This is a genomic window from Bradyrhizobium sp. SBR1B, assembly GCF_014198205.1.
In the GTDB taxonomy this organism is placed as follows: Bacteria; Pseudomonadota; Alphaproteobacteria; order Rhizobiales; family Xanthobacteraceae; genus Bradyrhizobium.
In genome coordinates this window covers 537703-594869 of sequence record NZ_JACIHC010000002.1, presented here as the reverse complement: position 1 = coordinate 594869, position 57167 = coordinate 537703, and the positions used below count along the sequence as shown (strand labels likewise).

The following is a 57167-nucleotide window of genomic DNA, read 5'->3' as shown; positions in this document are numbered from 1 at the left end:
CGCGCCCATTACCTCCATCGGAGGCGTCCTCAACGGCATCGGCGGGACCGCGAGCCTGACGACCACGGCCGGCTTCACCATGTTGCTCGGCAACAACGGCTACACCGGAGCCACGGCCGTGAATGGCGGTGTGCTCGACGTCGAAGGAACGATCACCGGCACCTCTTCAGTCACCGTGAATGCCGGTGGCGTGCTGATGGGATCGGGCACGATCGATCCGCTGTTGGTGGCGATTGCCGGCGGCGGCACGTTCGCGCCCGGCAACGGCACGCCCGGCAGCGTCACGAGCATCGTCGGCGATCTCGCCCTGCAATCGGGCGCGATCTATCAGGTCCAGGTCAATCCGTCGACGGCGTCCCATGCGAACGTCACGGGCAGCGCGACGCTGGGCGGGGCTACCGTGAGCGCGGTGTTTGCAGCCGGCAGCTATATCGAGAAGAAATACACCATCCTCAGCGCGGGCGGCGGTCTCTCCGGTAGCTTTGCCTCGGCCGTTGCCAGCAGCAATCTCCCGGCGAACTTCAAGACCGATCTCAGCTACGACGCAAACAATGCCTATCTCAACCTGTCGCTCGCCTTCGTGCCGCCGCCGAATTCCGGCCTGAACGGCAATCAGCAGGCGGTGGCGAACGCATTGGTCAATTCCTTCGACGTCAACGGCGGCATTCCGCTGATCTATGGCAGCATGACGGCGGCCGGCTTGACGCAAGCCTCGGGCGAACAAGGCACGGCAGCGCAGCAGACGACGATCAGCGCGATGAGCCAGTTCATGGGCCTGCTCACCGACCCCTTCGCGCAGCGCGAGGGCGGGCCGGATCCTGCGAACGGTGCGGCTGGACTTGCCGAAGATGTTCAGGCAAGCGCCTATGCCGCACGCAAGCGCACCGACGCGTTCGCCATGTTCGGCAAGGCTCCGGCGCAGGGATTTGCGCGGCGTTGGAGCGTGTGGGCTGCCGGCTTCGGCGGATCGCAATCGACCGACGGCCGTGCGACGGATGGTTCGAACGACATGACGAGCCGCATCGCCGGCACGGCGGTCGGCGCGGACTATTGGCTCGCGCCGAACACGAAGCTCGGCTTCGCGCTTGCCGGCGGTGGCACCAGCTTCGGCGTGAACGGTCTCGGCTCCGGTCGCTCCGACCTGTTCCAGGCCGGCGCCTATCTTTACCATGCGAACGGCGCGGCCTACGTCTCCGCCGCGCTGGCCTATGGCTGGCAGAACATCACCACCGATCGCACCGTGACGGTCGCTGGCACAGACCGCCTGCGCGCCGCATTCGACGCCAACGCGTATTCCGGTCGTCTCGAAGGCGGCTACCGCCTGGTCGGGGCATGGATCGGCGGGATCGGCCTCACGCCTTATGGGGCGATGCAGTTCACGACGCTCGACCTGCCAGCCTATGCCGAACACGTCGTCTCCGGCTCATCGGCATTCGCCTTGAACTACGCCGCGAAGAGCGTGACCGACAGCCGCAGCGAGCTCGGCCTGCGTACCGACAAGTCGTTCGCCACGCTGGCCGGCGTGTTGGCACTGCGCGGCCGTGTCGCCTGGGCGCATGATTTCAATCCCGATCGTGCGGCCGCCGCAACCTTTCAGGCTTTGCCGGTCGCAAGCTTCGTCGTCAACGGCGCAGCGCAGGCCCGCGACGCCGCGCTCACGACGGCATCGGTCGAGATGAAATGGCTGAACGGCTGGTCGGGGGCGGCCACGTTCGAAGGCGAGTTCTCCAGCGTCACCCGCAGCTACGCCGGCAAGGGCAGCGTTCGCTACAATTGGTGAGCGGTGGGTCCCGTCACGCGGTCTTCGCGGGCCAGGGCACGACCTGTCCGGACATCACCAGCCGATCGCGGCCGCTGTCTTTCGCGGCATAGAGCGCACGGTCAGCCGCAGCGACCAGCGTGCTGAAGTCCGTGGAGGTCAGGGACGGAACCCCGGTTGCGGCGCCGACGCTGACCGTGACCAGCCGGGAGGGCGGATTTTGCGCATGCAGCATGGCAAGATCGTGCAGCGCCTGGCGGACCGCTTCTGCGACCTCCACGCAGCCATCCGAGCCGGTGTTCGGCAACAACACGGCGAATTCCTCGCCGCCGTAGCGCGCCGCGAGGTCGGCGGGGCGCCTGGCCTGGGCGGACAGGATCCGGCCCAGCGCGCGCAGGCACCCGTCGCCCGCCAGATGCCCGTAATGGTCGTTGAATTTCTTGAAATGATCGACGTCGATCAGCAGGAGCGAAAGCTGCGTGCCGTCGCGCCGGGCGCGCGCCCATTCCTCAGTGAGGCGTTCGTCGAATGCGCGCCGGTTGGCAAGGCCGGTGAGGCCGTCCGTCCTCGCAAGCGAAGCGAGCTTGTCCTGAAGATCCTTCTGCTCGGTTATGTCGCGCACGACCGCGACGACGCCGTCGATCGCGCCGCTGTCCGATGCCACCGTCACGTGCAGCGCCGCCTCCGCCCAGATCTCCCCTTTTTCGCGATGATGCTGGCGATAGACGAACCGCGCTTCCTCGGCCTCGCCGTTCTTCAGTGCCGTGATGGCCTGCTCGACCCGTTCCATGTCGTCGGCGTGAATGCCGGCCAGGGCCGACGAGTTCAGCAGTTCCTCGGCGGTCCAGCCGGTGATGCGCACGCATGACGGAGAGACGTAGAGCAGCCGGTTATCCAGCCCGATCCGGGTCACCATGTCGCTGGATTGCTCGGCCAGCAGGCGGAAATTGGCCTCCTTGGCGACCAGGGCCTGCGCCATGCGCTGCCGCTGCCAAAGCTGACGGACCAGGTAGGAGCCGATCACCGCGATCAGCAGGACGAGGCCGACGACGAAGGTGAAGCGCGTGGCGGCGGCGCGTCGCCAGGGAGCCAGCACGTCGTCCCGGGACTTGCTCGCCAGCACCATCAGGGGATAGCGGCTGCTGCGCTGGTAGTAGCTCAGGCGCTGCACGCCATCGAGCGGCGACTTGAAATAATAGACCGCTTCGGCGGGGCGGCTTTGCCAGCTTTTGAACAAGGGCGCATTGGACAGGTCGCGTCCAACGAAGGCGCCGCTCTCGTCTCGGCTGCGTGCCAGCATGATGCCGCCATTGTTGAGCAGCGATACCGAGCCGTTCGGCCCGACGTCGAACCGCTCGTAGAATTTGACGAAATAGCTGACGTCGATGGTGAGCAGGGCAACGCCGGCGAAGCCGCCGTCGTGATCGTTGATCCGACGGGACGCCGTGATGATCCACTGGCCCCCGGAGCGGCTCTTGACGGGCGGTCCGATCAGCGTGCCCGTTTCCGGGGAGGCGCGATGGCGCTGGAAATACTCCCGGTCGCTGTTGTTGAGCTTGGAGAAGTCGAGGCGCTCGGTCGTGGCAAGCCACCGGCCCGTCGCGTCATAGACGAAGATGCCGCGAATGCGATCCGATGATTTGCGTGTCGGCAGATAGGCCTGGAGCTTTGTGATGGTGTCGGGGCCGGTTCCGTCGAGTTCGAGCCGGTGGACCAGCCCGACCAGGAGCGTATCGGCAAGCTCGAACGTATCGTCCGCGTGCTGGATCAGTGAATGTGCGAGGTTGGCGACGTCGATCTCGGCGTTCCTGAGGTCGACATTGCGAGCTTCCCATTCGCGCCAGGCGCTCAAGCCGAGGATCGTCACGCAAATCAGCGCAACAAAGCCCGCCGCCCAGAGCGGAAGACGCGCCTTGCCGAGTTCGCGGCTGGTGACCATCGGGCTTGCTCCAAATTGGGGCAAACCTCTCACTTTCGCCTTAACGGCCTATTGCAAAATCCGCGATGATTGTGCGGGGTCCGTAATCAACCGGAAGGATTGCCGATGTCGCCAGGGCTCGTCGGCGGAGCCACGCTACCGCAGTGCGACAGTTCCGTCTGCTGCCCGCCGCGTCATCCCTCAAGCGTGAAACCGACGCGCAGCGTCACCTGATAATGGCGCACGGCGCCGTTCTCGATGTGGCCGCGCGTCTGCACCACCTCGAACCATTTCATCTCGCGGATGGTCTTGGAGGCGCGGCTGATCGCGTTCTTGATCGCGTCCTCGATCGAGGTTTCGGACGATCCGACGAGGTCCAGGATCTTGTAGACATGATCACTCTCGGTTGCGGCCATGGGTCTTCCCTTGTGTCATCTTGCAGCGGACAAACGCGCTCGATGGAACGTGCATGCGAGCGCATGGCGTTGACTCTGAACGGGCGTGGACGCTTCGGGTTCCCAGCGCCCGATGGCCCCGGAGCGGAGGCGAGAAATGGTTTTCAAATCGCCCGCCGGCGCTGGATGCCGCGGTTGCCCCCGCGAAGACGGATAAGCTAACCTCTGCGCATGTCGTGGCAGCTTCGAGTGCGGTGATGATCGACCGTTGGACGAGGGGCACTCTGGTTACGATCGGCCTCGGCGTGCTGACCGCGCCTTGTATGGCGCAGGATGAGCTCGATGGCGCGCCGGCGAGCATGTCGCTGCAAGTCACGACCGATCCTTCCACCATCGCGTGTCGCCGGCTCGATACGGTCAATCCGGCTTCGCTGGTGTTCCTGCCGCTGCGCCGGACTTTCAGCGAGGATTTCGACGAGCATCCGCTGTCGACGGGACGTTGGGTCCCGCATTATGCCGGCGGCGCGGCGTGGCCGGAGGCGCGATATTGGGGCGGCGACGGCTCCGACTTCAAGCGCAAGACCAGCGCCAATGGCGAGCAGCAGATCTACGTCGACCCGCGCTATGCGGGCCGCGCGGCCGCGCCGCTCGGGCTCGATCCGTTCAGGGTGAAGGATGGCGTGCTATCGATCATCGCCAGCCGCACCCCGCCGGAATTGAAGCCGGTGCTGTTCAACAACGAGTACATCTCGGGCATCCTGACGACCCAGGGCACATTCGCCCAGAAGCACGGCTATTTCGAAATTCGCGCCAAGGTGCCGGTCGGCCACGCAGTGTGGCCGGCGTTCTGGATGCTGGCGGACGACGGCGGCTGGCCGCCGGAGGTCGACGTGCTGGAAGGCCGCGGCGAACGGCCGGGAGATCTGGTGATGACGACGCATTGGCGGATCCCCTCGACCCAGAAGATCCAATCCTGCGGCTTCGATTTCGCGGTCGGCGACGCCTCGAGCGTATTCCACAATTACGGTGTGCTGTGGCAGGAGGATCGGTTGGTCTATTTCATCGACCGCAGGCCGGTCTCCGACATCAAGGTGCCGATCGGCTTCGATGATCCCATGTACATGATCGTCAATCTGGCGATCGGGTCGAAGTTTTTTCCGGGCGTCAGTCAGGTCGATGCGGAATCGCCAGCGAGCGTCGCGTTCGAGATCGACCGGATTTCCGTCTATCAGATCGATCTGGAGCTGGCACGGAGATAGCGATGCCAGCCGATGTCTCGCGGCGCCGTTTTGCCAAGCTCACGGGCCTCGCCGCGCTGGGCGTAGCCGCAGGTGTCCGGGCCGCGGAGAATGAAAAGTCCGCATCGACCGACCGCCACCTGCCGGCGCCGTTTCCGAAGGATTTTTTGTGGGGCACGGCGACCTCGTCCTACCAGATCGAAGGCGCGGTCGATGAGGACGGTCGCGGAAAGTCGATCTGGGATATTTTCAGCCACATCCCCGGCAACATCGAGGACGGCTCGACCGGCGACCGCGCCAACGAGCACTATCACCGCTACAAGGAGGACGTCGCGCTGATCAAGGCGCTCGGCGTCAGGGCCTACCGTTTCTCGATCGCATGGCCGCGCGTGTTTCCGGAAGGCTTTGGCCAGCCCAACCCCAAGGGGCTCGATTTCTACGACCGTCTCGTCGACGAGCTGCTCGCGAACGGCATCGAACCATATGCCACGCTCTATCATTGGGACCTGCCGCAGGCGCTCCAGGACCGCGTCGGCGGCTGGTCGTCGAGCGACACCTCGAAGGCTTTTGCCGATTACGCTGCGCATGTCGCCGCGCGTCTGACCGATCGGGTGAAGAATATCTTCACCGTGAACGAGGTCGGGCGTTTCGTGAATTTCGGCTATGGCTGGGGCATCGATGCGCCCGGTCTCAAGCTGCCGACCGCGCAGCTCAATCAGGCGCGCCATCACGTCGCCTTGGCGCACGGGCTTGCCGTGCAGGCGATCCGCGCCTCCGGCCGCGCCGGCACCCGCGTCGGCCCGGCCGAGAACATCGCCGCCTGCGTGCCGGCGATCGCGACGCTGGAAAACATCCACGCCGCCGAGATCGCGACGCGCGAGCTCAACGCCGGCTTCCTCGGCGTGGTGCTGGAGGGCAAATACACCGAGGGCTTTTTGGCCTATGCCGGCGCGGATGCGCCGAAATTCACCGCCGAGCAACTGAAGATCATCGGCACGCCGAACGATTTCGTCGGCCTCAACATTTACGCGCCGCAGTATTACGTCACGGCTTCCGACCGCGCGCCCGGCTTCCACGTGCTGCCGTTCCCCACCTCGTTCCCGCACATGAATTCGGAATGGCTGCGGATCGGCCCCGAAGTGATCTACTGGGCGCCGCGCCTTGCGGCAAAGATCTGGAACATCGAGAATATCTATATCAGCGAGAACGGCACCTCGTGCGAGGACAAGATCGCTGCCGACGGCCAGGTCTACGACCTCGACCGCATCATGTTCCTGCGCAACTATCTGTCCCAGATGCAGCGCGCGACCGCCGAGGGCGTGCCGATCCGCGGCTACTTCCTCTGGAGCCTGATGGACAATTTCGAGTGGATCTTCGGCTACGGCAAGCGCTTCGGCCTCTACCGGGTCGATTTCGAGACCCAGGCAAGGCTGCCGAAGCTGAGCGCGGCGTTCTATCGCGACGTGGTGGCACGGAATGCAATCGGGGCGTGAGACCACACCCTACGGATCCAGCTCCGTATCCCAGTACAGATAGTCGAGCCAACTATCGTGCAGATAGTTCGGCGGGAACAGGCGGCCGTTGCGGTGAAGCTGGTGCACGGTCGGGGCGAAGGCGTGCTGGCGCGGAAACATTTTTGCCTGCACCGGCGTGAGATTGCCTTTGCGCAGGTTACACGGCGAGCATGCCGCGACCACGTTCTCCCAGGTGGTCTGGCCGCCTTTGCTGCGCGGGATGATGTGATCGAAGGTCAAGTCTTCGGGCGAGCCGCAATACTGGCAGGCGAAACGGTCGCGCAGGAAAACGTTGAACCGGGTGAAGGCCGGATGGGTGGTCGGCTTGACGAAGGATTTGAGCGAGACGACGCTCGGCAGCTGCATTTGCAGCGTGGGGCTATGAACCGCCTGATCGTAATGTGCGACGATGTTGACGCGATCGAGGAACACCGCCTTGATCGCGTCCTGCCACGACCAAAGAGACAGCGGGTAGTAACTCAGCGGCCGGAAGTCCGCATTCAGCACCAACACCGGCCAACTGCCTTGCGAGACATGTGCGTTCAAGTAACGCTCCCGGCCTCCAATATACGCTGCGAAGCAGCATGTACTGACATACTACATGCAGCGTGACGGGATTGTGAAGCCCGTTGAGCGACTTATTCAGGTGCAAGCAATGCGGCGCCGGGGTGGCGAAAGTGCTCAAAAAGCCGCGTTTTGGAGGAGGTACGCGGCTGGCTAGGAACCGCCGTGACCAGCGGCTGGTGGTCTGCTGCGGAAGCTACTCCCGTACCCGCTCCAGCTTCTGCAAGCACCGCGTCGCGCGCACCGCCGCCGGCATCTCCTCGTCGGGAAAGCTGGTGTCCCAGTTGGTCACGCCGACCTCGCCGACATAGATGTCGCCCCTGGAATCCAGCGCGATGCCGTGGGGCGCCAGGAACTTTCCGCTCGCAACACCCGGCCCTTCCTCGCCGCCGAGGCGCGCGATGCGCTTGCCCTTGGCGTCCACGATCGACAGCCGCGGGCCGAGATTGGGCACATTGCGGTTGATGGCGAGGCCCGGGCCGAGCTCGCCGATCACGAAGGTCGGGCTCTTGGCCCCTCCGCAGCAGCACAGCGCGCAGGGGCGGTGAAGGTTGTTCCACTGCGTCTCGTATTTGCCCTCGCCATCGAACACCTGCACCCGGTGGTTCTCGCGGTCGGCGACATAGACCCAGCCGTCGGCGTCGGTGGCAATATTGTGCACGATGTTGAACTGGCCGGGATCTGTGCCCGGCTCGCCCCAGCTCTTGAGCAGCTTGCCGTCCGGCGTGAACTTGTGCATCCCTATTGGACCGGCCGCGGTCCGGGCGGCGCTTAAACCTTCACCGGCCGGCGTCCCGCGCGCGAGTGGAGGGCCAGGCCATATTCCGCCCGAGCAGGGCTGCATGCCTGCCTCGCTCGGGTCGGCAGCTTTTTGCGGGCAAGGAAACCGTATAGCGTTCGATTCAGAGGAAACGCCGCGAAAGACGGCCAAGAGGTCGCGCATGCTCGACAAGATCAAGGATCTATCCGCCTGCGCCCAGGCCTGGCTCGATGAATTCGAGCGCGCGCTGGGCAGGCCCGATCCCGCCACGCTGGACCGCCTCTTCCTCGCCGACAGCTTTTGGCGCGACGTGCTGGCGCTGAGCTGGAACCTGCAAACGATCGCCGGCCGCGAGACGATTGCGCTAGCGCTGACCGCGCTCGCGCCCCAGGCGGCACCGACCAGCTTCAAGATCGCGCCGAACCGCGCGCCGCCGCGCTGGGTGACACGCGCCGGTACCAATACCATCGAAGCGATCTTCAATTTCGAAACGGCGTTCGGGCGTGGCAGCGGCATCATCAGGCTCATTCCCGATGGCGCTGACGGCGACCGCCTGAAGGCCTGGACATTGCTCACCGCGCTCGACGAGCTCAAGGGATTCGAGGAGCAACTCGGCACGTCGAGGCCGCGCGGCCAGGCCTATTCGCGCGATTTCCGCGGGCCTAACTGGCTCGATTTGCGCAACGCCTCGCGCGACTACGCCGATCGCGATCCGGCCGTGCTGGTGGTCGGCGGCGGCCAGGCCGGGCTCGCGATCGCAGCACGGCTGAAGCAGCTCAAGGTCGACGCGCTGATCGTCGATCGCGAGACGAGGATCGGCGACAATTGGCGCAAGCGTTATCATGCGCTCACCCTGCACAACCAGGTGCAGGTCAATCACCTGCCCTACATGCCGTTCCCGCCGAACTGGCCGACCTATATCCCCAAGGACAAGCTCGCCAACTGGTTCGAGGCCTACGTCGATGCCATGGAGCTGAACTTCTGGACCGGCACCGAATTCGCAGGCGGCGCCTATGACGAGGCGAAGGGACGCTGGACGGTCACACTGTGCCGTACCGACGGCAGCAAGCGGACCATGCATCCGCGTCATGTCATCATGGCAACCGGCGTCAGCGGCATCGCCAATATTCCGGCCATTCCGACGCTCGACAATTTCAAGGGAACGCTGCTGCATTCCAGCCGCTACGAGGATGGCGAGAGCTGGACCGGCAAGCGCGCGATCGTCATCGGCACCGGCAACAGCGGCCACGACATCGCGCAGGACCTTCATTCCAGCGGCGCCGAGGTGACGCTGGTGCAGCGTTCGCCGACGCTGGTCACCAATATCGAGCCGTCGGCGCAGCTCGCTTATGCGACCTACAACGAAGGCACGCTCGAGGACAATGATTTGATCGCGGCCTCGATGCCGACGCCGCTGGCGAAGAAGACGCACGTGATGCTGACCGAGCAATCGAAGCAGCTCGACAAGGAGCTGCTGGACGGCCTCTCCCACGTCGGCTTCAAGCTCGACTTCGGCGAGGCCGGCACCGGCTGGCAGTTCAAATACCTCACCCGCGGCGGCGGCTATTATTTCAACGTCGGCTGCTCCAACCTGGTCGTCGAGGGCGCGATCAAGCTCAGGCAGTTCTCCGACATCGAGGGTTTCGTCGAGGAGGGCGCACGGATGAAGGACGGCACGCTCCTTCCCGCCGATCTCATCGTGCTCTCGACCGGCTACAAGCCGCAGGAATATCTGGTGCGAAAACTGTTCGGCGAGGCCATCGCCGACCGCGTCGGGCCGATCTGGGGCTTTGGCGATGGTCTTGAGCTGCGCAACATGTACGCGCGCACCAGGCAGCCCGGGCTCTGGTTCATCGCCGGCAGCCTCGCCCAATGCCGGATCAACTCGAAATATCTCGCGCTGCAGATCAAGGCGATCGAGAAAGGGATTTTGGGGCGAATATAGCCGTCATTCCGGGGCGCGCGTAGCGCGAGCCCGGAATGACAAGAGGAGAGATCAATGCCAGCCATTCTCGGCAGCGGCGAGCACCGCTACCGCGTCGTCGACAATTTCGCGAAACTGCCCGACGGCTGGCAGCTCACCGACGTCGCCTCCGTCGCGGTCGACAGCAAGGATCGTGTCTACGTCTTCAACCGCGGCGCTCACCCGATGGTGGTGCTCGACCGCGAGGGCAATTTCCTGCGCAGTTGGGGCGAAGGGCTGTTCTCGCGAGCACACGGGCTGCATATCGACGCCGACGACAATCTCTACTGCACCGATGACGGCGACCATACCGTGCGCAAATGCACCACGGACGGCAAGGTGCTGCTGACGATCGGCATCCCCGAGAAACCGGCGCCGTTCATGAGCGGCGAGCCCTTCCACCGCTGCACCCACACCGCGCTGTCGCCGAAGGGCGAGATCTACGTCTCCGACGGCTATGGCAATGCGCGCGTCGCGCAGCTTGCGTTTGAAGATCTTTCCGGTCGCCTCCCGGGGCAGCGCATCCAGGAACCGGATCTCCTTCGGCACCTTGAAGTTCGCCAGCCGCTCGCGCAGAAAGGCCTGCACTGCGGCAGCGGAGAGCTGCTCGCCGGTGTCGGGCTCGATGCAGGCACAGAGCCGCTCGCCATATTCCGGGTCGGGAATGCCGAACACGGCGCAATCGCGTACGCCGGGCATGCCGATCAGCGCGTTCTCGATCTCGGCGGGATAGATGTTGACGCCACCCGATATCACCATGTCGCGCTTGCGGTCGCACAGGAACAGATAGCCGTCCTCGTCGAGATAGCCGACGTCGCCGACGCTGACGAGGCCGTCGCGCCCGGCCTCGGCGCGCGCCTGCGCCTTGCCGTGATAATCGAAATCGGGCACCGCTGTCTGACGCATGTAGATTTCGCCGACCTCGTTGGCCTTGCACGGGCTGCCGTCGTCGCGGAATATCCTGACGATGCCGCCTTCGATGGCGCGGCCGACGGTGCCGGGCTTCTTCAGCGCCTCCTCGGCAGAGTGCCACACCGGGATCCCGGTCTCGGTCGAGCCGAAATACTCGTTGATGACCGGCCCCCACCAATCGATCATCGCCTTCTTCACCTCGGGCGGGCAGGGCGCAGCGCCGTGCACGACGAAGCGCAGCGACGACAGGTCGTAGCGGCGCCTGACGGTCTCGGGCAGCCGCAGCAGCCGCACGAACATGGTGGGGACCATGTGGATGTGCGTCACGCGGTGACGCTCGATCAGCGCCAGCAGCTCCTCCGCATCGAACCGCGGCTGGAGGATGATGGTACAGCTATTGCGAAACGCCATCATGCCGTAGGAATGCGGCGCCGAGTGGTACATCGGCCCGTTGATCAGCACGATTTGGTTGTCCCGTGGCTTGATGCCATAGGCGATGGCGCCGACGCGTTCGGAGGCGGCGGCCTGTTCCGGCTGCATCGGCATGCGCCGCACGCCCTTCGGCATCCCGGTCGTGCCCGACGTGTAGATCATCGCCGCGGCCCGGCGCGGCGGTTCCTGAGCTTCCACTTGGCCGTCGCGCCAGCGGTCCCAATCGGTCAGTCCGGCGGGGATTTGCGTCAGCGCGGCGGGCACGGCGAACGTTGTCGCCAGTTCGGGCGGCGTCTGGACCACAAGAAGACGGACGTCCTCCGGCACGCCGTCACGAATCTGCGGCAGCAGGTCGGCGTGGCAGACCAGGATCTTCGCGCCGCTGTCGGTCAGGATGTAGCGGACCTCCTCGGCCTTGAGATGCCAGTTGATCGGCACCACCGGGCTGCCGAGGGCGGCAGAGGCCGCAACCACCTCGAACAGGGCGAAGTCGTTGCGCAGCATCATCGCAACCGGCGCGGCCTCGGCAAGGCCCAGGGCGCGGAATCCGCTCGCCGCCCGCCTGATGCGTGACTGGATCTCGTCATAGCTGATCCGGCGCTCGCCGCTGATGATCATGGCGTGTCCTTCCCGCGCGAGCCTAGCGATCGTCCAGCACGTCGCCGAAGCCGACCCAGCTCTTGCCGTTGAAGCGGCGGAGCTGAAGCTGCTGGAACGGCAGATAATCGTCGGGACCGGTCGTAACCGATATTCCCGGCAGCAGCAGCGGCAGCTTCACCTCCTTCAGCGAGGCCGCCTGGCGCATGATGTTGTCGCGGCTGACATCATCCTTGCACGCCTTCAGCACCGTCATCAGCAGCGTCGCGTAGTGATAGCCGGCCGCGTAGTTGGAGTTGGAAAGGTCGGCGTTCGGCATGTATTGCTTCATGAAGGCAAAATACTCCCTCACGCCGGGATCGTTGGCCCATTGCGGGTCCATCGTGTCCTTCTGGTTGCTCGACGAGATCAGGCCGACCGCGTTGTCGAGCCCGGCGGGCTCCAGGAACGAAATCGACGAAGCCGAGGTCGGCACGAAGAACAGCTCGGGCTTCCAGCCGATCTCGGCCACGCCCTTGACCATCTGCGAGGTGAACTTTCCGAGCACGACGCCGAACAGCACGTTGGCGCCCGAGGCCTTCAGGGTCGAGAGCTGCGAGCTGATCGTCGGCGCGCTGGTCTCGTAGGTCTGCTCCGCGATGATCATGCTGGCCGCCTTGGCTCCGAGTGCGCGCTTGAAGCCTGCGACATAGTCGCGACCGAAATCGTCGTTCTGCGCCAGGATCGCGATCCTGGCGTCGGGCTTGGTCTGCAGAATGTATTTGGCATAGACCACGCCCTCGGATTCGTAGGCCGCCATCCCCGGCATCGTCCACGGATTCTTCTGCGGCTCGGCCCATTTTGTGGCGCCCGAGAGCACGAACAGCTGCGGCACCTTCTTGGCGTTGAGATAGCGCTGCACGGCGCTGTTGGTGGCGGTGCCGAGCGAGCCGAACATCATCAGCACCTCGTCCTGCTCGACCAGCTTGCGGGTCTGCTCGACCGTCTTCGGCGGCGAATAGGCGTCGTCCAGCGTGATGAACTTGACCTTGCGGCCGCTGATGCCGCCTTCGGCATTGATCTTCTCGAAGAACGCTTCCTGTGTCCGCCCGATCGCGCCGAAGCCGGAGGCCGGGCCGCTATAGGGCAGGGTCTGCCCGATGCGGATCTCGGCGCTGCCCTCGGCGTGGGCGCTGGCGGCGCCGAGCGTCAGCAACGACATGCCGATCAATGCGGCTGCGAGCTTCATGGTGTCCTCCCGTTTTTTCTTGTCAGTCCGAGACGTCAGGCGCTGGCGCGGAGCAGGAAATCCTGGCGGGCCTGATCGAACTCCGCCTTCATCCGGTCGACCAGGTCGGCCACGGGCGGCGCGTCGGTGATCTGGCCGATGCCCTGGCCCGAACCCCAGATGTCGCGCCAGGCCTTTGATTTCGTGTTGCCGCCGGAGCCGAAATTCATCTTCGTCTTGTCGGCCACCGGCAGATTGCCCGGATCGAGTCCCGCGGCGGCGATGGAGGGGCCGAGATAGTTGCCGTGCACGCCGGTGAACAGGTTGGTGTAGACGATGTCGTGCGCGGCATGCTGCGTCAGCGCGGCCTTGTAGGCTTCGTCGGCGTTGGCTTCCCTGGTCGCGATGAAGCGCGTGCCGATATAGGCGAGGTCGGCGCCCAGCGTCAGCGCGGAGGCAATGCCGAAGCCGTCGCTGATCGCGCCTGACAGCAGGATCGTGCCCTTGAACCATTGCTTGACCTCGCGCACCAGCGCGAAGGGCGACAGCGTTCCGGCATGCCCGCCGGCGCCCGCGCAGACCAGGATCAGGCCGTCGACGCCGTGCTCGGCCGCTTTCCGCGCATGCTTGACGTTGATGACGTCGTGGAACACCAGCCCGCCGTAGGAATGCGCGGCCTCGACGATCTCGGCCGGCGGCCGCAGCGAGGTGATGATGATGGGGACGCGATGTTTCACGCAGGTCTCCATGTCTTTCATCAGGCGGTCGTTGGAGGCGTGGCAGATCTGGTTGACCGCGTAGGGCGCGACCTTCCTGCCCGGATTGAGCGATTTGTATTGGCCGAGCTCGTCCTCGATGCGGCTCAGCCATTCGTCGAACTTCGCGACCGGACGGGCATTGAGCGCGGGGAAGGATCCGACGACGCCCGCCTTGCACTGGGCGATCACCAGCTCTGGTCCGGAGACGATGAAGAGCGGCGAGCCCACCACGGGCAGCGCGAGCGAATCCTTCAAGAGAGCGGGCAGCGCCATCATGTCCTCCCTGGAAACGCGGCCCCGCCGGCGGGCGGATGACGAGGCGTTTCCCTGTTGATTGTCGCGCGGGCGATTGCCGCCCGTGTCGCGGGTTTGAACCCACTATAAGGTTGGACGGCGCGCTCCGGTCGTTCAATAATGAACGGATAGCCATTCAGATATGAACGGGGGTGCCGATTGGACTGGGATCTTTGCAAGACCTTCGTCGCGGTCGCCGATACCGGAAGCTTCACCGCCGCCGCCCGCCGGCTGCACACCAGCCATCCGACCGTCAGCCGCAAGATCGCGGCGCTGGAAGCTCAGCTCGGCACCAGGTTGGTGGCGCGCGCCGCCGACGGCCTGGCGCTGACGGCGGATGGACGGACATTGCGCGAGCACGCCGAGGCCATGGCGGCGGCGGCGCTGCGGGCCGAGACCGCGGTTGCGGCCGGAGGACATAAGGCGCGCGGCATCGTCAAGCTTTCGATCGGCGCGACGCTGGCCTCGCATTGGCTGATGCCGCGCCTGCCCGCCTTCCTGCGTGCGCACGATCATGTCCAGCTCGAGATCATCACCCACCCGTTTCCGGCGAGCGTGCGCCGGCGTGAGGCGGACGTGGTGCTGCGGCCTTTCGACAGCGGCGAGGAAAACCTGGTCGGCCGCAAGATCGGCCGCCTTGGCACCGGGTTCTATGCCTCGCGCGATTATGCCGCGGGGTTCCTTGCCTGAACGGCGCGGCGAGTGGAAGGAGCATAGCGTCGTGGGCTTCGCCGACCAGGCGTCCAATGCGCAGCTTGCGCGCTGGAGCGACGCCGTCACCCGGCAGGCCAGGGTGGTGATGCGCTGCTCTTCCCAGGGGGACATGCTGGCGGCGGTTCGCGCCGGGATTGGGATCTCGGCGCTCTCCTGCTTCGTCGCGGAAAGCTATCCCGACCTCGTGCGCGTCGCCCCGCAAAAGCTCGCCAGCGTGGCGGACCTGTGGCTGCTGGCCCATCCCGACCTCGTCGAGCTTCCGGCGGTGCGCGCCGTCGTGGATTTCGTCGCCGAATGCGCCCGGGCCGACCGCGCGAGGCTGCGGGGCTAGGCATGATCCGGAAAAGTGCGCAGCGGTTTCTTTAGCCCGAGCCGGCGAGCACGCCCTCGCGCTTCTTCACCGCGCGATAATAGCTCCACCACAAATGCGCCGCCGCGCCGCGCAGGGGACGCCAGGGCTCGGCGAGCGGCGCCATCTGCTTTTCCGTCGGCCTTGCCTGAAGGCCGAGCCCGACGCGGATAGCCTCCTGCACGGCGAGGTCGCCGGCGGGCCAGGCATCGCCATGGCCGAGGCAGAACAACAGATAGACGTCCGCGGTCCAGGGGCCGATGCCGGGCAGCGCGATCAGCGTGTGATGCGCGGCGTCGGCGTCTTCCTCGGCGAGCACGTCGAGGTTCAGCCGCTGCGCGCCGATCTCGCGCGCGAGATGCTTCAGCGTCTTGATCTTGGCGGCCGACAGGCCGAGCCGCCCCAACCGGTCAGTGCGGGCGCGGCGCACCGCGTCATGGTCGAACGGATCGAAGGCCGCCGACAACCGTCCCCAGATCGCCGCGGCGCTCGCGGTCGAGAGCTGCTGGCCGCAGACGATGTGGGCAAGGCCCGCAAAACCCGGCTCCCGCCGCCGCAGCGCCGGCATGCCTGCGATCTCGAACACGGGTTTGAGACGGGGATCGCGCTTGATCAGCGCTTGGACGGCCTCTTCGAGATCGGATTGGGTTTCGAGATGGATGGTCATGCGATTGGCAAGCTCTCTTCGACGTCATGCGCGGGCTTGACCCGCGCATCCATCTCCTGTCGTAACAGAGTACTTGGAAGATGGATGGCCGGGCTGAGCCCGGCCATGACGAGTTTGATATGATGGCACCACCCGTTTTCCGATTCGCCCCGAGCCCGAACGGCCACCTCCATCTCGGCCACGCCTATTCCGCACTGCTGAATTTCGACCGCGCGCGCGAGACTGGCGGCCGCTTGTTGCTGCGGATCGAGGACATCGATGCAACGCGCTGCCGGCCGGAATTCGAGGCGGCGATCTACGAGGATCTGGCCTGGCTCGGGATCAACTGGGAGACGCCGGTGCGGCGGCAGTCGGAGCATCTCGCTTATTATCGCGCCGCGCTGGACAAGCTGTCGGCGCTTGGGCTCATCTATCCCGCCTTCGAAAGCCGCGCCGAGATCGCAAAGCTCGTCTCCGCGCGCGAGGCGGATGGCCCGTGGCCGCGTGATCCCGACGGCGCGCCGCTTTATCCCGGCGAGTCCAAATCACTGCCTGCCGACGCGCGGGCGCGCCTGATCGCTTCAAGCGCGCCCTACGCGCTGCGGCTCGACATGGCGGCCGCCTGTCGGCGCGTCGCCGGCCTGACCTGGAATGAGCTGGGCGAGGGGCCCGATGGCGAGCACGCCACCGTCCCGGCGCGGCCCGAGGCTTGGGGTGACGTCATCCTGGCGCGCAAGGAGACGCCGACCAGCTACCACCTGTCCGTCGTCGTCGATGACGCGCTCCAGGGCGTCAGCGAGATCGTGCGTGGCCAGGACCTGTTTCACGCCACCGCCGTCCACCGCCTGCTCCAGGTCCTGCTCGGCCTGCCCGACCCCGCCTACCGCCATCACCGGCTGATTGGCGACGGCGAGGGGCGGAAGCTGTCGAAATCGAGCCGCTCGACCGGTCTGCGCGCCTTGCGCGCGGCCGGCATCACGCCTGCCGGCATCCGTCAGCTGGTGGGATTAGATTAAGTTTCTCTGGGGGTTAGCCAAACGCCGCCGTGACTCCGGGGGTTCCGCCGTGCCATGCTTGGCCGACAGCCCGGGGTTCGAAGGGGACACTTCGAAGGGGATTTATGGCGGCGAAAACGCGCCCAGCGCGCACCACGCGGACGTCCAGGCGACCGCCTCGGAAGCGGTCCGGGACGGCCGGCGGGTTGCGCAAGCGCAGCACCAAGGCGGTCGCCCCGGACGTGGTCCAGGCGGCGCTCGCCGCCTTTGCCCATGAGGTCCGCACCCCCCTGACCGGCATTCTGGCGATCAGTGACCTGCTCGCGACCTCCGATCTCGGCGAGCGGGAACGGCGCTGGGCCGACACCATCAAGGCCGGCGCCGAGCATCTGGCGAGCCTTGCCACGCTGTTCGTGGATGCCGCCCGAACCGGCAAGGGGGCCGGAAAGGGCGGAAGTACGCTGCGGCAGGACCTGTTCGATCTGCGCACGCTCGCCCGCAGCGCCGGGGATTCGCTGGCCGGCCGCGCCGCCGCCAAGGGTCTCCAGGCCCAGGTCGAGATCTCCGACAAGCTCCCCGGCCTCGTGGTCGGCGATCCCGTCCGCCTGCGCGCCGCGCTCGAGAACCTGATCGACAATGCCGTGAAGTTCACCGACCAGGGCGGCGTGGCACTCGAGGTCGCGCCCTGGCGTCCAGCCAAAGGCAAAGCGAAGGGCAAGCCAAAAGAGAAGGGCAGGGTCGGCGTCGCCTTCGCGGTGTCCGACAGCGGCATCGGGCTGACCATGGCCGAAATCAAGCGGCTGTTCCGCCCGTTCACCCAGGCCAATGTCACCATCGCCTCGCGCTTCGGCGGCGCCGGCTTGGGCCTGTCCTCGGTCAAGCAGTTGGCGCGCGCGATGGGCGGCGACATCACCGTGGCCCCACGCCGCGGCGGTGGCGCCACCTTCACGCTGACGGTGTCGCTCGATGCGGCGGGACCGCGCAAATCCCGCAAGGCGAAGGGCGAAGCCGAGGCGGATGTGGCCGCGGCGCTGCGCGTCCTTAGTGTCGAGGACAATCCGTTCGGCCGTGTTGTGCTCAACACGATTCTGACTGAGCTCGGCCATCATGCCGAGTTTATCGGGCGCGGCGAGGACGCCGTCGGCCGGCTGGCGCAAGGCGCGTTCGATGCGGTGCTGATGGATATGGTGCTGCCGGGCATCGACGGCGTCGAGGCCATCAGGCGGATCCGCACCATGGAGGCCCCGCTGGCTCAGATCCCGATCATCGGGGTGTCCGGCCGCGGCGAGGACGAGGCGGCCTCGCGCGAGGCAGGTGCCGACGCCTTCCTGGTCAAGCCTGTGTCTCCGCGGGCGCTAGCGACTGCGCTGCTTGAAGCGACACGCCGTGAGGAAGCCGCGACTTGATGATCGCGGCGTTGAGCTCGCCGCCGTAAACGAAGATCGCGGCGATGAAGTACAGGAACACCAGCGCGATGATGACCGAGGCGAGCCCCGCATACATGGTCACGTAATTGTTGGCGAAGCGCGCCAGATATTGCCCGAACACGATGCCTGATATCAGCGACGCCACGATGGTGAAGACGATGCCGGGAAGGATCTGGAAGAAGCCGCGCCGTCCAGCCGGCAGCCAGGCATGCAGGATGATCAGCGCCACCACCAGCGCACCGATGGTGATGCCGTAGCGTAGCCAGGTCAGGATGCTCTCGTTGGATTCGACGAACAGCGGGATGTGGCGCCGCGCCGCCTCGATCAGGAGCGGACCGAGCACGATCAGGAACGCCATGGCGAGCGCGGTGAAGGCAGCAATCAGCGTGTAGACAATCGATTCCAGCCGCAGCCAGTACCAGCGCCGCATCTCCACCACCGCATAGGCGCGGTTGAGTGCGACCCGGAGGGCCTCGACGCCGTTGGAGGCGAAATAGACCGACAGCGCCGCGCCGATCGTCAGAATGCCGGTGCGGGTCGTGGTCAGCACGTCATGCACCTCGCCCGAGATCGAATCGGCGACCTGCTTGGGCCAGATCTGCAGCATCAGGCTGGCGGCCTGGTCGGCGAGTTCCTTGGAGCCGAAGAAGCCCGCGAGTGAGGTCAGCACGATCAGGAACGGGAACAGCGCCATCAACGTCGACAGCGCGATATGGCTCGCGATCGCCCAGCCGTCGTCGGCCAGGAACGTGTAGAATGCATCCTCCAAGACGCAGTAAATGTAGCGGAAGGCTTTCAAATGGCACCTACACCGCTGCCCGCTCTCCCCGCACGTAGGGAGAGGTCAGGAGAATAGGCAATGGGCGCAAATCGGAAATCATCGCAATACCATCTGATATTCTTGCCCCAAAAGCCAGTTCGCGAAGCGTCTCGCTGTCATTCCGGGCGAGACGCTTCGCATCGCCCCGGAATGACGCCGGAGGCTGCCGCGGCACCATGGCGGACCGGCGCGCACGGTGTTATCACCCCCCAATGGCATCTCTCCTGACCACTTTCATCCTGCCGGCGGCAGCCGGCGCCGTGGCGTTGGTGCTGCTGCTCGGGCTCATCAACATGATGCGCGGCGGCTCGCCCAACATTTCGCAGAAGCTGATGCGCTGGCGCGTGCTGCTGCAATTCGTGGCGATCATCATCGCGATGCTCGCGGTCTGGGCGATGGGGCGGTAGGGCATGATCCGGAAAAGTGTGAAGCGGTTTTCCGACAGGATCATGCCCCAAAATTAAGAGTCTCCTATGGTCGTACTGAATCGCATCTACACGAAAACCGGTGACGACGGCACGACAGCGCTCGGAACCGGCGAGCGGCGTCCGAAATACGATCTGCGCATCGAGGCCTATGGCACCGTCGACGAGACCAACGCCGCGATCGGCGTGGTCAGGCTCCACACCGCGGACATGCCCGAGCTCGACGCGATGCTGGGCCGCATCCAGAACGACCTGTTCGATCTCGGCGCCGACCTCGCGGTGCCCGAGCGTGAGGGCAAGGCGGAGCGGCTGCGGGTGGTGGTAAGCCAGGTCGAGCGGCTCGAGCGCGACATCGACGCGCTCAACGACAAGCTCGCGCCGCTGACCTCCTTCGTGCTTCCCGGCGGCACGCCGACTGCGGCCTATCTCCACGTGGCGCGCACGATATGCCGCAGGGCGGAACGGGTGATCGTGGAACTGGCGGCGCAACCCGGGGAGCAGGTCAGCGCGGCTGGCATCCAATATATGAATCGCCTGTCGGACTTCCTCTTCGTGGCCAGCCGGGCCGCCAACGGGAATGGCGCCGGCGACGTGCTTTGGGTTCCGGGCCAAAACCGCTGACCTACCGTGCCCTCTGCATTTCAGAAGGCCGAAATTAGACTCGTTCGCGCGTTGACCGGGGCAGATCAGGCCTTTAGGTTCCGCGCCAGTTGATAACCCCCTCCCAAATTGAGTGAAAGAGGATCGATGAAGGTCTTAGTGCCGGTAAAGCGGGTGGTCGATTACAACGTCAAGGTCCGCGTCAAGGGCGATGGATCGGGCGTTGAACTCGCCAACGTCAAGATGTCGATGAACCCGTTCGACGAAATCGCGGTTGAGGAAGCACTGCGCCTGAAGGAAGCCGGCAAGGCGACCGAAGTCGTGGTGGTTTCCATTGGACCTGCGCAGGCGTCGGAGACGATCCGCACGGGTCTTGCCATGGGCGCCGATCGCGGCATCCTGGTGAAGGCCGAGGGCACGGTCGAACCGCTCGCGGTCGCCAAGATCCTGAAGAAGGTTGCGGAAGAAGAGCAGCCCGGCCTGATCATTCTCGGCAAGCAGGCGATCGACGACGACAGCAACCAGACCGGCCAGATGCTGGCTGCGTTGCTCGGCTGGTCGCAGGCGACGTTCGCTTCGAAGCTCGAGGTCGAAGGTTCTGACTTCAAGGTCACCCGCGAAGTCGATGGCGGTCTCCAGACCGTGAAGCTGAAGGGACCGACGATCGTCACCACCGATCTGCGTCTCAACGAGCCGCGCTATGCCTCGCTGCCGAACATCATGAAGGCCAAGAAGAAGCCGATCGCCGACAAGACCGTCGCCGATTACGGCGTCGACGTCGCTCCGCGTCTCGAGGTCGTCAAGACGACGGAGCCGGCCGGCCGCAAGGCGGGCGTCAAGGTCAAAGACGTCGCCGAGCTGGTGTCGAAACTCAAGAACGAAGCCGGGGTGCTCTGATGACGACGCTGCTGATTGCCGAACACGACAATGCGTCGCTCAAGGATGCGACCAACAAGGCCCTGACCGCGGCCGCCGCGCTCGGCGCGGACGTCGAGGTCCTCGTTGCCGGCCAGAACGCCAAGGCCGCGGCGGATGCCGCTGCCAAGCTTGCCGGCGTCAAGAAGGTGCTGCTCGCCGACGGCGAGCTCTACGCCCACGATCTCGCCGAGCCGCTGGCCGCGCTGATCGTTTCGCTGGCCTCCGGCTACGATGCGATCGTCGCGCCCGCGACCTCGCGCTTCAAGAACGTGATGCCGCGCGTCGCCGCCCTGCTCGACGTCATGCAGGTCTCGGAGATCATCAAGGTGGTCGCCCCCGACACCTATGAGCGTCCGATCTATGCCGGTAACGCCATCCAGACGGTGAAGTCCAAGGACGCCAAGAAGGTCATCACGGTGCGGACCTCGACCTTCGCCGCAGCCGGCGAGGGCGGCAGCGCGGCGGTCGAGACCGTCGCGGCGGCGGCCGATCCGGCCCTGTCGTCCTTCATCGGCGAGGAGGTCGCCAAGAGCGACCGTCCCGAGCTGACCTCGGCCAAGATCATCGTCTCCGGTGGCCGCGCCATGCAGAGCCGCGAGAATTTTGCCAAGTACATCGAGCCGCTCGCTGACAAGCTTGGGGCCGGTGTCGGTGCCTCGCGCGCGGCGGTGGACGCCGGCTACGCCCCGAACGACTGGCAGGTCGGCCAGACCGGCAAGGTGGTGGCGCCCGAGCTCTATGTCGCCGTCGGCATTTCCGGCGCCATCCAGCATCTGGCCGGCATGAAGGACTCCAAGGTGATCGTCGCGATCAACAAGGACGAGGACGCGCCGATCTTCCAGGTTGCCGATTACGGCCTGGTCGCCGATCTCTACCAGGCGGTTCCGGAGCTGACGGCCGAACTCGGCAAGCTCGGCAAGTAAAAGACGCCAAAAACACCGGCCGGAGGCATAAACTCCGGCCGGTGTTTCATTTCTGAAGCGTTTTCTTTGGCGTGGGGCACGCCTTCGAAGCGATCCAATCTAGGTTTCGAGCCCGGGTTCTGATTAAATCAAGCTTCTGATCAAATCAGACCTCCCGGCTCGGGGGATAGGCAGGCGCGCTCGTCGCGCGCCGTTCCGGTGGATGACAAGATGGCGGCAGTGATCAAGAAGGTCGGCGTGATCGGCGCGGGTCAGATGGGCAATGGCATCGCGCATGTTGCGGCGCTGGCCGGTTTCGACGTGGTGCTCAACGACGTTTCGGTTGATCGCCTCAAGTCGGGCATGGCCACCATCAACGGTAATCTGGCGCGCCAGGTCTCCAAGAAGGCCGTCTCCGAGGACGACAAGGCCAAGGCGATGGCGCGCATCACGTCCGCCGAGAAGCTGGACGACCTCGCCGATTGCGATCTCGTGATCGAGACCGCGGTCGAGAAGGAAGAGGTCAAGCGCAAGATCTTCCACGAGCTCTGCGCCGTGTTGAAGCCCGAGGCGATCGTCGCCTCCGACACGTCCTCGATCTCGATCACCCGGCTTGCCGCCGCCACCGACCGGCCCGAGCGCTTCATCGGCATTCACTTCATGAATCCGGTGCCGCTGATGGAGCTGGTGGAGTTGATCCGCGGCATCGCCACCGACGACCAGACCTTCGAGGCGTCCAAGGAATTCGTCGCCAAGCTCGGCAAGCAGGTCGCGGTGTCCGAGGATTTCCCGGCCTTCATCGTCAACCGCATCCTGCTGCCGATGATCAACGAGGCGATCTACACGCTGTATGAAGGCGTCGGAAATGTCGAGGCGATCGACGCGGCCATGAAGCTTGGCGCGCACCATCCGATGGGCCCGCTGGAGCTCGCCGATTTCATCGGCCTCGATACCTGCCTCTCGATCATGCAGGTGCTGCATGAGGGGCTGGCCGATTCCAAGTACCGCCCGTGCCCGCTGCTGGTGAAATACGTCGAGGCCGGCTGGCTCGGCCGCAAGACCCAGCGCGGCTTCTACGACTACCGCGGCGCCAAGCCGGTTCCGACGCGCTAAGGCGGCGGTGCCGTAGGGTGGGCAAAGCGAAGCGTGCCCACGCATTTTTCGCGACCATGGTGAGGTGGTGGGCACGGCGGCAAGTCCGCCTTTGCCCACCCTACGGCACCTATCCTGTGTCGATTCATGTCGCGTTAACCCCTCGCGCCTAGGCTGCAGCCGGTAAGAGGGTTCGCGTAATGGACATGATGGCAATGGTCAGCACCATGCTGGCCGCTCAGCAAGGCGCGCTGCAGTCGAATATTGCGGCGACGCTGACCAAGCAGAACGCGGATATGGAGAAATCCACCGTCCTGACGCTGCTCGGTGCGGGTCAGCCCTCGCTGGCCAATGTCGGTGCCGGCGTCGGCGGCAATCTCAACATCACCGCCTGAAAATCCTAGAGCGCTGCGGCGGCCTTGCCGGTCGCCGCCCGGATCAGCTTGAGCGCGTCCTCGCTCGCCCATTCCGCCGGCCCCGCGATCGTCGCAATCTCGCAGCCTTGCGGATCGACCAGCACCGAGGTGGGCATGCCGAGCGCCCGGCCTACGGCCTTAAGATCCTGAAAAACCTTGGCTTTCTGATCGCTGAAATAGCTGAGCCGGGCCAGATTGGCCTCTTTCAGGAAAGTCTTCGGCTTCTCGGGGTCGCGAGTGTCGATATTGATCGCCACCACCTCGAAATTCGGGCCCGACAGCTTGCCCTGGAGTTCGTCCAGCGCCGGCATTTCCTTCCGGCAGGGCACGCACCAGGTGGCCCAGAGGTTCACCAGCAGCGTCTTGCCGCGGAAATCGGACAGCTTTTTCGGCTTGCCGTCGGCATCCTCGAAGGCGAGGTCGGGCAGCTTCAGCGGCGCGCTCGCCATGGTCAGCGCCGCCACCTCGCCATGGGCCAGCGGGGCGATCTTTTGCGCCGTAGCCACCGCCGCCCGGCAGGCCGGATCGCCTGATGGGGCCCGGCTCAGGCCCAGTCCGTACAGCGCGGCGAAGCCGGCCAGCCCTACGACCGCCACGGTGGCGATGACGAGGGGGACCCGGCGCGTGGCGGAGGGCGTCTTGTCGAGCATATCGTTTGTCATCCGGTCGCAGATATGGCTATCAGGGGCCTCTTAATACGGCTGGCGGCGGCCAGCAAACGTGGGGCAAATCAAGGCGTGAGCAGGGGATCATGAGCAACAAGATGTGGGGCGGCCGGTTCTCGGAACGTCCCGACGAGATCATGGAAGAGATCAACGTCTCCATCGACGTCGATCGTCACCTCTTCGCCCAGGACATAGCCGCGTCCAAGGCCCACGCTGCGATGCTTGCCGCGAAGGGCATCATCACGGGTTCTGATGCGAAAAATATCGGCAAGGGTCTAGACACGATTTTGTCAGAGATCGGCAAGGGCGGCTTCGAGTTCAAGCGCGCGCTCGAGGACATTCACATGAATGTCGAGAGCCGCTTGTCCGAGTTGATCGGCCCCGCCGCCGGCCGCCTGCACACCGCGCGCTCGCGCAACGACCAGGTCGCGACCGATTTCCGTCTCTACGTCCGTGACATCATCGACGAAACCGACGCGGCGCTCGCCGCGTTCCAGGCCGCGCTGGTCAATCGCGCGCTGGAGCATGCCGCAACCGTGATGCCCGGCTTCACCCATCTGCAGACCGCGCAGCCCGTGACCTTCGGCCATCATCTGCTCGCCTATGTCGAGATGGCCGCGCGCGATCGCGGCCGCTTCCAGGATGCGCGCAAGCGGCTGAATGAATCCCCGCTCGGCGCCGCCGCGCTGGCCGGCACCTCGTTCCCGATCGACCGCCACGCCACCGCGAAGGCGCTTCTCTTCGACCGTCCGATGGCGAACTCGCTCGATGCCGTCTCCGACCGCGACTTCGTGCTGGAGGCATTGTCGGCGGCCTCGATCTGCGCCGTGCACATGTCGCGCTTTGCCGAGGAGATCGTGATCTGGACCTCGCCGCTGGTCGGCATGATCCGGCTCAGCGACAAGTTCACGACCGGCTCCTCGATCATGCCGCAGAAGCGCAATCCGGATGCCGCCGAACTGGTGCGCGCCAAGACCGGCCGCGTCATCGGCGCGCTCAACGGCCTGTTGATCGTGATGAAGGGCCTGCCGCTCGCCTATCAAAAGGACATGCAGGAGGACAAGCAGGGCGCCATGGAGGGCTTTGCCGCGCTGTCGCTGGCGATCCGCGCCATGACCGGCATGGTTCGCGATCTCGTGCCTGACGAAGCCAAGATGAAGCTTGCTGCAGGCGAGGGCTATTCCACCGCGACCGATCTCGCCGACTGGCTGGTGCGGACGCTGAAAATGCCGTTCCGCGACGCCCATCACGTCACCGGCCGTATCGTCGCCAAGGCCGCCGAGGGTGGCGTCGCCCTGCACGAGCTGCCGCTCAAGGAGATGCAGGCGATCGAGCCCAAGATCACCAAGGACGTGCTCGGCGTGCTCTCGGTCGAATCGTCGGTGAAGAGCCGCACCAGCTTCGGCGGCACCGCGCCGAAGAACGTGACGTCGCAGGCCAAGGCCTGGGCGAAGCGGCTGGAAAAAGAGCGAAAATTGGGCTGAGGGGCAAAATTTCGCTTATGTTTCATGGTCATCCGGCTCTCGCCAGAGCGCGCCAATCTCTGTATGGTGCGCCCCGCGTAGTGGGGAATTTCGTCGTGACGTCAAAGTTTCGCCCGGCCGGCTCGGGGTGGGCCATCATTGTCTTGAGCCTGACGGCGCTCGCGCTTGCCGGCTGCGGCCGCAAGGGTCCGCTGGATTTGCCGCCGACCGCCTCCAACGCGCCAACGGGCAACGTCGCAGCTCCGACCGACACCGAGACCGCAGCCCAGAAGACGCCGAGCCTCTTCGACCCAACCTCCGGTGCGGATGCCGCACCCGCGGCGGCCAAGGGTAGGAAAAAACCGTTTATTCTCGACCCGCTGTTGGACGAACCTCCCGGCAAGAAATAAGCCGGGACAACCGAGCCTGCGTCATGAACCATTTCGACTATCGCAACGGCGTGCTGCACGCCGAGGCGGTGAACCTGTCCGAGCTGGCCGCAACCGTCGGCACGCCGTTCTATTGCTATTCGACCGCGACGCTGGAGCGGCACTATCGCGTCTTCACCGATGCCTTCGCCGGCGAGAAGGTGCTGGTCTGCTACGCCATGAAGGCGAACTCGAACCAGTCGGTGCTGCGCACGCTCGCCAAGCTCGGCGCCGGCGCCGACGTGGTCTCCGGCGGTGAGTTGAAGCGCGCGCTCGCCGCCGGCATTCCGCCAAGCAAGATCCTGTTCTCCGGTGTCGGCAAGACCGAACAGGAGCTGCGCGCCGCGCTCGCCGCCGACATCCTCTGTCTCAACGTCGAATCCGAGCCCGAGCTCGAGCTGCTGTCGCGCCTGGCGACCGAGACGGGCAAGACCGCGCGCGTCTCGCTGCGCGTCAATCCCGATGTCGACGCCGGCACCCACGCCAAGATCTCGACCGGCAAGTCCGAGAACAAGTTCGGCATCCCGATCGTGCATGCGCGAGAGGTCTATGCCCGTGCCGCGAAACTCCCGGGCATCGAGGTGACGGGCACCGACGTGCACATCGGCAGCCAGATCACTGACCTCTCCGGCATGGAGACCGCCTTCCGCATCCTCTCCGAATTCGTGCAGACGCTGCGCGCCGACGGCCACAACATCTCCCATGTCGATTTCGGCGGCGGCCTCGGCATTCCCTATTACATGGACCGCGAGGCGCCGCCGGCGCCGGCGGCCTATGCCGCCATGGTCAAGCGCGTCAGCCACAATCTCGGCTGCACGCTGATGTTCGAGCCGGGCCGCATGATCGTCGGCAATGCCGGCATCCTGGTCGCCAAGGTGATCTATGTGAAGCACGGCGACGGCAAGAATTTCGTCATCATCGACGCCGCCATGAACGACCTGATCCGCCCGACGCTGTACGAGGCGCATCACGACATCCTGCCGGTGAAGCAGCCCACCAAGGGCGCCGCCACCATCATGGCCGACGTCGTCGGCCCGGTCTGCGAGACCGGCGACTATCTCGCGCTCGACCGCACGCTGCCGACGCCGGCGCCCGGCGATCTCATCGCCATCATGACCGCCGGCGCCTATGGCGCGGTGCAGGCCGGTACCTACAACACCCGCCCGCTGGTGCCGGAGGTGCTGGTGAAGGACGATCAGTACGCCGTGGTCCGCCCGCGCATCGAGGTCGAGCAGCTGATCGCGATGGATACGCCCGCGCCGTGGCTGTGAGACAGTGATCGTAGCTCGGATGGAGCGCAGCGAAATCCGGGTTCTCGCCGAGCCGTAACAACCCCGGATTACGCTGCGCTCCATCCGGGCTACGGGTTTGGCGTTATTTTTTTTCGCCCACCACCACCCCCGCCTTCTTCTCGATCGGCTTTATCGCCGCGGTGAAATCGGACTCGGCGCCTTCTGCGCTGATCACGGTCTCCCACAACCGCCCGACCGCGTCCGCGACCTCCATCGACAGGCCGAGCTGCTTCATCTCCTCCAGCGCCAGCCGGACGTCCTTCACCATCAATCCCGTGGCGAAACCGAAATCGAAACTGCGCGGCAGCACGGCGCGCGGAAACTTGTCGCGGCTCGCCGTGTTCATGCCGGAGCCGGCGTTGATGACGTCGATCATCACGGCGGGATCGAGCCCGGCCTTCACGCCCATCACCACGGCTTCCGACGTCGCCACGATCGCGGTGGCCGACAGGAAATTGTTGGCGAGCTTCATGGTCTGCGCGGCGCCGGGCTTCTCGCCGATGAAGAACACCTTTCCGATCACGTCGAGCGCGGGCTTGAGCAGCTCGAATTCCGCTCTCGGCCCAGAGACCATCACCGCCAGCGTGCCCTTCTCGGCGCCGCCGACGCCGCCGGAGACGGGGCAGTCGATCTGCACGATGTTGCGCTTGGTGAGCAGGTCGTGAATCTTCACGGCCATCGCCGAGCCGACGGTGGAGAGATCGACGAAGCGTTTTGCCCGGCGGCCCTCGATCACGCCGTTCGCTCCCGTTGCGACTTCGAGCGAGGCTTGCAGCGAGGGCAGGCTTGCCATCACGGTCTCGACCTGATCGGCGACGTCCTTCGGCGATGTCGCTGGCTTAGCGCCGAGTGCTACGAGCTTGCCCGTCACCTCCTTGCGCGTGTCGAACACGACGAGCCGGTGTCCCGCCTCGATCAGCCGCCGTGCCATCGGGAAACCCATGTTTCCGAGCCCGATGAATCCGATGTCCATGGTGTTTCCTTTTGGTTGTTGTTGTTGTTGCTCCATCCTCGCTGTCGTGCCGGACAAGCGCGCCCAAAGCGCGCACCGATCCGGGACCCATAATCCCAGGGAGGAGTTGTTATGCCGAAGCGGTTACTCCGAGTCCCCTTAACCACATCTCCCTGTGGTGATGGGTCCCGGATCTACGCTCCGCTTCACTGCGCTTGTCCGGGACGACAGCGGAGATTGGCGCTGCATCTCACGCCTTGCCGTCGATCTCCGCAAACACCTCGCGCGCGATGCGGAAGCTGTCGACTGCGGCGGGCATGCCGCCATAGATCGCCACCTGCATCAGGATCTCGCGGATCTCCTCGCGGCTGACGCCATTGGTCAGCGCGCCCTTCAGATGCGCGCGAAACTCGTGCTGGCGGTTGAGGATCGCGATCATGGCGATGTTGAGCATGCTGCGGGTCTTGCGCGGCAGCTCCTCGCGGCCCCACACCGTGCCCCAGCAATACTCGTTCAGCATCTCCTGGAACGGGCGGTTGAAGTCGTCGACATTCTTCAGGGCGTTGTTGACATAGGCCTCGCCCAGCACCGCTTTGCGGACTTCCAGGCCCTTGTCGTGCATCTTCTTGTCCATGGCGTTTCCTCTCGTCTCCCTCGGGGCGGCGCGGAAATTACGGGGTTGCAGCGGGCCAGTCACGTCCTCGTGTTATGCGGGAAAAGGGGTGTCTCCCGTACCGGAACGGATGCCTCAGTGCTGCCGTTGTGATAGGCTTCTCTACCGGGCAACCTGGAGAGTTGATTGAACGGCGTCACCCCCGACCCGTCAGACCCGATCCGCAACGGCGATGCTCTGTCGCGGCTGAAGCTGGCGCAGGCCCTCGATCGGGCCATTTATGCCATCGCGTGGGAGCGTGCCTGGCCGAATTTGGCGCGGCTGCTGACCGTCGTCGGCCTGTTCCTGGTGGTGTCCTGGGCCGGCCTCTGGCTGGCGCTGCCGTTCGTTGCCCGTGCCATCGGTCTCGTTGTTTTCGCCGGCATCGCAATTGCCGTCCTGTTTCCCTTGATTCGCTTCCGCTGGCCGAGCCGCGAGGAGGCGCTCAGCCGGCTCGATCGTGGCTCCGGCATCCGTCATCGCCCGGCCACGACGCTGACGGACACGCTGTCCTCGCAGGACCCGGTCGCACAGGCGCTGTGGCAGGCGCAGCGCGAGCGTACGCTGGCCTCGCTCAAGCGCATCCGCGCCGGGCTGCCGCATCCGCGGCTCGCGCTGCATGATCCCTGGGCGCTGCGCGCGCTGGTCATGGTGATGCTGGTCGCGACCTTCTTCGCCGCCGGCGACGAGCGCGCGATGCGGCTCGGGGCCGCCTTCGACTGGAACGGCGTGCTGGCGCCGGCTAATGTTCGCGTCGATGCCTGGGTCACTCCGCCGCTCTATACCGGCAAGCCGCCGGTCATCCTGTCGGCCGCCAACAAGGAGGCCGCGGCGCTGCCCGCCGCCGGCCCGCTTGCCGTTCCCGCCGGCTCGACCCTGATCGTACGCTCCTCCGGCGGCAGCCTGGATGTCGTTGTCTCCGGCGGCCTCAAGGAGGTTGCTCCCGCGGAGGCCGCGCCCAAGGGCACCAACGAGAAGCATTTCACCATCACGGCAGATGGCACCGCGCATGTCCGCGCGCCCTCCGGCCAGCCGCAATGGGCGTTTGCGGCAACGCCGGACCGTGCACCGACGATCGCGCTCGCCAAGGATCCCGAGCGCCAGGCGCGCGGCGGGCTCCAGCTCTCCTACAAGATCGAGGACGATTACGGCGTGACCGGCGGGGATGCCCACATTGCCCTGCGCCCCGCCGACGCCAGGGATGGTAGCAAGGATGGCAGCAAGGATTCCGACGGCAAGGCCGCGGCGCGGCCGCTGTTCCAGCCGCCGCAATTCCCGCTCGTGCTGCCGAACGCGCGCACCCGCAACGGCGTCGGCCAGACAGTGAAGGATCTCAGCGAGGACCCCTATGCCGGCGCCGACGTCACGCTGACGCTCACCGCCAAGGACGAGGCCGGCAACGAGGCCAGGAGCGAACCCTTCAACATGCGCCTGCCCGAGCGCCTGTTCACCAACTCGCTCGCACGCGCGCTGATCGAGCAGCGCCGCATCCTCGCGCTCGACGCCAACAGGAATTCGGACGTCTACACCGCGCTCGACGCGCTGATGATCGCACCCGAATTGTTCACGCCGGATGCCGGCTGCTATCTCGGCCTCCGCAGCCTCGCGAGCCAGCTCGAGGCTGCCCGCACCGACGATGCGCTGCGCAACGTGGTGGCGAGCATGTGGGCCTTCGCGACGACCATCGAGGACGACGGCGTCGCCGGCAGCGTCAACGCCGCGCTGCGCTCGGCGCAGGACGCGCTCAAGGCGGCGCTGGACCGCGGCGCCAGCGAGGACGAGCTCAGGGTGCTGACGCAGAAGCTGCGCGAGGCCATGGCCGGCAAGGTGCGCGATCTCGCCCGCCGCGCCGAGCAGAATCCGCTCGGCGCCCGGCAGCCGTTCCCGGCGGAGGTCCAGCTCATCCTCGACAAGGCCGTCGAGCTGCGACAAAAGACCCAGCACGCGACGCCCGAGCAGCTCGCCGAGCTGGCGCAGCAGCAGGACGTCTTGCGCGAGCAGCTTCAGGCCTATCGCAAGTCGGCGAACAACCGTGCCAACAAGGCGGGGGACGACAGGACCAACCAGTTTACGCGGGACCGGAAATGCGGAAGCTAGCACCCGTGCCAGTCTTGAAGGTGATGTCGATCGCCTGCCTCGCCTTGCTGTTGGGCGGCGTCTCGCCGGCCGCCGCACAGCTGGATCAGGATCCCGATGCGCTGCTCGACAGCGCGGAAAAGGCGATGCAGGAATCCGGCGACAGCCTCAGGCAGAAGGAATCTGGGAAGAGCCTGAGCAACCAGTCCGACGCCATTCAGAAGCTCGAGGAATACAAGCGCGCCACGGAAAGAAGCCAGTCTTCCAATCGCGATCGTTCCGTCATCACGCAGCGCGATCTGGACGACCTGCTGCGGCAGATCGAGAAGGCGGCGCGCGAGGGCAATAAAGAGGCGGCCCAGCGCATGCTCGAGCAGCTCGCGCAGATCATGGAAAATCTCCAGATGGCGCAGCCCGGGCAATCCGGCGAGAGCGACATGGAGCAGGCGCTGAACGAGCTCAGCGACATGATCCGCAAGCAGCAGCAGTTGCGCGACAAGACTTTCAAGCAGGGCCAGGATTCCCGGCGTGACCGCTCGCGTGGCAAGCAGCAGGGCGACCAGTCGATGTCGGACCTGCAGCAGGATCAGCAGTCGCTGCGCGATCGCCTGAAGAAGCTGCAGGACGAGCTCGCCAAGCGCGGCCTCGCACAGAAGGGACAAAAGGGTCAAAAAGGGCAGCAGGGTCAGAAAGGCCAGCAGGGCGACCCGGGCCAGAGCGGCGATCAGGACGGCGATCAGGGTGATGACGACGGCAGCCTCGACGCCGCCGACGGTGCCATGGGTGATGCCGGCTCGAAGCTCGGTGAAGGCAATGCCGACGGTGCCGTGGATTCGCAGGGCAAGGCTCTCGACGCGATGCGCAAGGGCGCGCAGAAGATGGCCGAGGCGATGCAGCAGGGCGATGGCGACGGGCAGGGCGATGGTCCCGGCAATCGGGCCGGCCGTCAGCAGAGCGGCGGCAACCAGACCGATCCGCTCGGGCGCCCGCTTCATGGCCGCGATCTCAGCGACGACTACACCGTCAAGATCCCGGGCGAGATCGACGCCCAGCGCGTCCGCCGCATCCTCGAAGAGCTCCGCCGCCGCCTCGGCGACAGCTCGCGTCCGCAGATCGAGCTCGACTACATCGAGCGGCTGCTGAAGGATTTTTGAGGCGGCCCAGTACGTGCCCTATCTATCACCGTCACCCTGAGGTGCTCGCCTCTTCGGCGAGCCTCGAAGGGCGACGGCCCGGCTGGATCGGCTACATCGGGGCCGTACATCCTTCGAGGCACCCCATGCAGCGCGTTGCGCCGCACGGCTCGCGCCTCAGGATGACGGATCAGCTGTGACTGTGTTGAGGTGTCAGGTTTTCTTCGCTGCCAGCGCATCCGCCACGGCGGTGCGGATGTCGGCGACCGAGAACGGTTTTGTCACGACGTCGTGCACCAGCGCATTGAGGTTCGAGGCGCGCTCGCGCTGGTCGGCAAAGCCGGTCATCAGCAAGATGGTCAGGTCGGGAAAATCGCGCGCGGCGGAGAGCGCCAGCGCGATGCCATCCATCACGGGCATCTGGATGTCGGTGAGCAGCAGGTCGAAGGCGCCGTCCTCGCGGGTCAGGATCTCCAGCGCCTCGGCGCCGTCCTGCGCGGTGACCGTTTCGTGCCCGTCCATGGCGATGGCGCGCGCCACCAGCGTGCGCATCGAATCTTCGTCATCGGCGATCAAGATCTTCGGCATGGGACCAACTTTCGGACCAACCTCGGTACCGTGCAGCGCGATTATACGCTGCCGCCGGCAATGTCGCGCCGGTTGAAGAAGCGAACGTCGATATTGCGGCCTTCCGGCGGCGGCGAGGCCAGGCGGGAGCGGAAGAAGGCGCGCTCGCCGGGCCGCAGCACGGTCTGCTCCAGCACCGTATTCCAGGCGTAGATCTCCGCGCCTTGCCCGTCGCGCACGGCAAAGCGCAGCCGCGGAATGTCGAGCGGCTTCTTGCCCTCGCCGACGATCACGCCCTCGATCACCAGCACCTGCTTACCGTCCACGGTCTCGCTGGACAGCTTCACGTCCTTGAAGGCGAGGCCCCGCAGGTTCACCTCGAGCCCGACCATCTTGTAGAAGACGGCGGTTTGCGGCAGCAGCCGCACCATGTCGCCGCGCCAGATCACCAGCGCCAGCACCAGCGCGCCCATGGCGGCGCAGGCGGTCGGCAGGCCGAAATGGGATTTTTTGGGCGACGCGGTGGCGACCGGACGGCTCACCCGCGCGCCGCGGCGGCCGAACAGACCGCGGAACCAGGACTGGTGCTGCGCGCCGACGACCTCCTCCTCGGCTTCCCGGGCCGCCGCGGACCACTCGTCCTCGGTTTCCTTGGGGGCCTCTTCATCGGGCCAGTCGCTGGCGATCGAGGGACTGTCGACGACAGGTGCGTCAGTGGCGCTGTCGTCCTTGGCATAGGAGTTCCACTGCTCGGCAAGGTCGGTCTGGTCGTCGGCCTGGCTGGCCGCGGCCATGGCCGGGACGGATGCCTCCTCGATGGCATCCTCGGCGTGGGCGATCCAGGTCTCCTTGCAGCGGGAACAGCGGACCGCCCGTCCGTTCGCCCCAAGGCTCGCGAGCTTGATGGCGTAGGATGTCATACAATGGGGGCAGACGATATGCATGGACGGGCCTCGACGATGACCCAGCCGCGCCGAACCGGGCACTCTGGATGCTACAAGGCGACCGTTAACGAACCGGAAACCATAACGGCGGCAAAACCCGTTGGTCGCGTATGGCGGAGCGCAGCAGTGCGACCCGCGTCCCCTCTCGAACGGAGCTGAGCTTGGTTCGGTTCGAAAATGTCGGATTGCGTTACGGTCTGGGGCCGGAGATCCTGCGCGACCTCAGCTTCCAGATCCCGGCGCATTCGTTCCAGTTCCTCACCGGCCCCTCCGGTGCCGGCAAGACCTCGCTGCTGCGCCTGTTGTTCCTGTCGCACCGGCCGACGCGGGGACTTGTCAATCTGTTCGGCCACGACATCTCGCGTCTCGGCAAGGACGAGATCGCCGATTTGCGCAAGCGCATCGGCATCGTGCTGCAGGATTTCCGCCTGCTCGATCACATGACGACCTACGAGAACGTGGCGCTGCCGTTCCGCGTCATGGGCCGCAGCGAGTCGAGCTATCGCAAGGAGGTGATCGACCTGCTGCGCTGGGTCGGGCTCGGCGACCGCATGGACGCGCTGCCGCCGATCCTGTCGGGCGGCGAGAAGCAGCGCGCGGCGATCGCGCGCGCCGTCATCTCGCGGCCGCAACTGCTGCTCGCGGACGAGCCGACCGGCAGCGTCGACCCGACGCTCGGACGCCGTCTGCTGCGCCTCTTCATCGAGCTCAACAAATCAGGCACCGCCGTCATCATCGCGACCCACGACATCGGCCTGATGGACCAGTACGAGGCCCGGCGGCTGGTGCTGCACCAGGGACGGTTGCACGTCTATGAGTAGGACCGACGAGCGCGGCGTGTTGGTCGACCTCGGACACGAGCGTCCGCAGCTTCCAGCCAACGCGCGCAACATGTCGCCGATCGTGCCGCGCGCCTCGATCCAGGGCCGCGCGCTGGTCGCCGTCGTCGCCATCATGACCTTCCTGGCGTCGATGACCACGGGCACGGTGCTATTGGTGAGCGCCTCCGCCGCGGAATGGCAGTCGGACGTCGCCAGCGAGATCACCATCCAGGTTCGCCCGCAGGCCGGCCGCGATCTCGAACGCGACACCGCGGCGGTGACGGAGGCGATGCGCGCGCAAGCCGGCGTCGTCGAGGTCAAGCCGTTCACCCGGGAGGAGAGCGGCAAGCTGCTCGAGCCCTGGCTCGGCACCGGGCTGTCGATGGACGACCTGCCGGTGCCGCGCATGATCATCGCGCGTGTGCAACCCGGCACGCTGCTCGATCTCGGCGCCTTGCGCGCGCGCGTGACCCAGGTCGCGCCAAGTGCCAGCGTCGACGATCACCGCGCCTGGATCGAGCGGATGCGCTCGATGACCAACGCCACCGTGCTCGCCGGCCTCGGCATCCTCGCGCTGGTCATCATCGCCACCATCATCTCGGTCTCGTTCGCGACCCGTGGCGCCATGGCGGCGAACCGTCCGATCGTCGAGGTGCTGCATTTCGTCGGCGCCGGCGACCGCTACATCGCCAATCACTTCCTGCGTCATTTCCTGAGGCTCGGCCTCGAGGGCGGCGTGATCGGCGGCGGCGCCGCCATGCTGGTGTTCGGCTTCTCCGAGTCGATCGCCGGCTGGTTTTCCGGTACCCCCGTCGGCGACCAGTTCGCGGCGCTGCTCGGCACCTTCTCGCTGCGGCCGTCCGGCTACATCGTGCTCGCGGCCCAGGCCGTGCTGATCGGCGCCATCACCGCGGTGGCCTCACGCCAGACCCTGTTTGCGACGTTGAACGATGTTGATTGAGTTCTTTCTTCCGTTCTCCGGCAGGAGAGGGCGAAGAAACCGGACTCCACTTCGCCTCAAAACCTTTTAAAATCACCTCAGGGAAGGGATCATCGACATCATATGACCTCGCCGACCGACGATCGATCGCCGAACCTGCCGCGCGGCTGGCTGCGCGCGGCCGTGGTGTCGACGATTGCGCTCGCCTTCGTCGGCGCGGCGGCGGGCTTCATCGCGTTCCTGTCGCAATTGCGCGGCGCCGAGATCGCCCCAAGCCGCAGGGCAGACGGCATCGTGGTCCTGACCGGCGGCTCCTCGCGGGTGTCGGACGCGATGGAGCTGCTCGCTGCCGGCTACGGCAGGCGGCTCCTGATCTCCGGCGTGCACCCGACGTCGACGGCGAGTGACATCTCCCGGACCTTGCCGGAGAACCAGTCCTTCATGACCTGTTGTGTCGATCTCGACCGCACCGCGCTCTCGACCCGCGGCAATGCGGCGGAGGCGCGGCGCTGGGCCGACGGCCGCCGATTCAAGTCGCTGATCGTGGTCACCTCGAACTATCACATGCCGCGCGCGCTGGTGGAATTCTCGCATGCGATGCCGCAGACGACGCTGATCCCGTTCGCGGTGGTCGGCGACAAATGGCGCGAGGAACCGTGGTGGACATCGGCGTCCACCTTGCGGCTGCTGCTGTCGGAATATGTCAAGTACGTCGCGGCCGAGCTCAGGGTGCGGCTGGAGGATTTCGGGATTGACCTTTCGCCCGAGATGTCGGAGCAGCCTGCAGGTCAGCAGCCAAAGCGGCCCGCCACCGCACAGGCCAATTGATCGGCAAAATAATCGGATCGTCGATGTTCCTTATTTTCCTGCGCTCGCTCGTGTTCAACGTGCTGTTCTACGCCGTGCTGGTCTGCCTCGCGATCGTGGCGCTGCCGACCTTCGCATTGCCGCCGCGCGCCATGCTGACGGTCGCGCAATGGTGGGCCAAGGCGACGCTGGTCCTGATGCGCGTGGTCTGCAACATCAAGGTCGAATTCCGCGGTGTCGAGAACATCCCGCAGGGGCCGCTTGTGATCGTGGCAAAGCACCAGTCGTTCTGGGAGACCTTCGTGCTGCCCGGCTTCTTCAATCGTCCGATCTTCATCCTCAAGCGTCAGCTCATGCAGATCCCGGTGTTCGGCCAGTTCCTGGTCAAGACCGGGATGATCGCGATCGACCGCAAGGCCGGCGTGAAGGCGCTCTTGGACATGACGCGGCGGGCGCGCGAGGCGGTGCGCTCGGGCCGGCAGCTCGTCATCTTTCCGGAAGGCACGCGCCGCGCGCCGGGCGCGCCGCCCGACTACAAGACCGGCTTCGCGCAGATCTATTCGTCCTGCGGCGTGCCGTGTCTGCCGATCGCGCTCAACTCCGGCCTGTTCTGGCCCCGCCGCACCTTCATGCGCTATCCCGGCACGCTCGTGGTGGAATTCCTCGATCCGTTGCCATCGGGCCTGCCGAAGGATGAGTTTCTCTCCCGTGTGCAGACGGCGATCGAAGAGGCAACCGGCCGCCTCGTCGAGGCCGGCCGCAAGGAGCAGGAGCAACTGATTGGCGCCTCGCCGAGTTACGCCCCGTCGGAGAGCTAAAGCGCGATGAGATTAGGATGAATCGTCATCGCGCTTTAGTTTATTGTTTGAGCATTATCTTTCCGGAAAACCGCTGCGCACTTTTCCGGATCATGCTCTAGCGGCTCTCTCGATCGTCGCGAGCCGGCGGGTGCAGGGAATGCGCCTCCCCATGCAGCATGGTTGCGAGCTGATGCAATTGCGTATCGCGAAAACCTTCGGCCTCGATCGCCTTCACCGTCGCGGTGACATAGTCGCGATTGGCGCCGGACTGGCCGTGGCCCTGGACGACATGGCGGTGCTGCTCGGCGAGCGAGAGGCGGCCGGCATATTGCACATGGCCGCGGTCGACGACATAGGCGAGCGCGGAGACGCGCTGGCGCGCATCGTTCTCCAGCCACACCGAGCGCATCACCTCGCGATAGACCGAGGTGACCTGCTCGCGCGCCCGCAAATACGCGACCACGTCGGTGCGGTTCTTTTCAGCGACGCGAAAGGCGATGCCGCGGCAGGCGCCGCCGCGGTCGAGCCCGAGCACCAGGCCCGGCTTCTCCGGTGTGCCGCGATGGACGAAGGAATAGACGCAGAGCGCCCGGTGCTCGCCGACCAGCCGTGCCGGGACGCGCTCCTCGAAGTCGAAGCCCGGCCGCCACATCAGCGAGCCGTAGCCGAACACCCAGAGGTCGCCCGTGGCTGTGGTGACGGAGGGGAGGGTGATTTCGGACATTTCGGGCACGGCTACCAGAACCGCGCCCTCAAGCGAAGCGAATTCTCCGCCTTTCGTCGGGGGCGGGCCTCGCTTACATTTGCCAAAATCTGGGGCCAAAGGGTCGCCGCATGTCCAATATGACCGTTGCCGCAGGCCGCCGTTCCCGTTGGGGCCTTTTCATTGCCCCCGTCCTCGTCCTGATCCTCGCCGTCGCCTGGAGCTGCTTCTGGTTCTACGCGGCCTCGCAGGCCGAAGTGGTCGCCGACGCGTGGCGGGCGCAGGAGGCCAAGTCCGGCCGCATCTATGATTGCGCCAAGCGCTCGATCGCCGGCTTCCCGTTCCGCTTCGAGGTCCAGTGCTCCGGCGCCAGCGTCGCCCTGGTCTCGCAGAATGCCAGCAAGACGCCGTTCACGGCCAAGCTCGACAACATCCTGGTCGTTGCCCAGGTGTACGATCCCAAGCTCGTCATCGCCGAATTCTCAGCGCCCGCGACGCTGACCGACGGCGTCACGCAAAACACCTTCGTGGTGAACTGGAGCAAGGGCCGCAGCAGCGTGGTCGGCCTGCCGGCCGTGCCGGACCGCGCCTCCATCGTGTTCGACGATCCCAACATCAATCGTCTCGACGGCAGCATGCAGGTGCCGCTCGCGCGCGCCAAGCAGGTCGAGCTGCACGGACGCCTCGCGGATGGCTCGCCGGCCGATCATCCTGTGATCGAGACCGTGCTCCAAGTCGCGCAGGGCAGCATCCAGGGCGTTCATCCCCTGCTTGCCGAGCCGTTCGAGGCGGACACGCGCGCCAAGATCACGGGCCTGTCCGACCTGACGCCAAAGCCCTGGCCGCAGCGCTTCCGCGAGATCCAGGCCGCCGGCGGCCACATCGAGATCGTGCTGTCGCGGATTCAGCAGGGCGAGATGATCGCGGTTGCGGCCGGCACGCTCGCCCTCTCGGCCAACGGCCGGCTCGACGGCGAATTGCAGATGACGGTGACGGGGCTCGAGCGCGTGATCCCGGCGCTGGGCATCGAGAAGATGCTGGAGGAGGGTGTGCCGCAGGCCACGCTCGACCGCGTTGCGCCCGGGGTGAAGTCGCAGGACCTCAACAATCTGTTCGGCGCGCTCGATCGCGCCGTTCCCGGCCTCGGCAAGGTGATCAAGCAGAACGCCAATGCCGGCGTTGCCGCCGGCATCAACTCGATCGGCACCGAGAGCATGCTGGAAGGCAAGAAGGCGAGAAGCTTCCCGCTGAAATTCGTCGACGGCGCCGTGCTGCTCGGGCCGGTCAAGGTCGGCCAGATCCCGCCGCTGTATTAGGTGGCGTAGCTGCCGTAGCCCGGATGGAGCGAAGCGCAATCCGGGACGGTGCCAGCCGCGATCAAGAATCCCGGATTACGCTTGCGCTCCATCCGGGCTACGAACTCACGGCTTCTTCAGCGCCCCGTGCTGGCGGCCGAAATCCGCGGCGGCCGAATCCTGGCCGATCTCGACGATGCCGCGGCGGATGGCGCGGGTGCGGGTGAAATGGTCGAACAGCGCCTCGCCGTCGCCGCGCCGGATCGCGCGGGTGAGTTTTGCGAGATCCTCGGTGAAGGTGCCGAGCATTTCCAGCACCGCCTCCTTGTTGGCGAGGAAGACGTCGCGCCACATCGTCGGATCGGACGCCGCGATGCGGGTGAAATCGCGGAAACCGCCGGCGGAGAACTTGATCACCTCGGACTCCGTCACCTGCGCCAGCTCGTCGGCGGTGCCGACGATGGTGTAGGCGATCAGATGCGGCAGATGGCTGGTGATCGCGAGCACGAGATCGTGATGATCCGGCGTCATGACCTCGACCTTGGCGCCCATCGCCGCCCAGAAAGCGCGCAGGCGATCGGTCGCGGCCGCATCGACGCCTTCCGGCGGGGTGAGGATGCACCAGCGATTGATGAAGAGCTCGGCGAAACCCGAATCCGGCCCCGAATGCTCGGTGCCCGCGACGGGATGCGCCGGCACGAAATGAACGGTCTTCGGCAGATGCGGCGCCATGTCCCTGACGATGGCGCCCTTGACCGAGCCGACGTCAGAGATGATTGCGCCGGGCTTCAGATGCGCGGCGATCTCCCGCGCGACTTCGCCGCAGGCGCCGACGGGAATGCAGAGGATGACGAGATCGGCATCCTTCACCGCGTCCGCATTGGTCGCCACGACCTGGTCGACGATACCGAGTTCGAGCACCCGCGCGCGGGTCTTCTCCGAGCGCGCGGTGGTGACGATCTCGTCCGCCAGACCCTGGAGCTTCGCAGCACGCGCGATCGAGCCGCCGATCAGGCCGAAGCCGATCAGCGCGACGCGCTGGAAGTGCGCTTGCTCGCTCATTTGCCGGCCATGAAGTCGCGCAGGCCGTCGACGACGAGGCGGTTGGCCTCCTCGGTGCCGATGGTCATGCGCAGCGAATGCGGCAGGCCGTAATTCTTCAGTGCGCGCAGCACTAGGCCGCGCTTGGTCAGGAAGGCGTCGGCATCGTCAGCGGTCCTGCCCTTGTCGGTCGGGAAGTGGATCAGCACGAAATTGGCGACGCTCGGCGTCACCTTCAGTCCGAGCTTGCCGATCTCCTCGGTCAGCCAGTTGCGCCAGGTCTCGGTGAACTGCTTCGACATCGCCTGGTGCGCGGTGTCCTCGATCGCGGCGACCGCGGCATACATTGCCGGCGTCGACACGTTGAACGGGCCGCGGATGCGGTTGACCGCGTCGATGATGTGCTCGGGGCCGAACATCCAGCCGATGCGCAGTGCGGCGAGGCCGTGGATCTTGGAGAAGGTGTGCGTCACCACCGTATTCTCGGTGGTGGCGACCAGCTCGATCCCCATCTCGTAATCGTTGCGCGAGACGTAGTCGCAATAAGCGGCATCGAGCACCAGCAGCACGTGCGACGGCAGGCCGGCGCGCAGGCGCTTGACCTCGTCGAACGGCACATAGGTGCCGGTCGGATTGTTGGGATTGGCGAGCCAAACCAGCTTTGTCTTCGGCGTCACTGCCTTGAGGATGGCGTCGACGTCGCAGGTCAGGTTGGTCTCCTGCGCGACGACATTCTTGGCACCGACCGCCATGGTCGCGATCGGATAGACCAGAAAGCCGTGCGTGGTGGAGATCGCCTCGTCGCCGTGGCTGAGATAGGTGTGCGCCAGCAGATTGAGGATCTCGTCCGAGCCGGCGCCGCAGATGATGCGGTTGGGGGCGAGCCCGAAGGAGCGGCCGATCGCCTCGCGCAACACGCGCGAGGTTCCTTCCGGATAGTCTTCCAGGTGGTCCGCCACGTGCTTGAAGGCTTCGATTGCCTTGGGCGAGGGCCCGAACGGCGTCTCGTTGGCCGACAGCTTGAACACCTTGCGGCCCGGCTCCGCGACCGGGCTCTTGCCGGGCGTGTAGGGCGCAATATCGAGAATGCCGGGATTCGGCACTGGGCGGGACATCTTGAACTCCGAAAATGGCGGGGCGCGGCGCGTGGTTTACGATTTCGCCCCGGTCGGGGGCACCGTATAGCGCGTTGCGTGGCTGCCGACGAGGGCCGTGGAGCGCACCGAGGCCCCCGCCTCGATCAGGGCAGCCCTGATTTTGTCGATGCTGGTCGCAGTCGTGACCGAGACCAGCAGCGCTGCGCCGTCGAAGGCGGTGTCGGGTACCGCCACGATCTCGGCGAGCGGCGACAGGGCCCGCGCGACCTCGGCGTTCCAGCCGGAGACGCGGACGCTGAAGGTCTCGACCTCCGTCACCAGGGCGCTGTCGGCGACCCGCGAGATCGCGAACACCGGCAGCGCCGCCGGATGGTCGGCGCGCTCGACGAAGGGCATCCGCGCGATGATCTTCGGCGCGCCTTCCGTTTCGAGCAAGAGCCACCATGGCGTGCGGCTCGACGTCGCCGAGACCAGCGCCAGATCGCCCTTGGATTTCGCCACCGCCTCGACCGCGGCCTGTGCGCTGAAATGCGCGACGTAAGGCACCGTGAAGCCGAAATGGAAGCGCGCGGAATCGCGCATCGCCGGCTCGCTCGCCGAGATGTCGGCATGCACCGAGAACGGCGCCTGCACGTAAGTGAACGTCGAGATGATGACGCGCCAGATGCTCTCGACGGTGTCGAGCGGCAGGATGCCGCGATGGCGCTGCACGAGGTCACGCATCATGGCGGCCTCGCGCGCTGGGCGGAACGCCGAGCCGACCTCCTGGGTCTGCTTCACCTGGATCAGGCGGTCGATGATGTCGCCGCGTTGCATCAGCAGGCGATGCATGCCCTCGTCGATCGCGTCGATCTCCTTGCGCAGTTCCTGAAGCGATGGTGGCGCGGGCGGACGTTGGGACATGTCTGGCTGTCGATGGTTTCGATGGGGGATGTCCTGATTAGGCAGTCGGGACGGCGAAAGCAAAGAGAAATCACGTCCTTTTCGGACGACGCGAGAGAGACGAATTGGGCCGATCCCGGCCGCGACTTGACGAAAACCACCCAAGACGGTAGTTTTTGCCCGTTCCGTGGTCATTTGAGCCGGCCGGCTTGCAGCCACGTTAAAAAACTCGCTAAACAGGCCGGGGACGCTTCCGATCCCGGCCGAACCTATCGTTCAGGCCGGGTTTTTCATGGCCTGATGCAAGTGGCGATCACGCGTGATCGCAAACGAGGTCGATGGTCAGATGGGTGGCGTCAAGTCGATACCGAGTCCTGCGATCAGCGCCGACGAGCGGTCGCACGAGGTGGATCATCCAAGCTCGCAGATCGCGCATTTCGGCGCCGAGCAGCCGCTGCGGCTCGATTGCGGCGTCGATCTCACCCCGTTCCAGATCGCCTACCAGACCTATGGCGAGCTCAACGCCGATCGCTCCAACGCGGTGCTGATCTGCCATGCGCTGACCGGCGATCAGCATGTCGCCAATGTGCATCCCGTCACCGGTAAGCCCGGCTGGTGGGAGACGCTGGTCGGCCCCGGCCGGCCCATCGATCCCAAGCACTACTTCATCATCTGCTCCAACGTGATCGGCGGCTGCATGGGCTCGACCGGGCCGGCCTCGATCAATCCTGCCACCGGCAAGGTCTGGGGCCTGGATTTCCCGGTCATCACCATTCCCGACATGGTGCGCGCGCAGGCGATGCTGGTCGACCGGCTCGGCGTCGACACGCTGTTTGCGGTAGTCGGCGGCTCGATGGGCGGCATGCAGGTGCTGCAATGGACCGCCGCCTATCCGGGCCGCGTGTTCTCCGCGCTGGCGATTGCCTGCGCGACGCGGCACTCGGCGCAGAACATCGCCTTCCACGAGCTCGGCCGCCAGGCCGTGATGGCCGATCCCGACTGGCACGGCGGCGGCTATGCCGATCACGGCATCCATCCGCATCGCGGGCTCGCGGTGGCGCGGATGGCGGCGCACATCACCTATCTCTCGGATGCGGCGCTGCATCGAAAATTCGGCCGGCGCATGCAGGACCGCGAGCTGCCGACCTTCTCGTTCGACGCCGACTTCCAGGTCGAGAGCTATCTGCGCTACCAGGGCTCGTCCTTCGTCGAGCGCTTCGATGCCAACTCGTACCTCTATCTGACGCGCGCGATGGACTATTTCGACATCGCCGCCGACCAAGGCGGCGTGCTCGCCAAGGCGTTCGTCGACATCAAGACCCGCTTCTGCGTGGTCTCCTTCACCAGCGACTGGCTGTTTCCGACCTCGGAATCGCGCGCGCTGGTGCACGCGCTGAATGCATCGAGCGCGCGGGTGTCGTTCGCCGAGATCGAGACCGATCGCGGCCATGACGCCTTCCTGCTCGACGTTCCCGAATTCTTCGACATCTCCCGCGCCTTCCTGCAATCGGCGGGCAAGGCGCGCGGGCTCACTGGCAAGAACGACTGACAAGGACGGCTAGCGATGTCTGTACAGGAAGTGTTGCCGTTGAACGGCGTCGCGACCGGATCGTCCGGCCAGTTTCGCGCCGATCATCTGCTGGTCGCCGAGATGGTGAAGCCCGGCTCGAAGGTGCTCGACGTCGGCTGCGGCGAGGGCGATCTGCTTCAGCTGCTGGAGACCCGCGGCATCGACGGCCGCGGCATCGAGCTGTCGCGCGAGGGCGTCAATCGCTGCGTCGCCAAGGGCCTTGCGGTGGTGCAGGGCGACGCCGACACCGATCTCGTCAATTATCCGGATGACGCCTTCGACTATGTGATCCTGTCGCAGACGCTGCAGGCGACGCGGCAGCCGCGCGTGGTGCTGGAGAATCTGCTGCGCATCGGCCGCCGCGCCATCGTCTCGTTCCCGAATTTCGGTTTCTGGAAGATGCGGCTGCAGCTCCTGGTCGGCGGCCACATGCCGCGCACCGAGAATTTGCCGGCGACATGGTATGACACCGCCAACATCCATTTCTGCACCATCAAGGATTTCGTGCAGCTCTGCGACGAGATCAACGTCAAGATGGAGCGCTCGGTCGCGCTCGATCTCTACGGCCGCCCGGTGCCGCTGAATCTGCCCTGGTGGGTGTGGAACATGTTCGGCGAGCAGGCGGTGTTCTTGCTCAGTCGCGGCGGCGGGAAGTAGTTTTTCTCGCCTGCTGCGGCCTGACCCGTCATCCTGAGGCGCGAGTGGCGCGATGCGAAGCATCGCGCCGGGAGCCTCGAGGGATGAGCGGCCGAGTGTTTCGGCGTGCTCATCTCTCGCTGTGGCGAGAGCGTGGCCGTCGCCCTTCGAGGGCCGCTGAAGAAGCGGCCACCTCAGGGTGATGGAGTTGAGAGCGCGGGGCGTTTCATAGTGCAGACCTAACCGAACCCCGTAGCCCGGATGAAGCGCAGCGCAATCCGGGGCAAGTCGCGCCGCGTTGACAATCCCGGATTACGCTTTCGCTCCATCCGGGCTACGCGACGGAGTATTTGCTGCGCCTGTGCCTAATGCGCCAGCGACCGCGGGTCGCGCACCGGCCATCTTCCCGCCTCCACCAGCGTCACGAACCGCGCCACCGTCTCGTTGAACAGCGCGGGCTCTTCGAGATTGAGCACGTGCCCCGACTTCGGAAACATCGCCAGCCCCGCCGCAGGCAGATGCTTCTTCAGGAACAGGCTCGGTCCGACGCATAGATCGTCCTCGTCGCCGCAGATGATCAGCGCCGGCGTCGATGCGCGCTTGATCGCATCCGTCATCGTGTAAATCGAGGGGCGGCGGCCCTGGAAGCCGCGCATCGTGCGTGCCGAACCCTTGGCGTCGTGGCGCGCCAGCGCGGCGTAGAAATCGGCGTGGCCGCGGGGATCCTTCACCAGGAAGGGAATCCGGCTCGGCGCCTCGCGCGTGACTTTCGCGACCTCGGCGGAGCCCAGCGTCTCGAACTGCTCGGCATTGGCGCGGCACTGCTTGCGCCAGGCCTCCAGGTTCTCGATCTCCGAGCCGGAGCCGACGCCGGCCAGCGTCATCGACAACGCGCGCTGCGGCGCGTTGAGCCCGATCTGGAGCGAGGAGTAGGCGCCCATCGACAGGCCGACCAGATGCGCGCGCTCAATCTTGAGATGATCAAGCACCGCGAGCGCATCGCTATAGAAATGCGTGTAGCTGTAAACCTCGCCCTCCGGCACGTCCGACGGCGTGTAGCCGCGCGCCGAATAGGTGATGCAGCGGTGGCCGCGCGAGAAGTAACGCATCTGCGGCTCCCAATTGGTGTAGTCGGCCGCGAACTCGTGCAGAAAAATGATCGGCGTTCCCTGACCCGCTTCCTCAAAATAGATGCGGACGTCGTCCCTGGTCGTGGCGTGGGGCATTAACCGTTTCCCTCTCTTCAAGCCGCCTTTGCAGGATTGCAGTTAATGCTGTTGTCCGCAATGCGGCGGCCTCGATCAGTGTCGGCGCAAAATCATCACAGCTATTCGCAGGCAGCCCGCGTCTTTTTCTCGCCACATCGGACGGCTTAACGGCCAGACCGATATCGGCCGTTGCACGGGCCGATCGGGAAGTGGGGTGTCAACGAAGGATGAAGAATGTTTGAGTTGTTTGCGTCTCGCCTGTCGCGTTGTGTTGTCGCGCTGGCGATCTTCTTCGCGGCGGTTGCCGCGTTCGTTTCTCCGGCCTCAGCGCGGCCGCATCATCGTCATAGCGCAGAGCGGCACGCACACGTGCACCACGCCAGACATCATCATTACCGCTACCATGCACGCAGCTCGCGCTTCGAGCGCAGCGCGGCGCAGTTGCGGGCGAGTGGATTCGCCGACACCCAGGCGAGCTATGATCCGAACGCCAACAGCGGCGGCATGGTCAACAACACCATGGCTGCAAGCGGCGGCTTCGGCGGCGGATCGAGCCTGGTGTCCGAGGCGCGCCGCTATGTCGGCGGCAATCCGACCGGGCGCGGCAGCCTGTGGTGCGCGCGCTTCATGAACATGGTGCTGGAGCATACCGGCCATAAGGGCTCAGGCTCCGACATGGCGAGCTCGTTCGCCCGCTACGGCACCCGCGTCTCCGGTCCGCAGGTCGGCGCCATCGCAGTGATGTCGCGCGGTCGCCGCGGCGGTCATGTCGGCATCATCACCGGCATCGATGCACAGGGCAATCCGATCATGATCTCCGGCAACAACGGCAACCGCGTCCGCGAGGCGCCGGTCTCGCGCGGCCGGATCTACGCATATGTGATGCCGAACTAACGACGGAGCCGTAGAGTGGGCAAAGGCGCACTTGCGCCGTGCCCACCATCTCTCTCCGTCGCAGAAATTGCGTGGGCACGCTTCTACCGTCGCTCTTCGAGCTATGGCGGACAAGTCGCTTTGCCCACCCTACGGTACCGGTGCCGGCTCAAACCAGCTTCGGCTCTTCCACCGCGACCGCATCGCCGACGCCGATCTCGCCACCTTCGATCACCTCGGCATAGATGCCGCAGTCCATGTGGCCGAGATTGCGCGAGAGCGTCGGCGGTATCTCGAGATCGCGCTTGGCCGTCACCGGGTCGACATTGGTGGCCGGGCAGCGGACGATGCGCTTGACCACTTTCAGGCGCGCCGCGCCGATCGCCAGCGTCTGGCCGACGAGATCGAGCTCCGACCAGGCCGGCCAGCCCTTCACGTAGAGATTGGCGCGGAAGCGCAGCGGATGCACGGCGGTCCCGCCCAGCATGGTCTCGATGGCGCGGACGCTGCCGAGATTGATGATGGAGACCACCTTCCGGGCGACGTCGGAGAAGCTGTGATCGCGGCCGGACAGCAGCTTCGGCGGGCCCTTCAGCTCCGGCTGGAAATTTTCCGCGAAGTAGCGCTCGATGGCGGCGCGCCCGACCGCGGTTTCCAGATCGCCGCTGGCGACGGTCTGGCCGTCCTTGCGGATGGTCAGGACATTGGTGGCGTCGTCGAACCGGCTATCGAGCTCGGCAAGCCGCTCATTTCGTGCGAGCATCAGAAACTGGATTTTCGGCTTCCACTGGGGCGCCTCGGGATCGAAGCCGCTCGGGCCATTCTCGATGGCGTAGCGGCGGTCGGCGGGCAGGGTCTGGCCGGTCCGCAAGGGGACGCGGCGCAGGGCCTCCGGCGTCAGGCCCTTGATCGGATAGCGGTAGAGGCCGGTGATTTCGGCAGTCTGGCTAGCTGTCATGCCGCTACTTAAGGGATTCGCCCCGGGCCCGCCAAGCCGGCGGATCAGCGCACGAAATTGTGAACTGGCCTCTTTCGCATCTGCAACCTGCTTCCCACATCTGGCTCAGGCCGGCGGCAACGTCGGCAAAACACGACCGTTACCGGTTGAGAAACGTCAATGCGGTAATCGGAAACCCAATGAAGATGCCGTTTGGGGTGCCTTAGAGGGCCCTGAGGGCAGGCCGAGGGACAGAAAAGATGAATATCGACAAATACACCGAACGCTCCAGGGGCTTCGTCCAGTCCGCGCAGTCGCTCGCGATGCGCGAGGGGCACCAGCAGTTCTCCACCCTGCACGTGCTGAAGGTCCTGCTGGACGACAATGAGGGGCTGGCTTCCGGTCTGATCGACCGCGCCGGCGGCAATTCCCGTGCAATTCTGAAGGCGACCGAGGATGCCCTCAGCAAGGTGCCGAAGGTCAGCGGTGGCGGTGCCGGGCAGATCTATCTGGCGCCCGAGCTCGCCCGCACCTTCGACGCGGCTGAGAAGGCCGGTGAGAAGGCCGGCGACAGCTTCGTCACCGTCGAGCGGCTGCTGCTCGGGCTCACGCTGGAAAAGACCAGCGAGGCCGGCACCATCCTCGCCAAGGGCGGCGTCACCCCGCAAAACCTCAATGCGGCGATCGAGGCGCTGCGCAAGGGCCGCACGGCCGACAGCGCGACCGCCGAGAACGCCTATGACGCGCTGAAGAAATATGCCCGCGACCTGACGCAGGCGGCGCGCGACGGCAAGCTCGACCCGGTGATCGGCCGCGACGAGGAAATCCGCCGTACGATCCAGGTGCTGTCGCGCCGGACCAAGAACAATCCCGTCCTGATCGGCGAGCCCGGCGTCGGCAAGACCGCCATCGCCGAAGGTCTCGCGCTGCGCATCGTCAATGGTGACGTGCCCGAGAGCCTGAAGGACAAGAAGCTGCTGTCGCTCGACCTCGGCGCGCTGATTGCGGGCGCGAAGTACCGCGGCGAGTTCGAGGAACGGCTGAAGGCCGTGCTCCAGGAGGTGACTGGCAGCGAGGGCACCTTCATCCTGTTCATCGACGAGATGCACACGCTGATCGGCGCCGGCAAAGGCGACGGCGCGATGGACGCCTCCAACCTGCTCAAGCCGGCGCTCGCCCGCGGCGAGCTGCACTGCATCGGCGCGACCACGCTCGACGAGTATCAGAAGCACGTCGAGAAGGACGCCGCGCTGGCGCGGCGCTTCCAGCCGATCTTCGTCAGCGAGCCTTCGGTCGAGGACACAATCTCGATCCTGCGCGGCCTCAAGGACAAGTACGAGCAGCATCATGGCGTGCGGATCACGGATTCCGCGCTTGTTGCCGCGACGACGCTATCCAACCGCTACATCACCGATCGCTTCCTGCCCGACAAGGCGATCGACCTGATGGACGAGGCGGCTGCGCGGTTGAAGATGCAGGTCGATTCCAAGCCGGAAGAGCTGGATTCGCTCGACCGCGAGATCATCCGGCTCAAGATCGAGCAGGAAGCTCTCAAGAAGGAAAGCGATCCCGGCTCCAAGTCCCGTCTCGAGGCGCTCCAGAAAGAGCTCGCCGAGCTCGAGGAGAAGTCCGCGGCGCTGACGGCACGCTGGAGCGCGGAGAAGAACAAGCTCTCCAACGCCCAGAAGCTGAAGTCGGAGCTTGACGCGCTGCGCGTCGATCTCGCCGACGCCCAGCGTCGCGGCGAATTCCAGAAGGCCGGCGAGCTCGCCTATGGCCGGATCCCGCAGCTCGAGAAGCAGCTTGCGGATATCGAGGCGCGTGAAGGCTCCGGCGAGATGATGGAGGAGGCGGTCACCGCCAATCACATCGCGCAGGTGGTCTCGCGCTGGACCGGCGTGCCCGTCGACAAGATGCTGGAGGGCGAGAAGGAAAAGCTCCTGAAGATGGAGGAGCAGCTCGGCACCCGCGTCGTCGGCCAGGCCGAGGCCGTGCGCGCGGTCGCAACCGCCGTGCGTCGCTCGCGCGCGGGCTTGCAGGACCCGAACCGCCCCACGGGCTCGTTCATGTTCTTAGGGCCCACCGGCGTCGGCAAGACGGAGCTGACCAAGGCGCTCGCGGAGTATCTGTTCAACGACGAGACCGCGATGGTCCGCCTCGACATGTCCGAATACATGGAGAAGCACTCGGTCTCGCGGCTGATCGGTGCGCCTCCGGGCTATGTCGGTTATGACGAAGGCGGCGCGCTCACCGAGGCAGTGCGGCGCCGGCCCTACCAGGTGGTGCTGTTCGACGAGATCGAGAAGGCGCATCCTGACGTCTTCAACGTCCTGTTGCAGGTGCTCGACGACGGCCGCCTGACCGACGGTCAGGGCCGCACCGTCGATTTCCGCAACACGCTGATCATCATGACCTCGAACCTCGGTTCGGAATTCCTGGTGAACCAGCCGGAGGGCGAGGACACTTCGGCCGTGCGCGAGCAGGTGATGGCAATGGTGCGCGGGCATTTCCGCCCCGAATTCCTCAACCGCGTCGACGAGATCATCCTGTTCCACCGCTTGCAGCGGAGCGAGATGGGCCGGATCGTCGAGATCCAGTTCGCGCGGCTGCAGAGGCTGCTGACCGATCGCAAGATCGTGCTGACGCTCGATTCTGCCGGACGCGACTGGCTCGCCGCCAAGGGCTGGGATCCCGCCTACGGCGCAAGGCCGCTGAAGCGCGTGATCCAGCGTCACGTCCAGGACCCGCTCGCCGAGATGATCCTCGCCGGCGACGTCAGGGACGGCGATACTGTCGCGATCTCGTCCGAAGGCAACGTCCTGACCTTCAACGGCAAGGCGCCGCAGACCGCCGAGATCACCCAGTTCGAGGCGCCGGTGGCGAAGCGCAAGCTGAACTGAAACGCGGGCGTTCGCCGTTAAACATTATCGCCCCGGAGAGGTCATCCTCTCCGGGGCGAATTGTTCTTGCCCGGCTTGCCCGCCGGCCGATCGCTATTTCTTCGAGACCTTGTAGATCGCGTTCTCGATGTCGGACGAGAAGTAGATCACCCCCGTCGCCCCGACCGCCACGCCCGTCGGAATGTTGGTCGGCAGGCCGCCGGGTGCGCCCGCGAGGCCGATCGGGAGATTGGCCGCGATCTCGGTGATCTTGCCGCTGTCCGGCGCGATCTCGATCAGCCGCTTGGCACCGACTTCCGCCACGATCAGCTGGCCGTCGCTGCCGCGCGCAATGCCCTCCGGCATCTTCAGCTCCTTGGCGACCACAGTCTTTTCACCGTTGCTGTCGATCTTCGAGACAGTGCCCGCAAAGGCGTCGGTGACGTAGACCTCGTCGGTCTTGCCACGAACGAGCCCGACCGGGCCCTCGAGGTCGCCGATCAGCGTGGTGCGATCCTTGCCGTGCTCACCGCTCACCTTGACCAGCGACTTGGTGCCGAGCTCGGCGACCAAAATGCTGCCGTCGGCGAGCACGATCGCGTCATGCGGCGCCTTGAAGCCATGCAGCATGTCGCGCGTGGCGCCGGTCTTGGCGTCGATCACCTGCACCGTGCCGGTGAACCAGCTCGACAGCACCACGTCGTTGCCCCGCGCCGTCGCGCTCATGGGATATTCGAGCGTGGTGTCGGCGGCGTGCATGCGCGCCTTCTCGGTGACCTCGCCGGTCGCCCCATCCACCGTGCGATAGGCGAACACGTCGGCGAGGTGGATCGTATCCTTGCCGTTCTCCGAGGTGACGCCGATACCGCCGGGCAAAGCGAGCTTGCCGATGATGATCTGCCTGGCCTGGCCGGTCGCGGGGTCGACCTCCTGGATGCCGTTGTCGGCCATGTTGGAGACGTAGATGCGGTCCTTCTCGTCGATGGCGAGATTGTCCAGCGACGGCTTCAATTGTGCGACCATGGTCTTGGCGCCCGATTTGGGATCGACCCGGACGAGCTGGCCGAGCGCGGTGTCGACTACGAAGAGATTGCCCTTGGAATCGAAGTTCACCGCGGCCGGGATCTTGAAGCCGTCGGCCACGACGGTCAGCTCGGCCTTGTCGACGTCGACTTTTGCGACCTGGCCCTTGAACCAGAGCGGACCGTAGAGCTTGTCGTCGGGACCGAACTCGAAGCCGTTGAGGCCGCCCATCTTCTCCATGATCTGGCGCGGCGGCTTCACGCCCTCGACGTCGATCTCATAGAGCGTGTCGCCGAGGAAAACGGTGGTGGCGTAGAGCCTGCCGTCCTTGCGAAAGGCGAGCGAGTTGATGCCGGGAAGGCCGCTGGCGAGCTTCTTGATCGGGCCGTCGCCCTTGCGCGCATAGAGATCGCCGGTGAGGAAACCGGTCCAGGCCATGGTGCCGTCGGGCGCGAAGGCGATGTCGTCGGCCATTCCGATCGGCGAGGGGATTGCAACCTTGGCGGTACCGCCTGATACATCCACCTCGTAGAGAGCGGCGCCGGCGACGCTGCCGGCGAACAGATGGCCGGCCTTGTCGATGCCGAGCCCATGCACGCCATGGAACGCCGAGCCCTGGACCAGCTTGGTGACCTCCCAAGTCTCGGCCGATACGCTCGTGGTAGCGAAAAGGGCAGCGACGAATGCTGCGCAGGCGAGCCTGTTCTTCATGGCGAGACCTCCCGTTTTTTGGAAAGTATTCGCCCCTGGTGCCGCTTTGGCAAACAAAACTTGACGTTGAGCCGCCGCCAAGCGCGCCTCGCGCGAGAACGTCGAATTCGGATCGGATCTTGAGATGTCCGGCCGATGCCGGCCGGTTGCAATTAGCGGTTGCTGACCTGCAACGGGCCGCCGGTCGCGTCAGACATGCGGGCGATGGCGCCGCCGCGGCCGCTCATCATGCCGTCGAGCCGGTCGCGCTCCTTCTCGAAGCCTGCGAGCATCGGGCCCTCGAGCGAACGGCCGCGCGGCAGCTTCACGCGCATCGGGTCGACGAAGCGGCCGTTGACCAGGATCTCGTAGTGGACGTGCGGGCCGGTCGAGAGGCCGGATGAGCCGACGAAGCCGATCACCTGGCCCTGCCGCACCTTCTTGCCGATCTCCATGCCCTTGGCGAAAGCGGACATGTGGCCGTAGGCCGTCTCATAGCCGTTGTTGTGCTTGATGCGGATATACTTGCCGTAGCCGCCTTCGGGGCCGGCCTTCTCGATCACGCCGTTGCCGGAAGCGAAAATCGGCGTGCCGTAGGCGGTGGCCCAGTCGACGCCGGTGTGCATCTTCACATAGCCCAGGATCGGGTGGCGGCGGCCGCCGAAGCCGGAGCGCATGATAGCGTTGTTGACGGGCTTTCTGACCAGGAATTTCTTCGCGCTCTTGCCGGTCTCGTCATAGTAATCGACGACGCCGTCGTCGGGGCTCTGGTAGCGGTAGTATTTCTTGGTCTCGCCGCCGACCGTGAGAGAGGCGAACAGCACGTCGTTCTTCTCCGTCGACGTCACGCCCTCGTCCTCGCCGGCGTAGAACACGTCGAAGGAATCGCCCGGCTGCACCTTGCGCTGGAAATCGACGTCGTAGGAGTAGATCTTGATCATGTCGTCGATGACCGGCATCGGCACTTTGTTGCGCATCGCGGTCTCGTAGATGCTCTGGTAGAGCCGCACGCCGGAGCCGTCGTCATCATCGTCGTCATCGCTGCTGGCGCTGGCCGCGGCATCGGCGACGGTGTTCATGCTGGAGACGTCGACCGCGACGTATTTGCCGAGATCGGACAGCGCCGCGATCGCCTCGACCATGGACTCGTTGGCGACGACGACGCGATAGGGCTGGAGGCGGGCGCCAGGACTTGCCGGCGCCATCAGGATGCGGAGCTTCTCGCCGTCCTTGAGGCCGCCGTCGCGGCCGCGGGGGCCGAGCGTCGCGGTGATCGCCTTGATCTCGTCGGCGTTCGCGCCGAGATCGCGCAGCACCGAGGCGACGCTGTCGCCCTTCTTGACCAGATGGACGCGTTCGCCGTTGGGATTGCCGCCGGTGATCTGCTCCTTGGTCTTGGGCAGCAGCGTGACGTTTTCCGGCACCACGCGCGTCTCGAAACCGGCATAGGGATCGGACGGCGAGGCCTCGGCGGCGTAGGCGGTTCTGATGTCGGACGGGCCGGTCGCGCCGGAGACATCGGCTGCGGCATTGGCGAGCGAGGCGTAGCGCACTCCGCCATTGCCGCGCCAGTTGGCGGCATCGCGCACCCGCATCAGGATGTCGTCGAGCGCCACCACCGCGGAAATCTTGGCTTTCGGCAGCACCGGCGACAGGTCCTTGGTGACAAAGGACACTTCGGCGTCGGGCTCGACCGCTTCGGGATTGTTGGGATCGTCGGATGCGGTCTTCGGATCGGAGCCGACATCGGTGAGCAGGCGCTGGGCGTTGAACGGTGGGATCTTCGCCGACAGGTCGCTCGTCGTCATCGACAGATTGCCGGCGATCCGGACGAAGGGGCGCACCCGCATCACGTCGCGGTTGCCGACGCGGGCCACGGTGGAGACGCGCATGATGTTGCGGGACGCGGTGGATTCGCTCGGTGGCGGCAGGCGGTCGCTCTTGTGCAGTGTGGCGGCGCGATCGGCGGCGCCGAATGCACCGCGCAGCGCGCCCTCGACCCGCTCCGGCACCTTGGCGAAGGTCATCTCGCCGTCGAGCGATGCGAAAACGGCGCCGCCGATCAGGGCTGCGCCGCAGAGTCCGGTCAAAATTGTCCCGCTGAACCATTGCACCGAGACGCGACGGCGGTCGATTACGGCGGCTTCAGAACCATCGACGGACAGCGGCGGCTCGTGGCCGAGATCGATGATCCCGGTCTCACGCCCGTAAGCGCCGCGTGATGTCCTGTGGTTCAACGCAAGTCCCCCAATCAACGACCCAAGATGCCCGCTTTCGAACCTCGTCCTGGTCGCCCTCTTGAAGGGGGATCGCCGGAAAAGGCAAGCCGCGCAGGCGTCCGTGCTCAGAAGGCCCCTCGGGTGGGGCCGGCCGAAATTACGAACAGCTGGACGGGTGAAGCTCTCTCGATGTCTCTCGAATGTCGGAGGAAGGCCGCGTCATCTGCAAGATCGCCTTCCTCTGACCCCATGAAAACCGCCGGCAGCCCCCACTGGCATCCGTGCGATTCAAGCTTGTCTCTTATCAGAACGCCGCGGGATTGTGGCTCAAGTACGGCGCCTGTCATCGAAAAAGTTTCCTGAACGGCCGGAGGGCGGGGGCCTCCCGAGAGGGTGCTGCAAGCTGCTTCCCACCGCGAAGGTACGGTAAGCCGCCCCTCAATCCCTCCCCAAGTACCCTGTGTCGATCCCGACCCGCGCGCCAATCCACTCGCCAAGCCGTTCCCCATGTGGCTTCCCAGGTGGCTCGCCAAGTCGCTTCCCAGTCCCCACCCACAACCCCTCCCAGGTCGGCTCCGGAGCCCCCTGGGGCCCAAACTTTTTTCAAGTTTTTTCACCGTCCCGACCGGATCGGCGCATCTACGGTCCTCCTAACCGCCTGGAAACACGTCCTTTTTCGCGACAATCCACCGTGCGACGATTTGTTGACAATGGGCGTTGACAATCCCGAGTGCGGGGGCCTATAACCCGACCACTGAGCGCGGCGCCGCCGGGTCACTGACCAAGGCGAGCGAACGCGCCACTGATGCTCCTCACCTTGTTGAGTGACACAACAGTCGACGTAAGTCGATTGGAGTTCATCCATCGTCGGTAAGGGTGTCGGAACCCTTCCTCTCAGGAAGGTTGGGGCCTCCACGGTCCCGGGCTGTTTGACAAGTGAAGATGAAGAAAGAGAAACGTGGACGGCGGAGTCCTTGCGGGTCTCGCTCCTGAAAAGCTTCGGCTTTTCTGGTCGGGACCGGACGAAAGACTTCGGCGGTACACGTTTCAAAGGAAACACCATCGTTGCCAGCGATGTGAATCGCAGGCAGCACATCGACTTCGGTCGATAATGGTGGGACCTCGTCAAACGTTGTGATCAGCCGGTTCAAAGTTCAAGTCCAACTTGAGAGTTTGATCCTGGCTCAGAGCGAACGCTGGCGGCAGGCTTAACACATGCAAGTCGAGCGGGCGTAGCAATACGTCAGCGGCAGACGGGTGAGTAACGCGTGGGAACGTACCTTTTGGTTCGGAACAACACAGGGAAACTTGTGCTAATACCGGATAAGCCCTTACGGGGAAAGATTTATCGCCGAAAGATCGGCCCGCGTCTGATTAGCTAGTTGGTGAGGTAATGGCTCACCAAGGCGACGATCAGTAGCTGGTCTGAGAGGATGATCAGCCACATTGGGACTGAGACACGGCCCAAACTCCTACGGGAGGCAGCAGTGGGGAATATTGGACAATGGGGGCAACCCTGATCCAGCCATGCCGCGTGAGTGATGAAGGCCCTAGGGTTGTAAAGCTCTTTTGTGCGGGAAGATAATGACGGTACCGCAAGAATAAGCCCCGGCTAACTTCGTGCCAGCAGCCGCGGTAATACGAAGGGGGCTAGCGTTGCTCGGAATCACTGGGCGTAAAGGGTGCGTAGGCGGGTCTTTAAGTCAGGGGTGAAATCCTGGAGCTCAACTCCAGAACTGCCTTTGATACTGAAGATCTTGAGTTCGGGAGAGGTGAGTGGAACTGCGAGTGTAGAGGTGAAATTCGTAGATATTCGCAAGAACACCAGTGGCGAAGGCGGCTCACTGGCCCGATACTGACGCTGAGGCACGAAAGCGTGGGGAGCAAACAGGATTAGATACCCTGGTAGTCCACGCCGTAAACGATGAATGCCAGCCGTTAGTGGGTTTACTCACTAGTGGCGCAGCTAACGCTTTAAGCATTCCGCCTGGGGAGTACGGTCGCAAGATTAAAACTCAAAGGAATTGACGGGGGCCCGCACAAGCGGTGGAGCATGTGGTTTAATTCGACGCAACGCGCAGAACCTTACCAGCCCTTGACATGTCCAGGACCGGTCGCAGAGATGTGACCTTCTCTTCGGAGCCTGGAACACAGGTGCTGCATGGCTGTCGTCAGCTCGTGTCGTGAGATGTTGGGTTAAGTCCCGCAACGAGCGCAACCCCCGTCCTTAGTTGCTACCATTTAGTTGAGCACTCTAAGGAGACTGCCGGTGATAAGCCGCGAGGAAGGTGGGGATGACGTCAAGTCCTCATGGCCCTTACGGGCTGGGCTACACACGTGCTACAATGGCGGTGACAATGGGATGCTAAGGGGCGACCCTTCGCAAATCTCAAAAAGCCGTCTCAGTTCGGATTGGGCTCTGCAACTCGAGCCCATGAAGTTGGAATCGCTAGTAATCGTGGATCAGCACGCCACGGTGAATACGTTCCCGGGCCTTGTACACACCGCCCGTCACACCATGGGAGTTGGTTTTACCTGAAGACGGTGCGCTAACCCGCAAGGGAGGCAGCCGGCCACGGTAGGGTCAGCGACTGGGGTGAAGTCGTAACAAGGTAGCCGTAGGGGAACCTGCGGCTGGATCACCTCCTTTCTAAGGATGATCCTTCAGCGAGCTTCGGCTCACTATCGGATCGTTTTAGAAACATCAGTGGCCAACAATCGTCAGGATTGTTGAGCTGCATTGGCGGGATTTCGCCGTCTTCGTTTCTCTTTCTTCGCGGACGAACACGCGCTGGGGCTGCAAGCTTGCAGAATCCCTGGTCCTTGACTGGATATGCGTTAGGGGCTTGTAGCTCAGTTGGTTAGAGCGCGCGCTTGATAAGCGTGAGGTCGGAAGTTCAAGTCTTCCCAGGCCCACCAGCCTTCGCGCTTCGCTGCTTCGGCTAGGCAAGCCCTTCGA

Annotated in this window: 46 protein-coding genes, 1 tRNA gene, 1 rRNA gene, 4 pseudogenes and 1 riboswitch (1 of these 53 running past the window's edge); of the genes and pseudogenes, 30 read left to right on the top strand and 22 right to left on the bottom strand. The window is 65.2% G+C overall.

Annotated features, from left to right (window positions below; genetic code table 11):
- A protein-coding gene (locus GGD61_RS07490; protein ID WP_177237075.1) for an autotransporter domain-containing protein crosses the window boundary here: on the top strand, positions 1–1780 show its 3' portion. Its footprint begins 1397 nt before the window's first position; only the last 1780 of its 3177 coding nucleotides appear in the window; the start codon falls outside the window, past its left edge; the stop codon is at positions 1778–1780.
- 13 nt (positions 1781–1793) lie between these two features.
- Here GGD61_RS07490 and GGD61_RS07485 read toward each other — a convergent pair whose 3' ends face one another.
- Entirely contained in the window at positions 1794–3698 is a 1905-nt protein-coding gene (locus tag GGD61_RS07485; RefSeq protein WP_183230468.1) for a sensor domain-containing diguanylate cyclase, read from the bottom strand.
- Between the two features lie 173 nt (positions 3699–3871).
- The gene (locus GGD61_RS07480) at positions 3872–4093 is read right to left on the bottom strand and encodes a dodecin (RefSeq protein ID WP_018316283.1); all 222 of its coding nucleotides are present in this window, start codon (positions 4091–4093) and stop codon (positions 3872–3874) included.
- 236 nt (positions 4094–4329) lie between these two features.
- Between GGD61_RS07480 and GGD61_RS07475 the strand changes: the two genes are divergently transcribed.
- Both GGD61_RS07475 and GGD61_RS07470 read left to right on the top strand, forming a co-directional pair.
- Entirely contained in the window at positions 4330–5331 is a 1002-nt protein-coding gene (locus tag GGD61_RS07475) for a family 16 glycosylhydrolase (protein WP_092255714.1), read from the top strand.
- 2 nt (positions 5332–5333) lie between these two features.
- Complete coding sequence (locus tag GGD61_RS07470) at positions 5334–6803, top strand: GH1 family beta-glucosidase (protein WP_092255711.1); 1470 nt, start codon at positions 5334–5336, stop codon at positions 6801–6803.
- Between the two features lie 9 nt (positions 6804–6812).
- Here the strand turns inward: GGD61_RS07470 and GGD61_RS07465 are convergent, their stop codons facing one another.
- Entirely contained in the window at positions 6813–7370 is a 558-nt protein-coding gene (locus GGD61_RS07465) for an HNH endonuclease (protein WP_018316280.1), read from the bottom strand.
- Positions 7371–7584: 214 nt separating this feature from the next.
- Positions 7585–8139: pseudogene (locus GGD61_RS07460) on the bottom strand (hypothetical protein); the annotation flags it as partial.
- Between the two features lie 190 nt (positions 8140–8329).
- Here GGD61_RS07460 and GGD61_RS07455 point away from each other — a divergent pair.
- Together GGD61_RS07455 and GGD61_RS40395 are read left to right on the top strand one after the other, a co-directional pair.
- Positions 8330–10093, top strand: coding sequence for an NAD(P)/FAD-dependent oxidoreductase (locus GGD61_RS07455; protein WP_143109041.1), 1764 nt, complete (start codon positions 8330–8332; stop codon positions 10091–10093).
- A 54-nt stretch (positions 10094–10147) separates the two neighbouring features.
- A pseudogene (locus GGD61_RS40395) lies at positions 10148–10585 on the top strand (hypothetical protein); the annotation flags it as partial.
- Here GGD61_RS40395 and GGD61_RS07450 read toward each other — a convergent pair.
- The 3 genes and pseudogenes from GGD61_RS07450 to GGD61_RS07440 all read right to left on the bottom strand — a co-directional run.
- Positions 10583–12073 (bottom strand): annotated as a pseudogene (locus tag GGD61_RS07450) (acyl-CoA synthetase); the annotation flags it as partial. The pseudogenes GGD61_RS40395 and GGD61_RS07450 sit on opposite strands and share 3 nt — an antisense overlap.
- Positions 12074–12095: 22 nt before the next feature.
- The gene (locus tag GGD61_RS07445) at positions 12096–13280 is read right to left on the bottom strand and encodes an ABC transporter substrate-binding protein (RefSeq protein ID WP_092255706.1); all 1185 of its coding nucleotides are present in this window, start codon (positions 13278–13280) and stop codon (positions 12096–12098) included.
- Positions 13281–13315: 35 nt separating this feature from the next.
- Positions 13316–14290 (bottom strand): nitronate monooxygenase family protein, encoded by a 975-nt coding sequence (locus tag GGD61_RS07440; protein ID WP_092255969.1) that lies wholly within the window; start codon positions 14288–14290, stop codon positions 13316–13318.
- 180 nt (positions 14291–14470) lie between these two features.
- Here GGD61_RS07440 and GGD61_RS07435 point away from each other — a divergent pair.
- Positions 14471–15356 (top strand): annotated as a pseudogene (locus tag GGD61_RS07435) (LysR family transcriptional regulator).
- A gap of 31 nt (positions 15357–15387) precedes the next feature.
- On the opposite strand, the gene GGD61_RS07430 reads toward GGD61_RS07435, so the two are convergent.
- A complete protein-coding gene (locus GGD61_RS07430) occupies positions 15388–16041 on the bottom strand; it encodes a DNA-3-methyladenine glycosylase (protein ID WP_092255701.1) in 654 nt (217 codons plus the stop codon).
- 122 nt (positions 16042–16163) lie between these two features.
- Here GGD61_RS07430 and gluQRS point away from each other — a divergent pair, with 122 nt between their 5' ends.
- On the top strand, positions 16164–17036 hold the full coding sequence (gluQRS, locus tag GGD61_RS07425) for a tRNA glutamyl-Q(34) synthetase GluQRS (protein WP_183230516.1): 873 nt from the start codon (positions 16164–16166) through the stop codon (positions 17034–17036).
- 104 nt (positions 17037–17140) lie between these two features.
- Complete coding sequence (locus GGD61_RS07420; protein ID WP_092255698.1) at positions 17141–18421, top strand: ATP-binding protein; 1281 nt, start codon at positions 17141–17143, stop codon at positions 18419–18421.
- Here GGD61_RS07420 and GGD61_RS07415 read toward each other — a convergent pair.
- Positions 18348–19241 (bottom strand): YihY/virulence factor BrkB family protein, encoded by an 894-nt coding sequence (locus tag GGD61_RS07415; protein WP_183230467.1) that lies wholly within the window; start codon positions 19239–19241, stop codon positions 18348–18350. The genes GGD61_RS07420 and GGD61_RS07415 overlap by 74 nt on opposite strands.
- A gap of 233 nt (positions 19242–19474) precedes the next feature.
- Here GGD61_RS07415 and GGD61_RS07410 point away from each other — a divergent pair, with 233 nt between their 5' ends.
- The 6 genes from GGD61_RS07410 (at position 19475) to GGD61_RS07385 (ending at position 23594) form a co-directional block, all read left to right on the top strand.
- The gene (locus GGD61_RS07410) at positions 19475–19669 is read left to right on the top strand and encodes a twin transmembrane helix small protein (RefSeq protein ID WP_018316269.1); all 195 of its coding nucleotides are present in this window, start codon (positions 19475–19477) and stop codon (positions 19667–19669) included.
- Positions 19670–19735: 66 nt separating this feature from the next.
- Positions 19736–20308 carry a cob(I)yrinic acid a,c-diamide adenosyltransferase gene (locus tag GGD61_RS07405; RefSeq protein ID WP_092255695.1) on the top strand — a complete coding sequence of 191 codons (573 nt, stop codon included), beginning with the start codon at positions 19736–19738 and terminating at the stop codon, positions 20306–20308.
- 126 nt (positions 20309–20434) lie between these two features.
- Positions 20435–21184, top strand: coding sequence for an electron transfer flavoprotein subunit beta/FixA family protein (locus GGD61_RS07400; RefSeq protein WP_018316267.1), 750 nt, complete (start codon positions 20435–20437; stop codon positions 21182–21184).
- Complete coding sequence (locus GGD61_RS07395; RefSeq protein ID WP_018316266.1) at positions 21184–22128, top strand: electron transfer flavoprotein subunit alpha/FixB family protein; 945 nt, start codon at positions 21184–21186, stop codon at positions 22126–22128. The genes GGD61_RS07400 and GGD61_RS07395 overlap by 1 nt, the downstream gene beginning before the upstream one ends.
- Positions 22129–22338: 210 nt before the next feature.
- Entirely contained in the window at positions 22339–23220 is an 882-nt protein-coding gene (locus tag GGD61_RS07390; protein ID WP_026201637.1) for a 3-hydroxybutyryl-CoA dehydrogenase, read from the top strand.
- A 179-nt stretch (positions 23221–23399) separates the two neighbouring features.
- Positions 23400–23594 (top strand): hypothetical protein, encoded by a 195-nt coding sequence (locus tag GGD61_RS07385; RefSeq protein WP_018316264.1) that lies wholly within the window; start codon positions 23400–23402, stop codon positions 23592–23594.
- Between the two features lie 5 nt (positions 23595–23599).
- Here the strand turns inward: GGD61_RS07385 and tlpA are convergent, their stop codons facing one another.
- Entirely contained in the window at positions 23600–24265 is a 666-nt protein-coding gene (gene tlpA, locus GGD61_RS07380; protein WP_092255692.1) for a thiol:disulfide interchange protein TlpA, read from the bottom strand.
- A 101-nt stretch (positions 24266–24366) separates the two neighbouring features.
- Here tlpA and argH point away from each other — a divergent pair, with 101 nt between their 5' ends.
- The 3 genes from argH (at position 24367) to lysA (ending at position 27442) form a co-directional block, all read left to right on the top strand.
- On the top strand, positions 24367–25764 hold the full coding sequence (gene argH, locus GGD61_RS07375; RefSeq protein WP_092255689.1) for an argininosuccinate lyase: 1398 nt from the start codon (positions 24367–24369) through the stop codon (positions 25762–25764).
- A 95-nt stretch (positions 25765–25859) separates the two neighbouring features.
- The gene (lptM, locus tag GGD61_RS07370; RefSeq protein WP_026201636.1) at positions 25860–26153 is read left to right on the top strand and encodes an LPS translocon maturation chaperone LptM; all 294 of its coding nucleotides are present in this window, start codon (positions 25860–25862) and stop codon (positions 26151–26153) included.
- Positions 26154–26176: 23 nt separating this feature from the next.
- On the top strand, positions 26177–27442 hold the full coding sequence (gene lysA / locus GGD61_RS07365) for a diaminopimelate decarboxylase (protein ID WP_092255688.1): 1266 nt from the start codon (positions 26177–26179) through the stop codon (positions 27440–27442).
- Between the two features lie 103 nt (positions 27443–27545).
- Here lysA and GGD61_RS07360 read toward each other — a convergent pair whose 3' ends face one another.
- Positions 27546–28436 (bottom strand): NAD(P)-dependent oxidoreductase, encoded by an 891-nt coding sequence (locus GGD61_RS07360; RefSeq protein WP_092255685.1) that lies wholly within the window; start codon positions 28434–28436, stop codon positions 27546–27548.
- A 229-nt stretch (positions 28437–28665) separates the two neighbouring features.
- A complete protein-coding gene (locus GGD61_RS07355; protein WP_018316258.1) occupies positions 28666–29049 on the bottom strand; it encodes a carboxymuconolactone decarboxylase family protein in 384 nt (127 codons plus the stop codon).
- A gap of 165 nt (positions 29050–29214) precedes the next feature.
- Here GGD61_RS07355 and GGD61_RS07350 point away from each other — a divergent pair, with 165 nt between their 5' ends.
- Together GGD61_RS07350 and GGD61_RS07345 are read left to right on the top strand one after the other, a co-directional pair.
- Complete coding sequence (locus tag GGD61_RS07350) at positions 29215–31164, top strand: TIGR02302 family protein (RefSeq protein WP_092255683.1); 1950 nt, start codon at positions 29215–29217, stop codon at positions 31162–31164.
- Positions 31152–32297: a DUF4175 family protein gene (locus GGD61_RS07345; protein WP_092255681.1), complete on the top strand. Its 1146-nt coding sequence runs from the start codon at positions 31152–31154 to the stop codon at positions 32295–32297. The genes GGD61_RS07350 and GGD61_RS07345 overlap by 13 nt, the downstream gene beginning before the upstream one ends.
- A 192-nt stretch (positions 32298–32489) precedes the next feature.
- Here GGD61_RS07345 and GGD61_RS07340 read toward each other — a convergent pair whose 3' ends face one another.
- Both GGD61_RS07340 and GGD61_RS07335 read right to left on the bottom strand, forming a co-directional pair.
- Entirely contained in the window at positions 32490–32864 is a 375-nt protein-coding gene (locus GGD61_RS07340; protein ID WP_018316255.1) for a response regulator, read from the bottom strand.
- 41 nt (positions 32865–32905) lie between these two features.
- Positions 32906–33787, bottom strand: coding sequence for an MJ0042-type zinc finger domain-containing protein (locus tag GGD61_RS07335; protein ID WP_092255678.1), 882 nt, complete (start codon positions 33785–33787; stop codon positions 32906–32908).
- Between the two features lie 161 nt (positions 33788–33948).
- On the opposite strand from GGD61_RS07335, the gene ftsE reads away from it, so the two are divergent.
- The 4 genes from ftsE (at position 33949) to GGD61_RS07315 (ending at position 37173) form a co-directional block, all read left to right on the top strand.
- Positions 33949–34608: a cell division ATP-binding protein FtsE gene (gene ftsE / locus GGD61_RS07330; protein ID WP_020508614.1), complete on the top strand. Its 660-nt coding sequence runs from the start codon at positions 33949–33951 to the stop codon at positions 34606–34608.
- A complete protein-coding gene (locus GGD61_RS07325; protein WP_092255675.1) occupies positions 34601–35569 on the top strand; it encodes an ABC transporter permease in 969 nt (322 codons plus the stop codon). The genes ftsE and GGD61_RS07325 overlap by 8 nt, the downstream gene beginning before the upstream one ends.
- Positions 35570–35671: 102 nt before the next feature.
- Positions 35672–36376 carry a YdcF family protein gene (locus GGD61_RS07320; RefSeq protein ID WP_092255672.1) on the top strand — a complete coding sequence of 235 codons (705 nt, stop codon included), beginning with the start codon at positions 35672–35674 and terminating at the stop codon, positions 36374–36376.
- Between the two features lie 23 nt (positions 36377–36399).
- A complete protein-coding gene (locus tag GGD61_RS07315) occupies positions 36400–37173 on the top strand; it encodes a 1-acyl-sn-glycerol-3-phosphate acyltransferase (protein WP_018316250.1) in 774 nt (257 codons plus the stop codon).
- Between the two features lie 97 nt (positions 37174–37270).
- Here GGD61_RS07315 and GGD61_RS07310 read toward each other — a convergent pair whose 3' ends face one another.
- A complete protein-coding gene (locus GGD61_RS07310) occupies positions 37271–37879 on the bottom strand; it encodes a gamma-glutamylcyclotransferase (RefSeq protein WP_026201635.1) in 609 nt (202 codons plus the stop codon).
- 110 nt (positions 37880–37989) lie between these two features.
- Here GGD61_RS07310 and GGD61_RS07305 point away from each other — a divergent pair, with 110 nt between their 5' ends.
- The gene (locus tag GGD61_RS07305) at positions 37990–39174 is read left to right on the top strand and encodes a DUF2125 domain-containing protein (protein ID WP_092255669.1); all 1185 of its coding nucleotides are present in this window, start codon (positions 37990–37992) and stop codon (positions 39172–39174) included.
- Between the two features lie 105 nt (positions 39175–39279).
- Here GGD61_RS07305 and GGD61_RS07300 read toward each other — a convergent pair whose 3' ends face one another.
- Genes GGD61_RS07300 through GGD61_RS07290 form a run of 3 tightly spaced genes read right to left on the bottom strand, consistent with a single transcriptional unit; the run spans position 39280 to position 42194 of the window.
- Entirely contained in the window at positions 39280–40215 is a 936-nt protein-coding gene (locus tag GGD61_RS07300; RefSeq protein ID WP_018316246.1) for a prephenate/arogenate dehydrogenase family protein, read from the bottom strand.
- A complete protein-coding gene (gene hisC, locus GGD61_RS07295) occupies positions 40212–41309 on the bottom strand; it encodes a histidinol-phosphate transaminase (RefSeq protein ID WP_092255666.1) in 1098 nt (365 codons plus the stop codon). The genes GGD61_RS07300 and hisC overlap by 4 nt, the downstream gene beginning before the upstream one ends.
- 36 nt (positions 41310–41345) lie before the next feature.
- Positions 41346–42194 carry a chorismate mutase gene (locus tag GGD61_RS07290; RefSeq protein ID WP_092255663.1) on the bottom strand — a complete coding sequence of 283 codons (849 nt, stop codon included), beginning with the start codon at positions 42192–42194 and terminating at the stop codon, positions 41346–41348.
- A 156-nt stretch (positions 42195–42350) separates the two neighbouring features.
- Positions 42351–42430: riboswitch (SAM riboswitch) on the top strand.
- A gap of 89 nt (positions 42431–42519) precedes the next feature.
- Between GGD61_RS07290 and GGD61_RS07285 the strand changes: the two genes are divergently transcribed.
- Both GGD61_RS07285 and metW read left to right on the top strand, forming a co-directional pair.
- On the top strand, positions 42520–43722 hold the full coding sequence (locus tag GGD61_RS07285) for a homoserine O-acetyltransferase (RefSeq protein WP_092255960.1): 1203 nt from the start codon (positions 42520–42522) through the stop codon (positions 43720–43722).
- A gap of 15 nt (positions 43723–43737) precedes the next feature.
- Positions 43738–44400, top strand: coding sequence for a methionine biosynthesis protein MetW (metW, locus tag GGD61_RS07280; protein ID WP_091960292.1), 663 nt, complete (start codon positions 43738–43740; stop codon positions 44398–44400).
- Between the two features lie 344 nt (positions 44401–44744).
- Here metW and GGD61_RS07275 read toward each other — a convergent pair whose 3' ends face one another.
- The gene (locus GGD61_RS07275; RefSeq protein ID WP_092255660.1) at positions 44745–45605 is read right to left on the bottom strand and encodes an alpha/beta fold hydrolase; all 861 of its coding nucleotides are present in this window, start codon (positions 45603–45605) and stop codon (positions 44745–44747) included.
- Between the two features lie 216 nt (positions 45606–45821).
- Between GGD61_RS07275 and GGD61_RS07270 the strand changes: the two genes are divergently transcribed.
- Positions 45822–46481 (top strand): TIGR02594 family protein, encoded by a 660-nt coding sequence (locus GGD61_RS07270; RefSeq protein WP_092255656.1) that lies wholly within the window; start codon positions 45822–45824, stop codon positions 46479–46481.
- Positions 46482–46629: 148 nt separating this feature from the next.
- On the opposite strand, the gene GGD61_RS07265 is transcribed toward GGD61_RS07270, so the two are convergent.
- Complete coding sequence (locus GGD61_RS07265; protein WP_183230466.1) at positions 46630–47418, bottom strand: MOSC domain-containing protein; 789 nt, start codon at positions 47416–47418, stop codon at positions 46630–46632.
- Positions 47419–47657: 239 nt separating this feature from the next.
- On the opposite strand from GGD61_RS07265, the gene clpB reads away from it, so the two are divergent.
- Positions 47658–50297 (top strand): ATP-dependent chaperone ClpB, encoded by a 2640-nt coding sequence (gene clpB, locus GGD61_RS07260; RefSeq protein WP_092255650.1) that lies wholly within the window; start codon positions 47658–47660, stop codon positions 50295–50297.
- Positions 50298–50390: 93 nt separating this feature from the next.
- Here clpB and GGD61_RS07255 read toward each other — a convergent pair whose 3' ends face one another.
- Positions 50391–52010: an SMP-30/gluconolactonase/LRE family protein gene (locus GGD61_RS07255; RefSeq protein ID WP_092255647.1), complete on the bottom strand. Its 1620-nt coding sequence runs from the start codon at positions 52008–52010 to the stop codon at positions 50391–50393.
- 152 nt (positions 52011–52162) lie between these two features.
- Positions 52163–54226, bottom strand: a complete 2064-nt coding sequence (locus GGD61_RS07250) for a M23 family metallopeptidase (RefSeq protein ID WP_183230465.1) — start codon at positions 54224–54226, stop codon at positions 52163–52165.
- A 1143-nt stretch (positions 54227–55369) separates the two neighbouring features.
- Between GGD61_RS07250 and GGD61_RS07245 the strand changes: the two genes are divergently transcribed.
- Together GGD61_RS07245 and GGD61_RS07240 are read left to right on the top strand one after the other, a co-directional pair.
- A 16S ribosomal RNA gene (locus GGD61_RS07245) occupies positions 55370–56858 on the top strand.
- Between the two features lie 192 nt (positions 56859–57050).
- A tRNA-Ile gene (locus tag GGD61_RS07240) sits at positions 57051–57127 on the top strand.
- Positions 57128–57167 lie beyond the last annotated feature (40 nt).

Coding starts and splice junctions, on each gene's coding strand:
- GGD61_RS07485 (WP_183230468.1), bottom strand. CDS start 3,698: ATGGTCACCAGCCGCGAACTCGGCAAGGCGCGTCTTCCGCTCTGGGCG.
- GGD61_RS07480 (WP_018316283.1), bottom strand. CDS start 4,093: ATGGCCGCAACCGAGAGTGATCATGTCTACAAGATCCTGGACCTCGTC.
- GGD61_RS07475 (WP_092255714.1), top strand. CDS start 4,330: ATGATCGACCGTTGGACGAGGGGCACTCTGGTTACGATCGGCCTCGGC.
- GGD61_RS07470 (WP_092255711.1), top strand. CDS start 5,334: ATGCCAGCCGATGTCTCGCGGCGCCGTTTTGCCAAGCTCACGGGCCTC.
- GGD61_RS07455 (WP_143109041.1), top strand. CDS start 8,330: ATGCTCGACAAGATCAAGGATCTATCCGCCTGCGCCCAGGCCTGGCTC.
- GGD61_RS07445 (WP_092255706.1), bottom strand. CDS start 13,280: ATGAAGCTCGCAGCCGCATTGATCGGCATGTCGTTGCTGACGCTCGGC.
- GGD61_RS07440 (WP_092255969.1), bottom strand. CDS start 14,290: ATGGCGCTGCCCGCTCTCTTGAAGGATTCGCTCGCGCTGCCCGTGGTG.
- GGD61_RS07430 (WP_092255701.1), bottom strand. CDS start 16,041: ATGACCATCCATCTCGAAACCCAATCCGATCTCGAAGAGGCCGTCCAA.
- gluQRS (WP_183230516.1), top strand. CDS start 16,164: ATGGCACCACCCGTTTTCCGATTCGCCCCGAGCCCGAACGGCCACCTC.
- GGD61_RS07420 (WP_092255698.1), top strand. CDS start 17,141: ATGGCGGCGAAAACGCGCCCAGCGCGCACCACGCGGACGTCCAGGCGA.
- GGD61_RS07410 (WP_018316269.1), top strand. CDS start 19,475: ATGGCATCTCTCCTGACCACTTTCATCCTGCCGGCGGCAGCCGGCGCC.
- GGD61_RS07405 (WP_092255695.1), top strand. CDS start 19,736: ATGGTCGTACTGAATCGCATCTACACGAAAACCGGTGACGACGGCACG.
- GGD61_RS07400 (WP_018316267.1), top strand. CDS start 20,435: ATGAAGGTCTTAGTGCCGGTAAAGCGGGTGGTCGATTACAACGTCAAG.
- GGD61_RS07395 (WP_018316266.1), top strand. CDS start 21,184: ATGACGACGCTGCTGATTGCCGAACACGACAATGCGTCGCTCAAGGAT.
- GGD61_RS07390 (WP_026201637.1), top strand. CDS start 22,339: ATGGCGGCAGTGATCAAGAAGGTCGGCGTGATCGGCGCGGGTCAGATG.
- GGD61_RS07385 (WP_018316264.1), top strand. CDS start 23,400: ATGGACATGATGGCAATGGTCAGCACCATGCTGGCCGCTCAGCAAGGC.
- tlpA (WP_092255692.1), bottom strand. CDS start 24,265: ATGCTCGACAAGACGCCCTCCGCCACGCGCCGGGTCCCCCTCGTCATC.
- argH (WP_092255689.1), top strand. CDS start 24,367: ATGAGCAACAAGATGTGGGGCGGCCGGTTCTCGGAACGTCCCGACGAG.
- lysA (WP_092255688.1), top strand. CDS start 26,177: ATGAACCATTTCGACTATCGCAACGGCGTGCTGCACGCCGAGGCGGTG.
- GGD61_RS07360 (WP_092255685.1), bottom strand. CDS start 28,436: ATGGACATCGGATTCATCGGGCTCGGAAACATGGGTTTCCCGATGGCA.
- GGD61_RS07355 (WP_018316258.1), bottom strand. CDS start 29,049: ATGGACAAGAAGATGCACGACAAGGGCCTGGAAGTCCGCAAAGCGGTG.
- GGD61_RS07345 (WP_092255681.1), top strand. CDS start 31,152: ATGCGGAAGCTAGCACCCGTGCCAGTCTTGAAGGTGATGTCGATCGCC.
- GGD61_RS07340 (WP_018316255.1), bottom strand. CDS start 32,864: ATGCCGAAGATCTTGATCGCCGATGACGAAGATTCGATGCGCACGCTG.
- GGD61_RS07335 (WP_092255678.1), bottom strand. CDS start 33,787: ATGCATATCGTCTGCCCCCATTGTATGACATCCTACGCCATCAAGCTC.
- GGD61_RS07325 (WP_092255675.1), top strand. CDS start 34,601: ATGAGTAGGACCGACGAGCGCGGCGTGTTGGTCGACCTCGGACACGAG.
- GGD61_RS07320 (WP_092255672.1), top strand. CDS start 35,672: ATGACCTCGCCGACCGACGATCGATCGCCGAACCTGCCGCGCGGCTGG.
- GGD61_RS07315 (WP_018316250.1), top strand. CDS start 36,400: ATGTTCCTTATTTTCCTGCGCTCGCTCGTGTTCAACGTGCTGTTCTAC.
- GGD61_RS07310 (WP_026201635.1), bottom strand. CDS start 37,879: ATGTCCGAAATCACCCTCCCCTCCGTCACCACAGCCACGGGCGACCTC.
- GGD61_RS07305 (WP_092255669.1), top strand. CDS start 37,990: ATGTCCAATATGACCGTTGCCGCAGGCCGCCGTTCCCGTTGGGGCCTT.
- GGD61_RS07300 (WP_018316246.1), bottom strand. CDS start 40,215: ATGAGCGAGCAAGCGCACTTCCAGCGCGTCGCGCTGATCGGCTTCGGC.
- hisC (WP_092255666.1), bottom strand. CDS start 41,309: ATGTCCCGCCCAGTGCCGAATCCCGGCATTCTCGATATTGCGCCCTAC.
- GGD61_RS07290 (WP_092255663.1), bottom strand. CDS start 42,194: ATGTCCCAACGTCCGCCCGCGCCACCATCGCTTCAGGAACTGCGCAAG.
- GGD61_RS07285 (WP_092255960.1), top strand. CDS start 42,520: ATGGGTGGCGTCAAGTCGATACCGAGTCCTGCGATCAGCGCCGACGAG.
- metW (WP_091960292.1), top strand. CDS start 43,738: ATGTCTGTACAGGAAGTGTTGCCGTTGAACGGCGTCGCGACCGGATCG.
- GGD61_RS07275 (WP_092255660.1), bottom strand. CDS start 45,605: ATGCCCCACGCCACGACCAGGGACGACGTCCGCATCTATTTTGAGGAA.
- GGD61_RS07270 (WP_092255656.1), top strand. CDS start 45,822: ATGTTTGAGTTGTTTGCGTCTCGCCTGTCGCGTTGTGTTGTCGCGCTG.
- GGD61_RS07265 (WP_183230466.1), bottom strand. CDS start 47,418: ATGACAGCTAGCCAGACTGCCGAAATCACCGGCCTCTACCGCTATCCG.
- clpB (WP_092255650.1), top strand. CDS start 47,658: ATGAATATCGACAAATACACCGAACGCTCCAGGGGCTTCGTCCAGTCC.
- GGD61_RS07255 (WP_092255647.1), bottom strand. CDS start 52,010: ATGAAGAACAGGCTCGCCTGCGCAGCATTCGTCGCTGCCCTTTTCGCT.